48 protein-coding genes and 1 riboswitch (2 of these 49 cut by a window edge) are annotated in these 57,671 nt (G+C 65.6%); of the genes, 20 read left to right on the top strand and 28 right to left on the bottom strand.

Going from position 1 to position 57,671, the window contains the following annotated elements; all coding sequences use genetic code 11:
* Window positions 1–99, bottom strand: the beginning of a protein-coding gene (locus OSH10_RS09635) for an endonuclease domain-containing protein (protein ID WP_266331451.1). Its footprint begins 282 nt before the window's first position; the window shows 99 of its 381 coding nt (coding positions 1–99); the start codon lies at window positions 97–99; its stop codon lies off the left edge, out of view.
* 209 nt (window positions 100–308) lie between these two features.
* Between OSH10_RS09635 and OSH10_RS09640 the strand changes: the two genes are divergently transcribed.
* Window positions 309–1,115, top strand: coding sequence for a YbaY family lipoprotein (locus OSH10_RS09640; RefSeq protein ID WP_266331452.1), 807 nt, complete (start codon window positions 309–311; stop codon window positions 1,113–1,115).
* Window positions 1,116–1,136: 21 nt separating this feature from the next.
* Here the strand turns inward: OSH10_RS09640 and OSH10_RS09645 are convergent, their stop codons facing one another.
* From OSH10_RS09645 to OSH10_RS09655, 3 genes are all read right to left on the bottom strand, one after another.
* Entirely contained in the window at window positions 1,137–2,051 is a 915-nt protein-coding gene (locus OSH10_RS09645; protein ID WP_266331453.1) for a polyprenyl synthetase family protein, read from the bottom strand.
* Between the two features lie 140 nt (window positions 2,052–2,191).
* On the bottom strand, window positions 2,192–2,719 hold the full coding sequence (locus tag OSH10_RS09650; RefSeq protein ID WP_266331454.1) for a carboxymuconolactone decarboxylase family protein: 528 nt from the start codon (window positions 2,717–2,719) through the stop codon (window positions 2,192–2,194).
* Between the two features lie 124 nt (window positions 2,720–2,843).
* Window positions 2,844–3,395, bottom strand: a complete 552-nt coding sequence (locus OSH10_RS09655; RefSeq protein ID WP_266331455.1) for a peroxiredoxin — start codon at window positions 3,393–3,395, stop codon at window positions 2,844–2,846.
* 184 nt (window positions 3,396–3,579) lie between these two features.
* Here OSH10_RS09655 and OSH10_RS09660 point away from each other — a divergent pair, with 184 nt between their 5' ends.
* Together OSH10_RS09660 and mtgA are read left to right on the top strand one after the other, a co-directional pair.
* Window positions 3,580–4,512 carry a hydrogen peroxide-inducible genes activator gene (locus tag OSH10_RS09660; RefSeq protein ID WP_266331456.1) on the top strand — a complete coding sequence of 311 codons (933 nt, stop codon included), beginning with the start codon at window positions 3,580–3,582 and terminating at the stop codon, window positions 4,510–4,512.
* A complete protein-coding gene (gene mtgA / locus OSH10_RS09665; protein WP_266331457.1) occupies window positions 4,509–5,210 on the top strand; it encodes a monofunctional biosynthetic peptidoglycan transglycosylase in 702 nt (233 codons plus the stop codon). The genes OSH10_RS09660 and mtgA overlap by 4 nt, the downstream gene beginning before the upstream one ends.
* On the opposite strand, the gene hpxZ is transcribed toward mtgA, so the two are convergent.
* Window positions 5,207–5,602, bottom strand: a complete 396-nt coding sequence (gene hpxZ / locus OSH10_RS09670; RefSeq protein WP_266331458.1) for an oxalurate catabolism protein HpxZ — start codon at window positions 5,600–5,602, stop codon at window positions 5,207–5,209. The two genes, mtgA and hpxZ, sit on opposite strands and share 4 nt — an antisense overlap.
* Before the next feature lie 196 nt (window positions 5,603–5,798).
* On the opposite strand from hpxZ, the gene OSH10_RS09675 reads away from it, so the two are divergent.
* Window positions 5,799–6,977, top strand: coding sequence for a fumarylacetoacetate hydrolase family protein (locus tag OSH10_RS09675; protein WP_266331459.1), 1,179 nt, complete (start codon window positions 5,799–5,801; stop codon window positions 6,975–6,977).
* Between the two features lie 428 nt (window positions 6,978–7,405).
* On the opposite strand, the gene OSH10_RS09680 is transcribed toward OSH10_RS09675, so the two are convergent.
* Window positions 7,406–9,274, bottom strand: a complete 1,869-nt coding sequence (locus tag OSH10_RS09680) for an ABC transporter ATP-binding protein (protein ID WP_266331460.1) — start codon at window positions 9,272–9,274, stop codon at window positions 7,406–7,408.
* Window positions 9,275–9,564: 290 nt separating this feature from the next.
* Here OSH10_RS09680 and guaD point away from each other — a divergent pair, with 290 nt between their 5' ends.
* On the top strand, window positions 9,565–10,908 hold the full coding sequence (gene guaD, locus OSH10_RS09685) for a guanine deaminase (RefSeq protein ID WP_266331461.1): 1,344 nt from the start codon (window positions 9,565–9,567) through the stop codon (window positions 10,906–10,908).
* Window positions 10,909–11,048: 140 nt separating this feature from the next.
* On the opposite strand, the gene OSH10_RS09690 is transcribed toward guaD, so the two are convergent.
* The 5 genes from OSH10_RS09690 to OSH10_RS09710 form a co-directional block, all read right to left on the bottom strand.
* A complete protein-coding gene (locus tag OSH10_RS09690; RefSeq protein WP_266331462.1) occupies window positions 11,049–12,449 on the bottom strand; it encodes a glycoside hydrolase family 1 protein in 1,401 nt (466 codons plus the stop codon).
* Between the two features lie 94 nt (window positions 12,450–12,543).
* On the bottom strand, window positions 12,544–13,497 hold the full coding sequence (locus OSH10_RS09695; RefSeq protein WP_266331463.1) for an ABC transporter permease: 954 nt from the start codon (window positions 13,495–13,497) through the stop codon (window positions 12,544–12,546).
* 35 nt (window positions 13,498–13,532) lie between these two features.
* On the bottom strand, window positions 13,533–14,513 hold the full coding sequence (locus OSH10_RS09700) for an ABC transporter permease (RefSeq protein WP_266331464.1): 981 nt from the start codon (window positions 14,511–14,513) through the stop codon (window positions 13,533–13,535).
* A complete protein-coding gene (locus OSH10_RS09705; protein ID WP_266331465.1) occupies window positions 14,510–16,036 on the bottom strand; it encodes a sugar ABC transporter ATP-binding protein in 1,527 nt (508 codons plus the stop codon). Before OSH10_RS09705 ends, OSH10_RS09700 begins: the two co-directional genes overlap by 4 nt.
* A gap of 75 nt (window positions 16,037–16,111) precedes the next feature.
* Window positions 16,112–17,239 carry a sugar ABC transporter substrate-binding protein gene (locus OSH10_RS09710; RefSeq protein WP_266331466.1) on the bottom strand — a complete coding sequence of 376 codons (1,128 nt, stop codon included), beginning with the start codon at window positions 17,237–17,239 and terminating at the stop codon, window positions 16,112–16,114.
* A gap of 389 nt (window positions 17,240–17,628) precedes the next feature.
* Between OSH10_RS09710 and OSH10_RS09715 the strand changes: the two genes are divergently transcribed.
* On the top strand, window positions 17,629–18,579 hold the full coding sequence (locus OSH10_RS09715) for a ring-cleaving dioxygenase (RefSeq protein ID WP_266331467.1): 951 nt from the start codon (window positions 17,629–17,631) through the stop codon (window positions 18,577–18,579).
* 77 nt (window positions 18,580–18,656) lie between these two features.
* Window positions 18,657–19,328 (top strand): alpha/beta hydrolase, encoded by a 672-nt coding sequence (locus OSH10_RS09720; RefSeq protein ID WP_266331468.1) that lies wholly within the window; start codon window positions 18,657–18,659, stop codon window positions 19,326–19,328.
* Between the two features lie 158 nt (window positions 19,329–19,486).
* Here OSH10_RS09720 and OSH10_RS09725 read toward each other — a convergent pair whose 3' ends face one another.
* The 6 genes from OSH10_RS09725 to OSH10_RS09750 form a co-directional block, all read right to left on the bottom strand.
* Window positions 19,487–20,278: an SDR family oxidoreductase gene (locus tag OSH10_RS09725; protein ID WP_266331469.1), complete on the bottom strand. Its 792-nt coding sequence runs from the start codon at window positions 20,276–20,278 to the stop codon at window positions 19,487–19,489.
* Window positions 20,278–21,276: an ABC transporter permease gene (locus tag OSH10_RS09730; RefSeq protein WP_266331470.1), complete on the bottom strand. Its 999-nt coding sequence runs from the start codon at window positions 21,274–21,276 to the stop codon at window positions 20,278–20,280. Before OSH10_RS09730 ends, OSH10_RS09725 begins: the two co-directional genes overlap by 1 nt.
* Before the next feature lie 185 nt (window positions 21,277–21,461).
* On the bottom strand, window positions 21,462–22,508 hold the full coding sequence (locus tag OSH10_RS09735; protein ID WP_266331471.1) for a sugar ABC transporter substrate-binding protein: 1,047 nt from the start codon (window positions 22,506–22,508) through the stop codon (window positions 21,462–21,464).
* Between the two features lie 61 nt (window positions 22,509–22,569).
* Complete coding sequence (locus OSH10_RS09740) at window positions 22,570–23,373, bottom strand: ATP-binding cassette domain-containing protein (RefSeq protein WP_266331472.1); 804 nt, start codon at window positions 23,371–23,373, stop codon at window positions 22,570–22,572.
* Window positions 23,370–24,602 carry an ROK family transcriptional regulator gene (locus tag OSH10_RS09745; protein WP_266331778.1) on the bottom strand — a complete coding sequence of 411 codons (1,233 nt, stop codon included), beginning with the start codon at window positions 24,600–24,602 and terminating at the stop codon, window positions 23,370–23,372. Before OSH10_RS09745 ends, OSH10_RS09740 begins: the two co-directional genes overlap by 4 nt.
* Before the next feature lie 374 nt (window positions 24,603–24,976).
* Window positions 24,977–25,393 carry a DUF3830 family protein gene (locus OSH10_RS09750; RefSeq protein WP_266331473.1) on the bottom strand — a complete coding sequence of 139 codons (417 nt, stop codon included), beginning with the start codon at window positions 25,391–25,393 and terminating at the stop codon, window positions 24,977–24,979.
* A 157-nt stretch (window positions 25,394–25,550) separates the two neighbouring features.
* Here OSH10_RS09750 and OSH10_RS09755 point away from each other — a divergent pair, with 157 nt between their 5' ends.
* The 3 genes from OSH10_RS09755 to OSH10_RS09765 all read left to right on the top strand — a co-directional run bounded on the left by OSH10_RS09755 (window position 25,551) and on the right by OSH10_RS09765 (window position 28,460).
* A complete protein-coding gene (locus tag OSH10_RS09755) occupies window positions 25,551–26,024 on the top strand; it encodes a DUF992 domain-containing protein (RefSeq protein WP_266331474.1) in 474 nt (157 codons plus the stop codon).
* A gap of 157 nt (window positions 26,025–26,181) precedes the next feature.
* Window positions 26,182–27,666: a sensor domain-containing diguanylate cyclase gene (locus tag OSH10_RS09760; RefSeq protein ID WP_266331475.1), complete on the top strand. Its 1,485-nt coding sequence runs from the start codon at window positions 26,182–26,184 to the stop codon at window positions 27,664–27,666.
* Between the two features lie 167 nt (window positions 27,667–27,833).
* Complete coding sequence (locus OSH10_RS09765) at window positions 27,834–28,460, top strand: hypothetical protein (RefSeq protein WP_266331476.1); 627 nt, start codon at window positions 27,834–27,836, stop codon at window positions 28,458–28,460.
* A 65-nt stretch (window positions 28,461–28,525) separates the two neighbouring features.
* Here OSH10_RS09765 and OSH10_RS09770 read toward each other — a convergent pair whose 3' ends face one another.
* The 5 genes from OSH10_RS09770 to OSH10_RS09790 all read right to left on the bottom strand — a co-directional run bounded on the left by OSH10_RS09770 (window position 28,526) and on the right by OSH10_RS09790 (window position 34,023).
* Window positions 28,526–29,302, bottom strand: coding sequence for an SDR family oxidoreductase (locus OSH10_RS09770; protein ID WP_266331477.1), 777 nt, complete (start codon window positions 29,300–29,302; stop codon window positions 28,526–28,528).
* An 8-nt stretch (window positions 29,303–29,310) separates the two neighbouring features.
* The gene (locus tag OSH10_RS09775) at window positions 29,311–30,486 is read right to left on the bottom strand and encodes an enolase C-terminal domain-like protein (protein ID WP_266331478.1); all 1,176 of its coding nucleotides are present in this window, start codon (window positions 30,484–30,486) and stop codon (window positions 29,311–29,313) included.
* A 10-nt stretch (window positions 30,487–30,496) separates the two neighbouring features.
* On the bottom strand, window positions 30,497–31,447 hold the full coding sequence (araH, locus tag OSH10_RS09780) for an L-arabinose ABC transporter permease AraH (RefSeq protein ID WP_266331479.1): 951 nt from the start codon (window positions 31,445–31,447) through the stop codon (window positions 30,497–30,499).
* Complete coding sequence (araG, locus tag OSH10_RS09785) at window positions 31,447–32,967, bottom strand: L-arabinose ABC transporter ATP-binding protein AraG (protein WP_266331480.1); 1,521 nt, start codon at window positions 32,965–32,967, stop codon at window positions 31,447–31,449. The genes araH and araG overlap by 1 nt, the downstream gene beginning before the upstream one ends.
* Before the next feature lie 72 nt (window positions 32,968–33,039).
* Window positions 33,040–34,023 (bottom strand): arabinose ABC transporter substrate-binding protein, encoded by a 984-nt coding sequence (locus OSH10_RS09790; RefSeq protein WP_266331481.1) that lies wholly within the window; start codon window positions 34,021–34,023, stop codon window positions 33,040–33,042.
* A gap of 189 nt (window positions 34,024–34,212) precedes the next feature.
* On the opposite strand from OSH10_RS09790, the gene OSH10_RS09795 reads away from it, so the two are divergent.
* Complete coding sequence (locus tag OSH10_RS09795; RefSeq protein WP_266331482.1) at window positions 34,213–34,965, top strand: FadR/GntR family transcriptional regulator; 753 nt, start codon at window positions 34,213–34,215, stop codon at window positions 34,963–34,965.
* Between the two features lie 37 nt (window positions 34,966–35,002).
* Here OSH10_RS09795 and OSH10_RS09800 read toward each other — a convergent pair whose 3' ends face one another.
* A complete protein-coding gene (locus OSH10_RS09800; protein ID WP_266331483.1) occupies window positions 35,003–35,842 on the bottom strand; it encodes an SDR family oxidoreductase in 840 nt (279 codons plus the stop codon).
* A gap of 127 nt (window positions 35,843–35,969) precedes the next feature.
* Here OSH10_RS09800 and OSH10_RS09805 point away from each other — a divergent pair, with 127 nt between their 5' ends.
* On the top strand, window positions 35,970–36,356 hold the full coding sequence (locus OSH10_RS09805; RefSeq protein ID WP_266331484.1) for a winged helix-turn-helix transcriptional regulator: 387 nt from the start codon (window positions 35,970–35,972) through the stop codon (window positions 36,354–36,356).
* 90 nt (window positions 36,357–36,446) lie between these two features.
* On the opposite strand, the gene OSH10_RS09810 is transcribed toward OSH10_RS09805, so the two are convergent.
* From OSH10_RS09810 to OSH10_RS09820, 3 genes are all read right to left on the bottom strand, one after another.
* Window positions 36,447–37,580: a ribonucleotide-diphosphate reductase subunit beta gene (locus OSH10_RS09810; protein ID WP_266331485.1), complete on the bottom strand. Its 1,134-nt coding sequence runs from the start codon at window positions 37,578–37,580 to the stop codon at window positions 36,447–36,449.
* A gap of 270 nt (window positions 37,581–37,850) precedes the next feature.
* On the bottom strand, window positions 37,851–40,793 hold the full coding sequence (locus OSH10_RS09815; RefSeq protein WP_266331486.1) for a ribonucleoside-diphosphate reductase subunit alpha: 2,943 nt from the start codon (window positions 40,791–40,793) through the stop codon (window positions 37,851–37,853).
* 113 nt (window positions 40,794–40,906) lie between these two features.
* A riboswitch (cobalamin riboswitch) is annotated at window positions 40,907–41,119 on the bottom strand.
* Window positions 41,120–41,161: 42 nt separating this feature from the next.
* Window positions 41,162–42,061 (bottom strand): AraC family transcriptional regulator, encoded by a 900-nt coding sequence (locus OSH10_RS09820; protein ID WP_407660702.1) that lies wholly within the window; start codon window positions 42,059–42,061, stop codon window positions 41,162–41,164.
* A gap of 244 nt (window positions 42,062–42,305) precedes the next feature.
* On the opposite strand from OSH10_RS09820, the gene melA (OSH10_RS09825) reads away from it, so the two are divergent.
* The 6 genes from melA (OSH10_RS09825) (at window position 42,306) to melA (OSH10_RS09850) (ending at window position 51,374) form a co-directional block, all read left to right on the top strand.
* Complete coding sequence (gene melA, locus OSH10_RS09825) at window positions 42,306–43,781, top strand: alpha-glucosidase/alpha-galactosidase (protein WP_266331488.1); 1,476 nt, start codon at window positions 42,306–42,308, stop codon at window positions 43,779–43,781.
* A 163-nt stretch (window positions 43,782–43,944) separates the two neighbouring features.
* Complete coding sequence (locus tag OSH10_RS09830) at window positions 43,945–46,035, top strand: ABC transporter substrate-binding protein (RefSeq protein ID WP_266331490.1); 2,091 nt, start codon at window positions 43,945–43,947, stop codon at window positions 46,033–46,035.
* Between the two features lie 102 nt (window positions 46,036–46,137).
* Window positions 46,138–47,148: an ABC transporter permease gene (locus OSH10_RS09835; RefSeq protein ID WP_266331492.1), complete on the top strand. Its 1,011-nt coding sequence runs from the start codon at window positions 46,138–46,140 to the stop codon at window positions 47,146–47,148.
* A 20-nt stretch (window positions 47,149–47,168) separates the two neighbouring features.
* Window positions 47,169–48,293 carry an ABC transporter permease gene (locus OSH10_RS09840; RefSeq protein ID WP_266331780.1) on the top strand — a complete coding sequence of 375 codons (1,125 nt, stop codon included), beginning with the start codon at window positions 47,169–47,171 and terminating at the stop codon, window positions 48,291–48,293.
* A gap of 10 nt (window positions 48,294–48,303) precedes the next feature.
* On the top strand, window positions 48,304–49,974 hold the full coding sequence (locus tag OSH10_RS09845) for an ABC transporter ATP-binding protein (protein WP_266331493.1): 1,671 nt from the start codon (window positions 48,304–48,306) through the stop codon (window positions 49,972–49,974).
* A gap of 29 nt (window positions 49,975–50,003) precedes the next feature.
* The gene (melA, locus tag OSH10_RS09850; protein ID WP_266331494.1) at window positions 50,004–51,374 is read left to right on the top strand and encodes an alpha-glucosidase/alpha-galactosidase; all 1,371 of its coding nucleotides are present in this window, start codon (window positions 50,004–50,006) and stop codon (window positions 51,372–51,374) included.
* 408 nt (window positions 51,375–51,782) lie between these two features.
* On the opposite strand, the gene OSH10_RS09855 is transcribed toward melA (OSH10_RS09850), so the two are convergent.
* Entirely contained in the window at window positions 51,783–53,327 is a 1,545-nt protein-coding gene (locus tag OSH10_RS09855; protein WP_266331495.1) for a tryptophan halogenase family protein, read from the bottom strand.
* A gap of 245 nt (window positions 53,328–53,572) precedes the next feature.
* Window positions 53,573–55,249: a hypothetical protein gene (locus OSH10_RS09860; protein ID WP_266331496.1), complete on the bottom strand. Its 1,677-nt coding sequence runs from the start codon at window positions 55,247–55,249 to the stop codon at window positions 53,573–53,575.
* A 155-nt stretch (window positions 55,250–55,404) separates the two neighbouring features.
* On the opposite strand from OSH10_RS09860, the gene OSH10_RS09865 reads away from it, so the two are divergent.
* Together OSH10_RS09865 and OSH10_RS09870 are read left to right on the top strand one after the other, a co-directional pair.
* Window positions 55,405–56,475: a Gfo/Idh/MocA family protein gene (locus OSH10_RS09865; protein ID WP_266331497.1), complete on the top strand. Its 1,071-nt coding sequence runs from the start codon at window positions 55,405–55,407 to the stop codon at window positions 56,473–56,475.
* Window positions 56,476–57,128: 653 nt separating this feature from the next.
* Window positions 57,129–57,671, top strand: partial view of an ABC transporter substrate-binding protein gene (locus OSH10_RS09870; RefSeq protein WP_266331498.1) — the 5' end (the start) only. 771 nt of this gene lie beyond the right edge of the window; 543 of the gene's 1,314 nt are visible here — the first part of the coding sequence; the start codon lies at window positions 57,129–57,131; its stop codon lies off the right edge, out of view.

Below are 57,671 nucleotides of genomic sequence, written 5' to 3' on the forward strand. Positions count from 1 at the left end.
CCGCAATCGCAGCCAGAGCCGGAACTCCGCTTCCGTCATGTTCCGGCGCATGGTGCGGGCAAAGCCAAGTTGACGAGGATCTGCGATACGCCGGCTCATCTCCAGCCTCCCAAGATCTTCCGTCAGTCTTGCGGGATTCCACGGTTTCGGCAAGCTTCGCTGAACCCTCCCCTCGAGGGAGGGTCAAAACGGGCGGAGCCCGTTTTGGGGAGGGGGACTATCAGTAGCCACCCTCGATTGCCCCCGTTTACGGCGGCTTCCGTAGAGACTAGATCTGTTGCGTTCGCCCCCGTCATCGAGGATCGATCGTGATCAAGCTTCTGCCGATGCGCCTGTTATTTGTCCTCGCCATCCTGACCGCGCCGAGCCTGGCGCTCGCGCGGCCGCTCGATGGCTCCGTCACCTATCGCGAGCGCATCGCGCTGGACCCCAAGGCGGCCATCACCGTCACCCTGGTCGATGTCAGCCACGCCGACGCCCCGGCCAAGGTGATCGCCAAGCAGCGCATCCGGCCGCGCGGGCGCCAGGTGCCGATCGATTTCCGCCTGCATTACGCGCCGAACCGGATCAAGCCCGGCCACCGCTACCAGCTGCAGGCGCGGATCGATCGCGGCGACGATCTGCTGTTCATCAACAAGGAAGCCGTCCCGATCTCGCCGCTCGATACCAAGGGGCCGGTGACGATCCGGGTGCAACCGGTCGCGGATGGCGATGCGCCGGCCGGTGCGGGCAAGCCCACCCGGACCAAGGCCGCCGTCAATCCGGGGCCGTCAGCCCCGCTCCAGAGCACCGAATGGCTGGCCGAGGACATTGGCGGGCGCGGCGTGCTCGATATCGTGCAGTCGACGCTGACCATCGAGGGCGGCGGCAAGATCTCCGGCTCGGGCGGTTGCAACCGCTATTTCGGGACAGTTACGGTCGAGAGCGGCAAGATCAAGGTCGGGCCGCTCGGCGCGACACAGATGGCCTGCGTCCCGGCCCAGATGGACCAGGAACGGAAGTTCCTCGATGCGCTCTCCAGCACCCGCGGCTATCGCATCGAAGGGTCGAAGCTGACCCTGCTCGACGCGAACGGCAAGCCGCTGGCGCGGCTGGTCCGAAACACCAAGACCTAGAACCCCTCGCCTTTCCGAACCTCAAACCTCGCGGTTGGCGACGAAATGCGCGGCGGCGGCCAGCGTCTCGGCGCGGTTCCCGAGCGGCGCCAGCACGCCTTCCGCCTCGAGGACGAGATCGTCCAGCATGGCGCGCACCGGCGTGACACCATAGAGGCCGACCAGCGTACCCTTGCCGCGCGACGAATCCTTGCCGGTCGCCTTGCCCAGCGCCTCCGTCGTCGCCGTCTCGTCGAGGATGTCGTCGGCGAGCTGGAAGGCGAGGCCGATGATCTCGCCGAAACGGCGGATGCGCGCCCGGTCATCCGCCGATGCGCGACCGAGAAGGGCGCCGGCCTCGCAGGAAAAGCGGATCAGCGCGCCGGTCTTCATCGCCTGCAACCGGCGGATCGCCACCTCGTCGGGCGTCTCGGTCTCGGCCTGAAGGTCGAGCATCTGCCCGCCGGCCATGCCGCCGAGTCCAGACGCGCGAGCCAGCCCCAGCACCAGGTCGGCCCGGACAAGCGGATCCACATCGGTAGCGGGATCGGCCAGGATGTCGAAGGCCAGCGTCTGCAACGCATCGCCGGCCAGGATCGCGGTCGCCTCGTCGAAGGCGCGATGCACCGTCGGCCGGCCGCGCCTCAGGTCGTCGTCGTCCATGGCCGGAAGGTCATCATGCACCAGGCTGTAGGCGTGCAGGCATTCGAGCGCCGCGCCGACGCGCAGCGCGCCCTCGGTGTCGGCGTCGAACATCCTTGCCGTCTCGATGGCCAGGAAGGCGCGCAGCCGCTTTCCGCCGCCGAGCGTGGCATGGCGCATCGCCTCGACCAGCCGGACCGGCCGGGCGATCTCGCCCTCGCGCGGATTGGAGCCGAGCACGCGATCGAGCGCGCGCTCGACCGCCGTCGCCGCGCCGGAAAGGCGGGCTGCAAAATCATCGTCAAGCCGAACCAAGATTGCCTCATCGATACGCCGGGGTCCCGGAAGCCTTGCCGCGATCGGGAGGCCGGCGTCAAGCTTGGCGTTCAGCAGCGATCCGGGACGACGGGCCTGCCCACCATCGCAAGGGGCAGGCCGTCGGGAGTATCCCGCGATCAGGCGGCCTCGGCGGCTTCGAGCGAGACGGCGACCGACTGGATGATCGCGGCGAAGCGGACCGCGGCCTGGATGATGTCGGAGGGCACATTCGCCTTCTTCAGCACGGCCTCGTGGCTGTCCATGCACATGCCACAGCCATTGATCGCCGAGACGGCGAGCGACCAGAGCTCGAAATCGACCTTGTCGACGCCGGGATTGCCGATGACGTTCATGCGCAGCTTGGCCGGCATGGTGCGGTATTCGGGGTTCGAGACCAGATGGCTGAAGCGGTAATAGACGTTGTTCATCGCCATGATCGAGGCGGCCGACTTGGCTGCGGCGAGAACGGCGGGCGCCAGATGCGGCGTGGCTTCGGCCTCGAGCGCCGCCTTCACGACCGGGCTGCGGCTGGCAATGCCGCAGGCGACCATCAGGCCGTATTTCTGCTGCGGCGTGAGCGTCTCGTCGGAAGCGAGCGTCGACAGATTGAGGCGGACATCCTTGGCGAAGTCGGGGATGCGGGACTTCAGCTGATCGATCGACATGAAAAACCTTCAGGGAGAGAGCGCCTCGAAGGCCGGCGGCCGGCGAAGCGCCCTGGGAAACGGAACGAGGCCGGGCGCCCCGGGGTCCGCGCTAAGGCGAAGCCGGGGCGTCCGGAAACCAGGCTCAGGCTGCCAGCGTGGCGCCGCCGACGTCGCGGTTGCAGGCGCAGAGCTCGTCGGTCTGCAGCGCGTCGAGGACGCGCAGCGTGTCCTTCGGATTGCGGCCGACATTGAGGTTGGTCGCGTAGGAATGCTGGATCACGCCATCGGGATCGACGATGTAGGTGACGCGGTAGGCGACGCCGTCCGGCGAACGCACGCCGAGGCCGTCGACCAGCGAACCATTGGTGTCGGCGAAGTTCCAGATCGGCAGCTTGTCGAGATCCTTGTGATCGCGGCGCCAGGCGAGCTTCACGAACTCGTTGTCGGTGGATCCGCCGAGCACGACGGCGTCGCGATCCTCGAAATCACCCGACAGGCGGGCGAATTCGGCGATCTCGGTCGGGCAGACGAAGGTGAAGTCCTTCGGGTAGAAGAAGATCACCTTCCACTTGCCGGGGAAGCTTTTCTCGGTCAGCGTCTCGAAGGCGCTCTCGCCATTTTCTTCGTGGCTGTTGAAGCCGGGCTTCACGCCGGTCACGGAAAATTCGGGCAGCTTGTCGCCAATGCCGAGCATTTGTCTCTCCTGTCACGATGGGGATCGTGTTGTGAACTTCCGCAGTGCAGCTAACCCCGGAGAGTCGCTGCTGCATGTGCGAATGGATCTCACGCGGGAGCGGTTCGGTCAAATCGTAATAACCGGAGTTTGGCATCGGAAATCCCGATTGCCGCTGCCGCCATCGGCGGCTATAGCAGGCTCCATGCTGTTGCCGACGCTCCGCCAGATGCAGTATTTCGTCGCCCTCGCCGAAACCGGATCGTTCAGCCGGGCGGCGAACGTCTGCCATGTCACGCAATCCACGCTTTCCGACGCCGTCCGCCAGCTGGAGGAGACGGTCGGCGTGTCCCTGATCGACCGCTCCAACCGGACGATGGCGCTGACGGCGGCGGGCGAGGAGGCGGTGCGACGCATGAAGGCGCTGCTGGTCGACGCGCGCGAGATGGTCGATGCGGCGCGCGCGAGCCAGGCGCCGCTTTCCGGCCGCATCCGCCTGGGCGTCATCCCGTCGATCGCGCCCTATTTCCTGCCGCGCGCCCTCCCCGAGCTGCGCCGCGCCTATCCCGATCTGCGCCTCCATTTGCGCGAGGACCTGACGCGGACCCTGCTGGATGATTTGCGGGGCGGCCGGCTCGACATCTGTCTCATCGCCTTCCCGGTCCAGACCGAGGGGCTGGCGACGGAGATCATTGCCGAGGACAGCCTGCTGCTCGCCGTCGATGCCGGCCACCGGCTCGCCGGCCGCAAGACCGTGCAGCGCGAGGAGCTCGCGGAGGAGACGCTGCTGCTGCTGGAGGACGGCCATTGCCTGCGCGATCACATCCGCGCCGTGGCGCCCGGCCTCGCGGACCAGCAGAACGAGGAGATCCGGGCCTCCAGCCTGACCACCCTCGTCCATATGGTGGATAACCGGCTCGGCATCACCTTCCTGCCGCGGATTGCCGTCGAGGCGGGGATCCTGTCGGGAACCGACATCCAGCTTTCCGAACTCGACGGCAAGGCGGCGCGCCGCTCGCTCGGCCTCGTCTGGCGCAACGGATCAAGCCGCGAGGGCGATTTCCGGCTGCTCGCCGGCTTCCTGCGCCGGTTCGCCATCGAGCCCGTCCGCGATCGAGCCGCACTGGATTCCGCATGACCTTCCAACTGCCGGCCGCTCTCGCCCGACCGTTTGCAGGTCGCAAGCGCCTCGTCACAGGTGTCGCCAAAGTGTTTGCCCTCCTCGTTGCCCTGCCCCTGATCCTGACGCCGATCTATGCGGTCGTGCCGCCGGTCTCGACGCTGATGCTGTGGTCCGGCCTCACCGGCCAGGGCATGAAGCGCGACTGGGTGCCGCTCGACGAGATCTCGCCGAACCTCGTCAACTCGGTGATCATGTCCGAGGACGGCCAGTTCTGCTCGCATTGGGGCGTCGACTGGGGCGCGCTCAACGCGGTGCTCGACCGCGAGGGGGGGCCTTCGCGGGGCGCCAGCACGATCGCGATGCAGACGGTGAAGAACCTGTTCCTGTGGTCGTCGCGCTCCTACATCCGCAAGGGGCTGGAGATTCCGCTCGCCTATTACGCGGATTTCATCCTGTCGAAGCGGCGGGTGATGGAGATCTACCTGAACATCGCCGAATGGGGGCCGGGCCTGTTCGGCGCCGAGGCCGCATCGCAGTTCTATTTCAAGAAGCCCGCCGCCAAGCTGACGCCGCGCCAGGCGGCGCTGCTGACCGCGGCGCTGCCCAACCCGATCACCCGCAATCCGGCCAAGCCGACCCGCTATCTGAACAGCCGCGCCCGCAACATCGAGGCCCGCGCCCGCGCCGCCCGCGATTATGTCGGCTGTCTCTAGGACACCGCATCCGGATCGGCGATGACGCTGACATGGGCGGCGACCACGCGCCAGCCGGCCGGGGTTCGGATCCATGTCTGCATCTGGCGGCCGACCTTTCCGGGCGCATTGTCGCGCCGGAACAGCGTCGAGGCCGTGCCGAAATCGCGGCCATAGGTCGTCACCACCGTGCGCTCGAGGGCGCGGGCGAGACCCGCCGGCGAACGGCCGGCCCGATACGCCTGGATCTCGGCATAGCCGTACAGGTTCTCGCCGCCGCCATAGCGGATCGTCGTGGGCGCGGCGTGAAACAGCCCGTCCAGCGCCTCGACATCATTCGTCACCAGCGCCGTTTCATAGCGGGCGAAGGCGGCTTCCAGCTCGGCCTTCACCTCCGGGATGTCGATTTCCATGGCGAAAAGTCCTTCCAAAGCGGGGTCGGCCGGGAAAATTGCACAGAAGCCGAGCCTCCGCATGCGCAAATCCGGGGCAGCCAGCGCCCTAAAACCGACCAGCCATATGGTCTAAACCTCCTCGCGCGGTATAACGGTGGCCCGCTCTTTCATTCCTCAAGATCGGCTTCATCGCTGAACGTCCTGGAGATTGTCTATGCCGCTCGACACTGCTGCCCCCTTCGCGCTGCCCGAGGATGCGGAGGCCGCAACCCTGGTCGGCCGCGTCTTCCGCCCCGACGTCGACGGACCTTCGGTCGTGGCGCTGCGCGATGGCCAGTTGATTGACATTACCGCGTCGGTCGTCACCATGCGTGACCTTTGCGAAAATCAGGATCCGGCCCACGTCGCCGCGACCGCCGATGGCGAATTTGTCGGCAGCTTCGAGGAGATCCTCGCCAACACGCCGGTCGCCAATCGCGACCCGTCCAAGCCCTATCTGATCGCGCCAATCGACCTGCAGGCCGTCAAGGCCGCCGGCGTCACCTTCGTCGTCTCGATGCTCGAGCGCGTGATCGAGGAACAGGCCCGCGGCCTGCCCGAGCGCGCCACCGCGATCCGCTCCGAGATCCTCTCGACCATCGGCGACGACCTGGCGGCGCTGCGCCCCGGCTCCGAGCAGGCGGCAGCACTGAAGAAGCTGCTGATCGAGAAGGGCATGTGGTCGCAGTATCTCGAGGTCGGCATCGGTCCGGACGCGGAGATCTTCTCCAAGGCGCAGCCCATGTCGGCCGTCGGCCACCTGGCCGAGATCGGCATCCATCCGATTTCGACCTGGAACAATCCCGAGCCGGAAGTCGTTCTGGTCGTCTCCTCGACCGGCAAGATCGTCGGCGCGACGCTCGGCAACGACGTCAACCTGCGCGATGTCGAGGGCCGCTCGGCCCTGCTGCTGTCGAAGGCCAAGGACAACAACGCCAGCGCCTCGATCGGCCCGATGATCCGCCTGTTCGATGGCGGTTTCTCGCTCGACGACGTGCGGGCGACGGAAGTGCGCCTGACGGTGGACGGCGAGAGCGACGGCTTCCGCATGGATGGCGGCAGCGCCATGTCGAAGATCAGCCGCGACCCGGAAGACCTGGTCAAGCAGACCATCGGCCGGAACCACCAGTATCCGGATGGCTTCGTGCTCTATCTCGGCACGATGTTCGCACCGGTGCAGGACCGCGACGGCCCCGGCCAGGGCTTCACGCACAAGGTCGGCGACATCGTTACGATCAGCGCGCCGAAGCTCGGCAGCCTGTCGAACCGCGTCGTCCTCTGCCCCGATGCCGAGCCCTGGACCTTCGGCACGGCGGCGCTGATGCGCAACCTTGCCGGCCGCGGCCTGCTCTGAGGCATGAATAACCGGCCCTCCCGTCGGGGAGGGTCGGATTCGTCTGGAGCGGGCTGTCTCGCGGACCAGAGCTTTGCCGCTCCCTGAGCTCCGCACCGCCGCGAACCCGTGTCTTGCCCCTCTCGATGACAACATCCTGAAAGAGGCTTGCGGAGCAAGCCGTCTCGAAGGACGTACGGTCCGAGGGGCAAGCCTTTACGCCACAGTCGCTCAGCGTGCTTCGAGTCGGCCCTCAGGGCCTCCTCAGCCTGTCGAGGATCGTGCCGGATGAGATCGTCGCGCTGAACAAGAGCCTGCCCCGGACCAGATCCGAGGCCCAGGCCACAAGGCCTCCGGTCGAGTGTCTATGACCTGACCGGATTGTTCCCTGGACCCTCACCCAGAACTTCGCTCTGACCTCTCCGTCAGGAGAGGAGAAGGCAGCCCGATCAGGCGGTCGCCAACTCGGCCTTGCCCTCGTCGAACTGGTAGCGATACAGCTTCTCGTAGACGCCGCCCATGCGGACGAGTTCCGGATGGGTGCCCACTTCCACGACGCGGCCGCGCTCGATCACGGCGATCTTGTCCGCGCTCAGGATCGTCGCCAGACGGTGCGCGATGACAATCGTCGTGCGACCTTCGACGAGCTTGTCCAGGGCGATCTGGATCATGCGCTCGGATTCGGAATCCAGCGCCGAGGTCGCCTCGTCCAGCAGCAGGATCGGCGCGTTCTTCAGGATGGCACGGGCAATCGCCAGACGCTGGCGCTGACCACCCGAAAGCTGCACGCCGTTCTCGCCGACATGGCTGTCATAGCCATTCGGCAGGTTGCGGATGAAGCCATCGGCAAACGCGTCCACAGCAGCGGCCTCGACCTCTTCGTCGGTCGCATCGAGGCGGCCGATGCGGATATTGTCGCGCACCGTGCCCGAGAACAGGAACACGTCCTGGCTGACGAAGGCGATGTTGTGCCGGAGCGAACCGACCGAGACGGTGCGGATATCCTGGTCGTCGATCCGGACGGAGCCTTCCTGCACGTCATAGAAGCGCTGGACCAACGAGAGAATCGTCGACTTGCCGCCGCCGGACGGGCCGACCAGCGCCAGGCGCTGGCCGTGATCGACCGAAAGATTGATGCCAGACAGTACCCTATCGACCGGCCGGTAGCCGAAGGCGACATCGATCAACTCGATCTTGCCGCGCGTGAGCCGGAGCGGCGGATGATCGTCGGTCTCCGTGGCGCTCGGCGGATGATCGAGGATGTTGAAGAGCGCACGAACCGGCGCCAGGCTCTCCGCGATGCTGACATTCAGGCGAGCCAGGCGCTTGGCCGGCTCATAGGCGAGCAGCAGCGCCGTGATGAACGACATGAACTCGCCGGGCGTCTTGCCGGCCGAGATCGTCGCCCAGCCCGAATACAGGATCACGAGACCGATCGAGATGCCGCCCAGCGATTCCATCAGCGGGCTGGTGCGCGCCTGCAGCTGCGACACCTTGTTGGCGCGTTGCTCGACGGAGGAAACCGCCGTCACCATGCGCTCGCGCATGTGTTCGCTCAGGCCGAATGCCTTGACGATCTTGGCGCCCTGGACGGTTTCCTGGATGATCGAAATGATCTGCGTGCTCGAGGCGAATTCCTGCTTGGCGATGGCGCGGATGCGCTTGACGAGCTTGGACACGCTGATGATCGCGATCGGCGCCACCACCAGCGCGATCATCGACATCAGCGGAGCCTGGTAGACCATCACCGTGATGAGGCCGATCAGCGTCACCAGATCGCGGCCGAGGCTGAGCACGATGGTATCGAGGATCGAGCGGATGGCGTTCGAACCGCCCGAAATCGACATGATCAGTTCGCTGGAAGCGCGATCATTGTAGAAATCGAGGCCGAAACGCAGGCAGCGATCGTAGAAGCGCTTCTGGTTCTCGGCGACGATGCGATTGCCGATCCGGCTCTGCACCACCACCTGGCCATAGGTCGCGAAGCCCTTGACGATGAAGATCGCCATGACCCCGAACGACAGCACCCACAGCATCTCGATGCTCTGCGCGACGAAGATCTGGTTGACGACGTCACGCATGATCCAGGCGGAGAGCGAGGTCATGGCCGCGACGATGAAGAGGAACAGGAAGGAGATCATGTACCCCTTCCGATGATCGCGGAAGTTGGCGCGCAGAATGCGCACGACCACGCCGACCGTTCCCTCATCATTGTTGATGATCGCGCGGTAGAAATCGCCCCAACGCCGCAAATTCAGCTTTCCGTCGTCGGAAGGCAGCGGGGATTTGGGAAGCACTTTCGCTTCGGGCTGGGTCATGTGCACGCGATCCGGCGCCAGATGGGCGCGCGCGGATCTCTGCTCCGTCCTGTTGTTGACAGCGCCTTTTATCGGCTGCGCGGACCTCTGTCCACAAAGGGGCCTGCGGCGGATGCGAACGGCCGCGTCCCGAAACCCGCTCCAGCAGGAATGTCTTCATCATGCCCGAGGCTCGCCGCTCGATGCCTCTGGCATTTCCAGCCCGGTTGTCGGATCGTGAGCCTCTGCTCCGGAGCGCCTCCAGGGCCGCGCCAAAGCTGTTCGATCGATCGTCCCGAAAGGATCTCACCATGACGCTGCGGGCAATCCGCGCCCCCGCCATGACGTTTCGCGGCGACCCCTTCCGCCTCGATTCGGGCGAAGCGCTGCATTATTGGCCCGATGCGCTGATCGTCATCGAGGATGGCAGGTTCGTTCGCATCGACGATGCCGCAGCGGGGCTTGCCGCCCTCGCCCCGGATATCGCCATCACCCATTACCCCGACTCGCTGATCTGCCCCGGCTTCATCGACGCGCATGTGCACTACCCGCAGATGCAGATGATCGGCGCCTTCGGGGCCGGGCTGCTCGAATGGCTCGACAAATATACCTTCGTCGCCGAGCAGGACTTCGCCGATCCGGACCACGCCCGCGACGTGGCGAAACGCTTCCTGCGCGAGCTGCTGCGGGCCGGCACGACGACGGCTTCGGTCTATTGCACCGTCCACCCGCAATCCGTCGATGCGCTGTTCGAGGAATCGGTGCGATTCAACACGCGCATGATCGCCGGCAAGGTGATGATGGACCGCAATGCGCCGGAAGCCCTGCTCGATACGGCCGAGAGCGGCTACGCGCAGTCAAAGGCGCTGATCGAGAAATGGCATGGGCGCGGCCGCCAGCTCTATTGCATCACGCCGCGCTTCGCGCCGTCTTCGACCGAAGCGCAGTTGGAGGCCGCCGGCCGCCTCTGGCGCGAGCATCCCGGCACCTATGTCCAGACGCATCTGTGCGAAAACCAGGGCGAGATCGAATGGGTCCGCGACCTGTTCCCCGAGCGCTCCAGCTATCTCGACGTCTATGACCATGCGGGCCTGACCGGCCCGCGCGCCATCTTCGGCCACGCCGTGCACATGGAGGAGGAAGACTTCGCCTGCTGCCACCGCACCGGCTCGGCGCTGGCGCACTGCCCGACCTCCAACCTCTTCCTCGGCAGCGGGCTGTTCCGGATGGTCGACGCCAAGCACGTCGAGCGCCCGGTCCGGGTCGGCCTCGGCACGGATATCGGCGCCGGCACCAGCTTCTCGCAGCTTCAGACGCTGGGCGAGGCCTACAAGGTGGCGAAGCTCGGCGGCCAGGCGCTGACGGCCGAGCAGGGCTTCTATCTCGCGACGCGCGGCGGCGCCGAGGCGCTGCGGCTGGACGACCGGATCGGGTCGCTCGCGCCGGGCTACGAGGCGGATTTCGTCGTGCTCGACCTCAAGGCGACGCCGCTGCTCGAATTCCGCCTGTCGCATGCCCGCGACCTCGCCGAGACGCTGTTCGTGCTGATGACGCTGGGCGACGACCGCGCCATCCGCGCCACCTACATCGCCGGCGAGCCGGTCTATGAGCGCGACCGGGCGGAGAGCTTTGTCTATCCGGAGCCGACGCCTTAGTTCAAGGAACGCCCCTCACCCTGCCCTCTCCCGCGCGCGGGAGAGGGTTTCGGCCTGCATTCGTATCGATACGGGACTTCAACGAGCACCGATGGGCTCCCTCGCCGCCAGCGGGAGAGGGTCGGGGAGAGGGTCTTCGCTTATCCCGTCGCCGTCACGCCGCCATTCGCGACGATGTCGCGATAGGTGTCAAAACTGCGTTTCGGGGTCCGCTTCTGGGTGTCGAAATCGACATGCACGAGGCCGAACCGGCGGCCATAGCCGTGCAGCCACTCGAAATTGTCGAACAGGCTCCAGACCATGTAGCCGCGCAGGTCGACGCCGTTTTCCTTCGCCTTCAGCGCGGCCTCGATGTGGCGGCGGATATAATTGGCGCGGCGCGGGTCGTGCACCGTGTCGCCGTCCAATACCTCGTCGGTCGGGCCGAAGCCGGCGCCGTTCTCGGTGATGTAGATCGCCGGATTGTCGTATTCGTCGCGGATGCGCTCGAGCAGCCGGCGCAGGTAGTCCGGCCGCACCGGTCCGTTGAAGGCGGCAGGCTCCGGGTCCGGATTGGTGTTCATCCAGTCATAGCCGAGCGGCGCCGAATCCTCCTGGCGGACGAAGGCGGGCGCATAGAAATTGACGCCGAGGAAATCCGGCTTGTTGGCGGCAAGGATGGCGAAATCCGCCTCGAACGGCGCAAAGTCGGGGTTGAGCTGGCGGAACAGCGTCATCACCTCGATCGGGTAGCGGCCCTTGAACAGCGCATCCAGGCACCAGCGATTGATGACGGCGTCGGCCAGCGCCGCGGCCCTGATATCCTCGGACTTGCCGGGATTCTCCGGGATGGTCGGCATCAGCGGCAGCGCCATGCCAATCTCGCCGCGATAGCCGGCGGCACGGAAATCGCCGATCGTCTCGGCGCTGGCGACCAGCCAGTGATGCAGCGCCATTGCCTGGTGGCCATATTGCGCATCGGTGATCGCGAAGGGGCTGCCGACCCCGGACTTGATGTTCTCGATCATCGGCTCGATCAGGAAGAGATCGATGAACGGCTCGTTGAAGGTGATGAACTTCGACACCTTGGCGCCGAGCGCCTCGCGGACCACGCTGGCATAATTGCGGAACCAGCCGACCGATTCCCGATTGAGCCATCCGCCGCGATCGTCCAGCGCCCGCGGCAGGTCCCAGTGATAGAGGGTGACGATCGGCTCGATGCCGGCTTCCAGCAGGTCGACGACGAATTGCTGGTAATGCGCGATGCCCGCCTCGTTGATCCGCCCGACGCCATCGGGAAGGATCCGCGCCCAGGAGAGCGAGAAGCGGTAGCCATTGATGCCGAGCTCGCGCATCAGCGCGATATCCTGGAGATATTGCGCCCGGTCATAGGCGTTGATCGCGACGTTGCCCGTCTCGTGCTTGCCGGTCACAGTCTCGGTCGCGCGGTAGACGTTGGTATAGAGATCCCAGTTCGACAGGCCCTTGCCGTCGGCCTGCCATGCGCCTTCAACCTGATAGGCAGCGCTGGCCGCGCCCCAGAGGAACTTCGTCGAAACCATCAAGGCGCTCCTTTTCATGCCGCCTCACGGGCGGCATTTCGGATTCGACGCCCGGAACGCGGCTTCTTTCGGGCAGCGCCACCTCACCGGCGGTTCAGCTCCGGGCCTTGGCACCTCGTCCGTAGATCAGCAGCATCGCGATGATGACGCAACCATAGATCACCTGCCGCCCGGCCTCGGGCATCTGCATCACCGACAGGATCGATTGCAGCAGGGTGATCAGGATGACGCCGGCGATGGTGCCGAGATAATTGCCCTTGCCGCCGAGGATGTTGGTGCCGCCCAGCACCACCGCGGCGATCGCCGGCAGTAGGTAGGCGTCGCCCATGTTCTGGTAGGCCTTGTTGGAATAGCCGGCGAGCAGCACGCCGGCGAAGGCCGCCATCGCGCCGGAGAAGGCGAAGCAGCCGATCAGCACGCGGTTGGTGTTGACGCCGGAGAGATAGGCGGCGGATTCGCGGTTGCCCACGGCGTAGACGGCGCGGCCAAAGGCGGTACGCTTCAGCAGATAGATGACGAAGGCGCCGACCAGCGCCCAGACGAACAGCGCATTCGGAATGCCGAACAGGCTGCGCTGCACGGCGATGAAATGCATCGCCTCCGTCGCCTGGTCGAGCGGTGCAAAGCCGCCCGTATGCAGCACCATCAGGCCCTGCACCACGGCGTTCATGCCGAGCGTGAAAATCATCGACGGCAGGCGCAGATAGGCGACGCCGAGGCCGTTCAGCACGCCGACGACGGCGCCGCAGAACACGCCGAACGGGATGCAGAGCCAGACGCCGGCCGGGCCGCCCCAGCCGACCATGGCGGTCGCCATCATCGCACCCAGCGTCACCACCCAGGGAATCGACAGGTCGATATGGCCGAGCAGGATAACCATCATCGCGCCGGAGGCGACGATGCCCAGGAAGGCGCCGACCTGCAATTGCTGCAGCAGATACTCCGGCGACAGGAATTCGCGCGAATAGAGCGCGCCGCCGCACAGGATCAGCAGGATGCAGCCAAAGGCGATCGTCACCGAACGATCGATGCCAAGCCGCGCAGCCAAGGTCGGACCTCTCACGGCCCCGGTGTCGACGCCGGTCACGAGAACAGCTCCAGTCGGTTGCGGACGCGCAGGATGCGGAAGGCGCCGAGGCTGACGGCGAGGAGCAGCACGACGCCCTGGAACAGCGGCTGCCAGAGCGGCGGCAGGTCGAAGACGAACAGAAGATCCTCGATCGTGCGCAGAACGAAGGCGCCGAAAATCGAGCCGATGGCCGAGCCCCAGCCGCCGAACAGCGAGGTTCCGCCGATGACGACGGCGGCGATGGAGTTCAGCGTATAGGTGCCGGCGATCGGCGCAGAGGCTTCGCCCGAATAGGTGTTGAAGGTCAGCATCAGCCCGGCGATCGACGCCAAAACCCCGGCGAGCGTATAGGCCAGCAGTTTCGCCTTCTGCACCGGTACGCCCGACATGTAGGCGGCCTGCTCGTTCGAGCCGACGGCATAGGCAGCGCGGCCGAGCACGGAGCGGCGATAGGGGATCCAGACCACCAGCACGACGACGAAAAGCACGACGAGGGCTGCCGGAACCACGCCGAAGACCTGGCCGGTCAGGAGATCCGCGATATCGGATTGCACATCGCCGCCAGGCCCCGGGCGGACGAACAGCGAGATGCCGTAATAGACGGCGCCGGTGGCGAGCGTGGTGATGATCGGCTGCAGCCGGCCCCAGACGACGATGGCGCCGTTGATGAAGCCGGCCAGCGCGCCGATCAGCAGCACCGCGACGATGCCGAGCAGACCCTCGCCGACCGTGCCGACGACGATGACGGAGGCGATGCAGTTCGCCATCACGAACACCATGCCGACCGAAAGATCGAGGCCGCGCGTCAGCACCGGCAGCGTCTGCGCCATGGCGACCAGCGCCAGCAGCACCGCCTTGTTGGCCGCCGTGGTGGCGACGGCGGGCGTCAGGCCGGCGCTGTGGTTGGAGATGTAGAGCGTGAACATCGCCGCGAACAGGACGACGGCCGTCAGCACGCCGGCATTGTGGGCGAACCAGTAGCGCCAGTTGCTCATGCTGCCTGCTCCGACGCGTCGATGTTGAGGGCGCTCTGCAGCAGGTTGCGCTCGGTCAGCGTCTCGCCGGCCAGTTCGCGCCGGATGCGGCCGTCATAGACGACGAGCACGCGGTCGCAGCAGCCGATCAGTTCGGCATAATCGGTCGAATAGAACAGGATCGCTGCCCCCTGGTTCGCAAGCTCCCGCATCAGGCGGTAGATTTCCTGCTTTGTGCCGACGTCGATGCCGCGCGTGGGATCGTTGAGCAGGATGATGCCTGGCGCCGTCATCAGCCACTTCGCCAGGACGACCTTCTGCTGGTTGCCGCCGGAAAGCGCCGAGACGGGCGCCTCGAGATCCGGCGTCTTCACCCGCAGCCGGTCGACCATCACCTGGACGGCGGCGTTCTCCTTGTCGGCATCGATGCCGAAACGGCCGAGCAGCTGCGGCAGGGCGGCGAGGGTCATGTTGTCCCGCACGCTCATCGGCAGCATCAGGCCTTCGGTCTTGCGATCCTCGGGGATCAGCGCCATCGGCAGCGGCGCATGCATCGCCTGGCGCGGACCATCGAGCGAGATCGGCTTGCCGTCGACGGCGACCGTGCCCGAGACGCCCTTCAGCACGCCGAAGAGAGCGAGCAGCAATTCGCGCTGGCCCTGGCCGTCGAGACCGCCCAGGCCGACGATCTCGCCCTTGCGGAGGTTGAACGTGACATCCTGGATCTCGCGACCCCAGGCGAGGTTGGCGGCGGCCAGCGCCACCGGCCTGTCGGTCGAGGGTTCCGGCTTCGGCGGATATTGGTGCGTCACCTCGCGGCCGATCATCATCTCGATGATGGCGTCGACGGAGCGCGCGCCCTTGGTGAAGGTCTCGATCTTGCGGCCATTGCGGAAGACGGTCGCCGTATCGGCCAGCGCCTCGATCTCGCGCATGCGGTGCGACACGTAGAGAATGCCGACGCCGGACTTCTTCAGCTCGCGAATGATGCCATAGACGCGCTCGACATCGTCGGCGGTGAGCGCCGAGGTGGCCTCGTCGAGGATCAGGATGCGCGGATCGCGGCCGAGCGCCTTGGCGATCTCCACCATCTGGCGGCGCGACAGCGGCAGGTCGCGCACGAGTTCGAGCGGATGCACATCCTCGCAGCCGACGCGCTTCAAGAGCGCCCTGGCGCGCTCGCGCTGGCCCTTGGCGTCGATCAGGCCGAGCCATTTCGGCGGATCGACGATGGAAAGGTTGTCGGCGACCGTCATTTCCGGCAGCAGCGACAATTCCTGGAACACGCAGACCACGCCGGCACGCATCGCCTCGGTCGGCGATTTGAACCGGACCGGCCGTCCCTCGATGAAGACCTCGCCCTCGGTCGGGTCGGTGACGCCGGAGGCGATCTTGATCAGCGTCGACTTGCCAGCGCCGTTCTCGCCCAGCACGGCCTGGATCTCGCCGGGATAGACGGAAAAATCGACATCGGTCAGCGCGGCGACGCCGCCATAGCGCTTCGAGATCCGCTTGAGCTCGAGATAGGGCTTCCGGTCGGACAAGGATGAACCCGCAGAACTGGAGGACAAAAGAGCCGGCGGGCCATGACAGCCCGCCGGTCGATCTCGGATAGGATCTTACTTGTTCTCTTGGGTCTGACCCATGATTTCCTGGGCGGTGAAGTTGATGCCGCAATCCGGGAAAGCGTTGCCGACGAAGAAGTTGTCGGATTCCTTCGAGTAGAAGTTCACGCCGTCCTTGAAGTCGGGATCATGGTCGATGGCGAGCGGCAGCGCGATCGACTGCGGCACGACATCGCCTTCGAGCGCGGCGATGGCGGTCTTGATGGCGACGGCGACCTGCGCCGGGCCGCTGCCGGCCGAGGTGCACTTCAGGCCATCGGCCGAATGCTCGGCGCAGAGCTTGCGGAAGCCGTTCTCCGTCTCGCCGCCGACCGGCACGAAGGCATGGCCGGCGTCCATGAGGGCACGAACCGTACCGGTCGAGCCACCCTGGACGGTGACGCCATCGAACTTCTTGTGCACGGCGACGGCGTCGGCGGTCACCTTCTGCGCGGTGCCGTCGTCCCAGCGGCCGATGACTTCGACCGTCTCGAACTTCTTGCCCGACTTGCCGAGCACTTCCTGCACGCCTTCATGGCGGTCACGGTCGACCGAGGTGCCGGTCACGCCGCGTACTTCGAGCACCTTGCCGCCATTCGGCAGGTGATCGACCAGCCACTGGCCCCAGAGTTCACCGAGGCCCTTCTGGTTGACGTTGACGTTGATGGCCTCGTCGGTGTCGAGCGTGTTGTCGAAGGCCACGAGCACGACGCCGGCCGCCTTGGCGCGCTTGATCACCGGCTTGAAGGAAGTCGGGTTCTGCGCGTTGACGACGATCGCGTCATAGCCGGAATTGATGAAGTTATCGACGGCGGCGATCTGCGCGGCGACGTCGTCACCGGTCGAGACGACCTTGAATTCCTTGAGCTTGGCCTTGATGTCCGGCTGCTCGGCATAGGCCTTGGCGGTCTGGATCATCTGGATGCGCCAGGTATTGCCGATGAAGCCGTTGGCGAGCGCGATGCGGTACGGGCCTTCCTTCTTCGGGAATTTGAAGAACTTCGTCTCGGGCGTCCAAGGCTTGAAGCACTTGGCGTCGGCGCTCGGTCCCGCGACGATCTCGGGGCCGGCCGCATGCGCGGCCGTTGCCAGGGCACCCACGGCGATCGTTGTCGCCAGAAGCTGCCGGATGAGCTTCATCATGTCGTATCCTCCCAATTGTATTTTCTATATTCCGGCTGACGACGGTCGCGCCGATGGCGCGCTTCTCCCCGTCCTTCATCCGTCTCGACTGGTCTGCCTCCGGTCGAAGCCCGCGCGCTCCCATCTCAAATGGGATGCCCTCTTTACCGAGCCGCGATGCTCCTTGCACGCAAAATGCGTCCTTGCGGCAGCGCCGTCCAGAACTTCTTTGTGGCGGCCTTCGCGACTGCGCATCTCTTTGCGTCAAGCGCCCTGTTACGTTTCGTCAACACCGGATCCGCAGTTTGCGATTGTCCATTCTCCGGAGACAACCTTATTCTGAGTGGCCGGTTGAGTTTCGAGCCAGAAAGGCCATTTTCCTGCCAACGAACTCTTTGGGAGACCTGATCATGGACCTGAAGCTCAACGGCTTCCATCATCTCACCGCGATTACAGCAGACGCGCCGGGCAATCTTGCCTTTTACACGAAGGTGCTCGGCCTGCGCCTGGTCAAGAAGACTGTCAACCAGGACGATACCAGCGCCTACCACCTCTTCTATGGTGACGGCGCCGCGACGCCCGGTTCCGACATCACCTTCTTCGACTGGCCGGTCGGCCCGGCACGCCGTGGCACGCATTCGATCGTCCGCACCGGCTTCCGCGTCGATGGCGACAGCCTCGGCTGGTGGCGCGATCATCTGCGCGCGCAGGGCGTCAAGGCCGGCGACGTCACCGATCTCGGCGGTCGCCAGGGCCTGATCTTCGAGGATCCGGAAGGGCAACGCCTGTCGCTGGTCGACAATGGCGTCAAGACGCAGGGACATCTGTGGGAACGCAGCCCGGTTCCGGCCGAGCACCAGATCCTCGGCCTCGGCCCGATCTCGATCAGCGTGCGGGATCTCGCCCCGACCGAGCAGGTGCTGACCCGCGTCATGCACATGAAGAAGGTGCGCGACTATCCGCAGAGCGCCGTCTCGACCAACCAGGTGCATGTGTACCAGATGGCCGAAGGCGGACCGGAGACCGAGCTGCACGTTCTGGTCGAGCCCGATGCGCCGACGGCGCGCGAAGGCGCGGGCGGCGTCCACCATGTCGCCTTCCGCACGCCGGACAATGACAGCCTCAGGCTCTGGGCCGAGCGGGTGCGCGATTTCCGCATCGGCTCCAGCGGCGAGGTCGAGCGCTACTATTTCCGCTCGCTCTATTTCCGCGAGCCGAACGGCATCCTGTTCGAGATCGCCACCGACGTTCCGGGCTTCACCGCCGACGAACCGATGGAGACGCTGGGCGAGCATCTGTCGCTGCCGCCCTTCCTGGAAGGACGCCGCCAGTCGATCGAGGACAATCTGAAGCCGCTCTAGCCGCTTCGGAGCCAAAGGAAGGCCGGATCGCGGGCAGACCGGCGATCCGGTCCAACGGGAAAGGGGACGGGACGACCATGACCATCGACAGGACCAGGGGCTCCGGCCCGCATTCGGGCCAGCGCATCCTGACGGCCGGCGCGCCGATCGAGGCCGCGCGCGGCGCGGTCATCACCATCCATGGCAGGGGCGCCAGCGCCGACGACATCATCGGACTTTCCGGGCATCTCGGCCAGGACGACATCGCCTACTTTGCACCGCAGGCGGCCGGGTCGGTCTGGTATCCACAACGCTTCATCGAGCCCAAGGCCCTCAACCAGCCCTGGCTCGATTCGGCGCTCGGCGTCGTGCATGCCCTGGTCGACGACATCGCGGCCGCGGGCATCGCCCGCGAGCGGATCGTGTTGCTCGGCTTCTCGCAGGGTGCCTGCCTGGCGCTCGAGGCGGTGGCGCGCAAGCCCGGCCGCTATGGCGGCGCCGTGGGGCTGAGCGGCGGCCTGATCGGCACGTCGCGAGAGCTCTGGGACGGCGCCGATGATCTGGCCGGGACGCCGGTGCTGCTCGGCTGCGCCGAACTCGACGGCCACATCCCGCTGTCGCGGGTGCAGGAGACGGCGGATCGATTCGAACAGGCCGGCGCCAGCGTGACCACCCGCATCTATCGCGGCTCCGCGCATGGCGTGAATGCCGACGAGATCGAACTGACGACGGCGCTGCTCTCCGCCCTGGGCAGCCCGGCGACGGCCTGATCCGTCCAGGTGAGAGACTCACCCCAACCCTCTCCCGCGCGCGGGAGAGGGGGACCGTCTGCGCCAAGGACGGGCATCGCTCCACGTCGATGATGGTCGCCGTAGAAAGCCCTCGCCCGCTTGCGCGTGAGGGTTGGGCGGGGGCTCCTCTTGCTTCCTCAGCTCGGCGTGAGGCGAAAATCCTTGCTCTCCGGCAGGGTCTGGCCGCCATCGACGACGATGGTGGTGCCGGTGATGTAGGACGACTCATCGGAAGCCAGGAACAGCGCCGCATTGGCGATGTCGTCCGGCGTGCCAAGACGGCCGAGCGGGATCGAATCCTCCATCCCCTTGATGAAGGCGGCGCTGCGGCCGGCCTTCATGCCCTCGGTCAGGATGTTGCCGGGCTCGATGCCGTTGACGGTGATGCCGTAGCCGGCGAACTCCAGCGCTGCCGCCTTGATGAAGCCGTTGATGCCGGCCTTCGAGGCCGAGTAGTGGCCATGGCCCGGGCTGGTGACGCGCGGGCCGGTGATCGACGAGGTGAAGATCATCCGGCCGTAGCCTTTGGCCTTCATCGCCGGCAGGGCGGCGCGGGCGACCAGATAGGTGCCGCGCAGGTTGACGCCCATGACGGCGTCCCATTCGTCCGGCTCGATGTTCTCGATCAGCGTCCAGGGATAGATGCCGGCATTCTGCACGACGATGTCGATGCCGCCGAAATGCGTGACGGCCTCGGCGACCGCCCGCTCGGCATCGGCCTTCTGCGAGATGTCGGTCTCGACGAAGCGCGCCCTGTCCGGTCCGCCAAGCGAAGCAGCGAAGGCGGTGCCGGCCTCGACTTCGGTATCCGCGACCACGACGCGCGCGCCCTCGGTGGCAAGGCGCCTCGCAATGGCGCCGCCAATGCCGCGCGCACCGCCGACGACCAGCGCGGAGCGGCCCATGAGCCGTTGGGGGGAATTGCTCATCAGGCGAGCCTCTTTCGGATGTTGAGCTTGAAGGTATCGAGAAGGACCGCCACCAGGACCATGCCGCCCTGGATCAGCTGCGTGAAATGCGCCGGCATGCCCATCAGGTTGATCGCCGTCTGGATCGAGGCAAGCAGCAGCACGCCGGCATAGACGCCCGGCAGGCTGCCGACGCCGCCCTTGAGGCTGACGCCGCCGATGACGACCGCCGCGAAGGTCTGGAACAGCATGCCGACGCCGAGATTGGCGGTCGCACCCGAGGTGCGGATGGCGAGCAGCCAGCCGGCGAGGCCTGCGATCGAGCCGGCGAGCACGAAGGTGATCGCGGTCAGCTTGTCGACCTTGATGCCGGCGCGATAGGCCGCGGTGGGGTTGCCGCCGATCATCAGCAGGTGACGGCCGAACGGCGTGCGGTTCAGGATGAAGGCGAAGACGAGCGTCGCGAGGATCGCGACCCAGCCCATCAGCGGGATCTGCAGGAAGCGCTCGATCGCCAGGAAACGCAGTTCGGCCGGCAGTTCCTGCGCCGAGCGACCACCCGAAAGCGCCACGACCAGGCCGCGGCCCCAGATGAAGGCGGCGAGCGTGACGATGAAGGAGTTCATCTTCAGCCGGACGACGAAGAAGGCGTTGCTGGCGCCGACCAGCGCCCCAACGCCCAGCGCGATCACCAGCGAGATCGGCACTACCAGCCAGGCGGGCGTGAAGCTGAAACCGAAGCCGACGCCGGACTTGGCGAACAGGATGCCCACAACCATCGCGGCCAGCGCCATGACGGATTCGATGGAAAGGTCCATGTAGCCGGCGATGATCAGCAGCGACAGACCGATCGCCAGCGTGCCGACGAAGGTCGACTGCTCGACGATGTTGGCGAAGATGCCGATCTGGAAATAGTTCGGGATGGCCAGCGAGAACAGCGCCAGCACGGCGATGAGGATGAACCAGACGAGATGATCGAGGACGAACTCGATCACAGCCCTGCGGTTGGACGAGAGCATGGAGCGGCTCCGGGTGTTGCGCGATAGCGGGATCAGGGCGCACGGTCGGCGGCATCCGGGGAGGCGGATGGCGCGGGACCGGCAGGGGCAGCCTCAGCTGGCCATTCGCGGACATGCCGGAATGGACGCGGCGGCGGCTGTCGTCCCGGCCCCTGGCCGGGACGACGTCTCTACGCCTGGGGCGCCTACTCGACCGACCTGATCGGCGCTTCCGGGGTCTTCATGTTGCCCCAGAACTTCGGATCGTCGACATTGGCCTTGGTGATGGCGGCACCCGGGATCTTGATGTTCGGGCCCCAGCTTTCCTCGGTCACGACACCTTCCAGGCCGAGCACGTCATAGGTGCCGGGCTTGATCGGCTGCTTGTTGACGACCTTGTCCGCGAACATGGCGAGCGCCGCGGCCTGGGCGAACAGCGGCTGCTCGACCTCAACCTGCTGCCAGCCCTTGCGGATTAGGTCGAGACCGACCGGCGCGCCGTTCGACGAGATCAGAAGCACGTCGCCGGGCTTCTTGCCGGCGGCTTCGAGCGACGCGACGGCGGCGACCGAGAGATGCGCGGCATGGACGAAGATCAGGTCGATGTCGGGATTGGCCAGAAGCTGGTCCGACACGATCGAACCGGCGGCCGAAGCTTCCCACTGCATGGCCGGCTTCGAAATGATGGTGACGTCCGGAAACGCCTTCATCTTCTCTTCGAAGCCCTTCTGGATATCGAGCGTGTAGGGATCGCCGGGGTCGCCAAGAACCTGCAGGATCTTGCCCTTCACCGCGCCGTTCTTTTCCTTGAGCAGGCGCTCGGCCTCGCCGGCCGCGACATGGCCGATCTCGACCGTGCCGGCAACCGAGGTCAGGTCGCTCTTCGTCGACGTGATCTGGCGATCGAACTCCATCACCGGAATGCCGGCCGCGCGCGCGGCCTCGATCTGCGGCTTCAACGCGTTGAAGTCGACGGCGGCGAGCACGATCGCCGACGGCTTGAGCGCGATGACGTCGTTCATCTGGCCCTGCTGCACGTCGGTCTTGTTGTCGGCGTTGAGCGCGACGGTCTCGTATCCGACGTCCTTCATGAACTTGGTGATCGCCGTCACCGAGCCGGTCTGGAATTCGTCCAGCAGGGTCGGCACGAGATAATAGATCTTGCCCTTGTCAGCCGCCCAGGCGGCCGGGGTCAGGAAGGTCGCGGCGCCGAGCACGACGGCTCCCGCCAGAACACCCATCAATCGCTTCATATTGCTGTTCCCTTCGCTCTTGTCGTTCAGTCTGGAAGTCCGGATGAGCTGTTAGCCAGCCCTATCCCGCGTGCTGGGCTTGACCGTTGGTGTGGTCGGCAGTCCGCGCGCGGCCGCCCAATGCCTCGCCGGTAATGAGGTGAACAATCTGATCCGGCGAGGTTTCGCTCGTGCGGACGTCGCCTGCGACCATGCCCTGGCGGATGACGACCATGCGATCGGCGACCTGGAAGGCCTGGCTCATGATGTGCGTGATGAAGACGACGCCGATGCCCTGGTCGGCGATGCGGCGGATCAGATCGAGGCCGCGGCGCGTCTGCTCGACGCCGAGCGCTGCGAACGGCTCGTCGAGCAGCACCAGCTTGCCGCCCCAATGGACGAAGCGGTTCAATTCTATCGCCTGGCGCTGGCCGCCGGAGAGGTGCTCGACATTGGTGCGCAGCGACGGGATCTTGGTGCCGGCCGAGGCCATCGCCTGGGCGACGACGTCCTCCATCGCCTTCTCCTGCAGCACCGGAATGCCGAAATACTTCTTCACGATCTCGCGGCCCATGAAGAAATTGGCCACGACGTCGACATTGGTGCAAAGCGAAAGGTCCTGATAGACCGTCTCGATGCCGGCCGCCTTGCCGTCGGCGGGCGACGTGAAGTGGCGCTCGGCGCCGTCATAGATCACCTTGCCGGAGCTTGGCTCCAGTCCGCCGGAAATGATCTTCACCAGCGTCGACTTGCCGGCGCCATTGTCACCGAGCAGGGCAACGACCTCGCCGCGACCGATTTCGAAGCTGATGTCGCGCAGCGCCTGGATGGCGCCGAAGCTCTTGGAGATGTTCTCGAGCCGCAGGAGCGGCGCCTCGGTTGTCATGCAGCTACCTCTTTCTTTGCCGGGCCGGTCATGATCGGATCGCGCTCGGTGCGCTCCTCTTCGCCGGCGAAGAGGAGACCAAATCGAGGGGACAGCGCCCCAGAGATCGCCAGTGCCGCCGCGCCGCGCAGCACGGCGTCCTGGCCATCACGGGACAGCATCAGACGCGGCGTCGTGCGACCGCTGCGCGCGGCGACCGAGGGCGTCAGCGGCTCCATCGCCACCAGCAGACGCTGCAACAGCGCCTCCGACGCAAGGCCGCCGATGACGATCGTCTCGGGATCGAACAGGTTTTCGATCATGGCGATGGCTAGGCGCAGCACCGGAGCCGCCTCCGCGATCCAGGCATCGACGACATCCGGATGGTCGTCCATGGCGGTTTCGACGGTGGCGGTCGGATCCACCGCCTTGAGGCGGCGATCGAGCGCATCGCGCGACACATAACGCTCCAGGCAGCCGCGATTGCCGCACGGGCACGGGTCGCCACCCGGCACAAGCGGCAGATGGCCGATCTCGCCGGCATTGCCATAGACGCCGCGCAAGACGGCGCCGTCCTGTACCGCCGCGCCGCCGAGGCCGACGCCGAAATAGACATAGTAGAAGCCCTTGAAGTCGCGCCCGATGCCGTAGAGGCGCTCGCCCAGCGCGACCGCGCCCAGTTCGGCACCGGCAAAGACCGGCAGGGCATTGGCTTCGGCCAGACGGTCACGCACCGGAATGCCCTTCCATCCCTCCAGGGTCGTCGGGCCGACGAAGCTCATGGAATCGACATCGCTCGGACCCGGCATGGCGACCCCGATGCCCAGCATGCGGCCTTCGGGACGCAGGGCGCGCATCTCGGCGATCAGCGCCTCGAAGAACGGAAACGTCGCCTCCGGCGATACCCGGGACATCGGATGGTGGCGGGTGCCGACGATCTTGCCGGCGAGATTGACCAGCGCGGCCGAAACACCGATCGGCGTCACATGCAGGCCGATGGCAAAGCCACCTTCCGGATTGAGCGTCAGATTGGTGCGCGGCAGTCCCCTGCCCTTCGGCGCTTCGCGCGAGCCCATGACGAAGCCCTGCAACTCCAGCTCGCGAATGATGGTGGACACGGTCTGGACGGTCAGCCCGACCTTGCTCGCAATCTCCCCCCGAGCGATCGGCGCCTCCAGCCGGATCGTTTCGAGCACGATCCGCCGGTTATAGGGTCGCCCAAACTCCTGGTTTGTCCCGCGCAGCGCCATCGTCGCTCCCATCCTTATGCCTCTACGTTAGGCGAGCCATTTATTAAGTCAAATGGATTTACAGATTAGGTCAAAACGGTCCGGGAACAGCGGCCAGGCCCGTGCACAAGCGGTGCGCAAACCGTGCAAAACCCTGTTTGCAAGCTGTGCAAAGCTGGTGCACGGAGCGGGGAAAAGCCTGTGCAGGAGGCAGGGAAAAAGTCTGGAAAAGTCTGTGGAGACCTTGTGGAAAGGCCCTGCTCAAGGCTGGGGATAGCCGCGGCAAAGCCTGTGCATGACCTGTGGATGCGAGGCCGGCAGCGCACAAAAAAGCCCCGGCGCGCAGGCACCGGGGCGGATATTCCGTCGTTTGAAGAAGACGGCGCGCGGCCGGTTTAGTCGGCCAGTTCGAACACGATGTCCTGCGCGCCCTTCCAGAGCGTCAGCTTGCCGAGCGCGACCAGGTTCTCGCGGCCTTCCGTGATCGTCAGGAAGTGGTTGCCCGAGAGCTGGCCGACCTTGGAGGAGAAGTCGACGCCGCCATAGGCGAGCAGGATTTCCGTCTCGCTGATGCCGCCGGGATAGAGGATGAACTCGCCCGGTGCCGGATGGCTGGTGTTGTTCTCGAAGCCGAGGCCGAGATCAAGATCGCCCAGCGGGATCCAGCAACCCTCGCCGCTCCAGCGAACATGGATGATCTTCTCGCGATAGGGCAGCAGCGTCTTGAAGACCGCGCAGGTCTTCGGCGCCAGTTCTTCCTCGAGCTTGCCGTAGAAGGTGAACGGGCCTGCGGTGATTTTCAGCTTGGTCATTCGATCTCGTCTTTCTCGCTACGCTCGATGCAATCTTGGCGGTCGCCGCGCCCTCACCCTGACGTGATGGGCTGCGACCCGCAACCGGTTCGAGAGACGGGAACAATCATTCCGGCCGCTCGTTTTCCGTGACCTGTCACCTAGCACGAGGTTCGACATGTCCGCTTCCCTCAAGTTTGTCATGGCAGCTTCAACGCTGATCGCCCTATCCGCCGCCATGCCGGGTGCTGCTTCCGCCGCGACCCGGACCGGCACGCTGGTGTGCAAGGTGGCGCCGGGCATGGGATTCATCGTCGGATCGAGCAAGAAGCTCGATTGCACCTTCAACTCCCGGCAGGGCGCCGAGCGCTATATCGGCAAGATCAACAAGCTTGGCCTCGATGTGGGGATGACGACCGGCGGCCAGATCGTCTGGGCGGTGATGGAGCCGTCCAGGCGGCATGGCGACCTGACCGGGACCTATGCCGGCGCCACCGCCGAGGCAACCGCAGGGGTCGGTCTCGGCGCCAATGTGCTGGTCGGCGGCGGCAACAACTCCGTCTCGCTGCAGCCGCTCTCCATCTCGGGACAGAAGGGTCTCAATCTCGCTGCGGGAATCGGATCGGTGACCTTGTCGCGAGCCGGACGTTAGCCGGGCGGCGGGCGACACCGGGTCGCACGGCGCTCGGAAGAAACATTTAGGCTATAGCAACCAAATATGCCGTACGGTGACCCTGCTTGCTACTCTGGGCCGGGTCAACCAGAGGGTTGCGTTGGATTGACCCGTCATAACGAACCGGGTTGATCTAATGCAGTGTGAGCCGAGCACGGACGGCAAGATGTTCGATATCGCGCCGGTTTCGCTGTGGGAAGAAGACTACAGTCGACTCAAGGCCCTGTTCGTCGAGTGGCGGGAAGCGGGTGTAACCGATCTCGGCGCCTATCTGCGCGCCGACCTTTCCCGCGTGAACACCTGCTCGAGCCGCCTGCAGGTGCTCCGGGTCAACCGGAAGACGCTGTCGCTGTTTGAAGCCGACAACCTCGCCCACCTCGTCGACAATCTCGACCGGGTGTTTCGCGACGACATGCTGCATGCCCATATCGAAGAACTCGTGCAGCTGTGGAATGGCCAGACCGAATTCACCAGCCACACGGTCAATTACACACTGGGTGGGAGGCGCCTGGATATCCAGCTGAAGGGCACCATCGTGCCCGGCTACGAGACAGGCTGGGAGCGCGTGCTGGTCGCGATCGAGGATGTCACCGAGCGCGAGACGGCGCGCCGCAGCCTCGCCCTGAGCGAGGAATATGCCCGTGGCCTGTTCCACCATTCGCCGGTCTCGCTCTGGGTCGAGGATTTTTCCAGCGTCAAGCGGCTGATCGACGAGATCCGGCTGAAGGGCATCATCGATTTCCGCGTCTTCACCGACGTGCATCCGGAATTCGTCACGCGCTGCATGAGCGAGATCCGCGTCATCGACGTCAATCGCCATACGCTGGAACTCTTCGGCGCGACCGACCTTCCGACGCTTCTGCTGGGGCTCGGAGACATCTTCCGCGACGGCATGAACCGACCGTTCCGGGAACAACTGATCGACCTGTGGGACGGCAAGCTGTTCCAGCAGCGCGAGGTGGTGAATTATGCACTCGACGGCAAGGAACTGCATCTCCTCATGCAATTCTCCGTCCTGCCTGGCCATGAACACGACTGGTCGCTGGTTCAGGTCGCGCTCACCGACATCACCGCCCGAAAGGCGGCCGAGGCCTATCTGGAATTCCTCGGCAAGCACGATGTCCTGACCAAGCTCTACAACCGTTCCTTCTTCGTCGATGAACTGAACCGGCTGCGCCGCAACGGTCCCACGCCGATCTCGATCATCGTCGCCGACCTGAACGGGTTGAAGGCGGCCAATGACCAGTGGGGCCACGCGGCGGGCGACGAATTGCTGCGCCGGGCCGGGGAAGTTCTGGGCAAGCTGGTGACGACGCCGGCCCACTCGGCCCGCATTGGCGGCGACGAGTTCGCCATTCTGCTGCCGGGCACGGACGAGGCGGGGGCGGAGAAGACGATCTACGACATCCGCCGCCTCGTCGACCTCAACAACCAGTATTATTCCGGCAGCACGCTGAGCCTTTCGCTCGGCGCGGCGACCAGCACGGCCGGAGAAGCGCTCGAAGACGTGGTCAAGCGGGCCGACGCGCGCATGTACGAGGAGAAGCACCAGTATTACGGCCTGACGCCGCTGGAGAGCCGCCGCGAAGCGGCGCTCGCCGAGGCCGGGCAGCAATCCTGAGACGCGGCGAGTTCGCGGCGTCCACAGTCCACTGTGGACAGACCGTCGCGCCCCGGCTTCTGCTGCAGCGCCGCGACGCTCGGTGCCTATAAGATGCCGGTGTAGGATGCGGCAATGCAACCGGCTGATGGCGTCACGGAACGCCGGCGCGAATGGAGGAAAGCAAGATGACCCAGCCTGGCAACGATACCACCGACGGCGAAATCGGCTACCAGGAGCGTGAGGCCGTCGCTGTCTTCGACAGCGAGAAGGCCCTGAACGCAGCCGTCGATGCCTTGATGCAATATGGCCTCCGCCAGAAGGACCTCAGCGTCCTCGCGCCGTCCGAGAAGCTCTCCGCGTCCAATCCCACCACCGCGCTCGAAGACAAGGACGACGCCGCCCGCGCGGCCTACGTGACCCCGGATTCGCGCGTCGAGGGCCTGGCGGCCCTGACCGGCGGCCCGGCCCTCGTCACCGGCCTCGGCGCGGCGCTCGTCGCCGGCACGGTCGGCCTGGCACTGATCCCGACACTGGCGGTCACGATCGGCGGCGCCGCCGCGACCGGATCGGTCGGCTTCATGCTGTCGCGCATCTTCGGCCGCAAACATGCCGACGCCATTCAGCAGCAGCTCGCCAATGGCGGCATGCTGCTCTGGGTCCATGCCCCGGACACCAAGGACGACGCGAAGATCCTCGAGATCCTGAACCAGAATGGCGGCCGCGACGCCCATATCCACGTCGTGCATCGCAACTGGGGCGTTGACGAGGTGCCGTTCAAGGACGCGAACCCGGACCCGCTGCTGAAGCTGTAACGGCCGATCCTGCCCTTACATTCGACCCACGGCCGGCCATGCAGCGCATCGCCGGCCGTTTTGTTTCAGTCGTGATAGACGACCGACCGACCGCCATCCATCGTCAGCACCGAGCCGGTGCTGAACGCGGATTCGTCGCTGGCCAGATAGACGGCAGCGAACGCCACCTGCTGCGGCGTGCCGATGCGGCGGACCGGGATCTGCCCCTCGATCCGGCTGCGGGCCGCGGCCGGATCGGGAAATTCGGCCAGCCAGTCCCTGACCTTGTCCGTCTCGATATAGCCCGGCGCGATCGCGTTGATGCGGATGCCCTTCGGCGCATAGTCCACGGCGAGAGAACGGGTCAGGCCGAGCAGACCATGCTTCGCCACCGGATAGGGGAAGGTGCCGGGGATGATGGCGAAGGCATGGGTCGAGGCGATGTTGACGATCGAACCCTGCCCCGCCTTCAGCATGCCGGGCAGCACGGCGCGGATCATGTGCCAGGCGCCTTCGAGATTGACCGCCATGCAGCGCTGCCACGCTTCGTCGGTCAGTTCCATCGGATCGGCGAAGACATTGATGCCGGCATTGTTGACCAGCACGTCGACCCGGCCATAGCGCGTCAGCACGGCCTCGACGGCGGCCTCGACCGAGGCACGCACGCCGATATTCGCCTCCGCCGTCACGACGGTGGCGCCCGCTTCCGCCATCTCGGCCGCGAAGGCGGCGAGCGCCGGACCATCGATGTCAACCAGCCCCAGCGAGGCCCCCTCGGCGGCGAACTGGCGGGCGATGGCGGCGCCGATGCCGCGCGCCGCCCCAGTGACGATGGCGATCTTGTTTTCCAGGCGAGCGGTCATTTTGGATCCTACCAGTCGACGATGGTGCCGTCGGGCAGCACGGCTTCGCGAGTCGGGAACGGCTCCTGCTTCCAGGGATGCTTCGCGGCAACCGCCAGATCGACCTCGACGCCGAGGCCCGGCGCCTGCGGGATCTGCCACGCGCCGTCGACGCGCTCGATCGGTCCCTGCACCACCTCGAAATACCACGGCACCGCGCCGGTCATCTCCTCCTGGATGATGAAATTCGGCGTGGCGATATCGAAATGCAGCGCCGCGACGCCGGCGATCGGCCCGAGCGGATTGTGCGGGGCAAGGCCGATGCCCGCCACTTCGGCCAGCGCCGCGATCCGTCGCGCCTCGCTGAAGCCGCCGCAATGGCAGAGGTCCGGCTGCGCCACGGTCATGGTCCGCGCCTCGATATAGGGCGCGAATTCGGCTGCGCTGGTCAGGCGCTCGCCATGCGCGATCGGCACCGGCGAGGCATCGGCGATCACCTTCATCGAGGCGACGTCGCCGGGCGGAATCGGCTCCTCGGCGAACATGACGCCGAACGGCTCCAGCGCGCGCAGATAGGAAAGCGCCGCGCCGGCCGAGGCGCAGCGGCCGTGGAAATCGACCATCAGTTCGATCTCCGGCCCGACCGCCTCGCGCAGCGCGCCCATGCTTTTCACGAAATCATCGATCGCCGAAGGGGTCGCCGTGTAGTGGGTGTAGGGTACGTTGACGACCTTCATCGCCTTGTAGCCCTGCTCCTTCACCGCGAGACCACGCTCGACCAGCGAGGAGGCGTCCATCGAATGATAGACGGCATCCATCTGGCCGAGGCCGAGATGGGTGTAGATCGGCACGCGGTCGCGCACCCTGCCGCCGAACAGGCGCCAGACCGGCACGCCGAGCGACTTGCCGAGAATGTCCCAAAGGGCCATCTCGATGCCGGACAGCGCGGTCATGCCGATGACGCCCAGCGGCTGCCAGAAGCCGTGCTTCTTCATCGCGCGCACGGCGTGCTCGATGTCGCGCGGGTCGAGGCCGAGCAGGATCGGCTCGAGGTCGGCGATGGCGCCGACGATCGCGCGCGCCTTCCATTCCAGCGTCGCCTCACCCCAGCCATAGAGGCCCGGCTGGTCGGTCAGGACGCGGACGAACACCCAGTTCCGCATCTCCGCATTGACGACATGCGTCTCAATCCTAGTGATCTTCATGGATGAGGTCCTAGCGCCGGCCGAGCGAACGGGAGCGCAGATTGTCGAGAAGAACCGCGAGCAACAGGATCAGGCCGCGCACGACATACTGGTAGAAGGCCTGGATGTTGAGCAGGTTCATGACGTTCTCGGCAATGCCCAGGATGAGCACGCCGACGATGACGCCGGTGATCGCCGCGCGGCCGCCGGCGAGCGACACGCCGCCGAGCACGCAGGCCGAGATGACCGAGAGCTCCAGCCCGGTCGCCGCATTGGGCTGGCCCGAGGTGATACGCGAGGCGAGCAGGATGCCGGCGATGGCGCAGACCAGTCCCTGCAGCGTGAAGATCCAGATCCGCATCCAGTCGACATTGACGCCGGCCAGCCGCGAAGCCTCGGGATTGCCGCCGATCGCCAGCGTGTTGCGGCCGAAGACGGTGCGGTTCAGCACGAAGCCGAAGATGACGAACAGCGCGACCATCACCCAGATGGGCGTCGGCACGCCCAGGAACTTCGACAAGGCGAGCTGGTAGAACGACGCGTCCTTGATGCCGACGGCGCGGCCATCCGACGAGATCAGCGCCAGGCCGCGCACGATCTGCATGGTGGCGAGCGTCGTGATCAGCGCGTTGATCTTCAGCTTGGCGATGACGACGCCGTTGACGAAGCCGACAAAGGTGCCGAAACCGACGGCGATCAGCAGGCCGAGCGGGATCGAGCCGGTGGCGTTCGAGGCCATCACGGCGACCATGCCGGAAAAGGCAACGATCGAGCCGACCGAAAGGTCGAAGTCGCGCGAGGCCAGGCAGAACATCATCGTGCAGGCGACGATGCCGATGGTGACGACCGACTGCAGCAGGCCGAGCATGTTGCGTTCGGTCAGGAAGTTCGGGACCGTCAGCGACACCACCGCGAAGGCGATGGCGAAGATCACGACGAGGCCCTGCTCGCCGAGCAGGATGCGTTTCAGGGAACCGGTCATCAGGAAACCTTCTGGATGGGTTCGGCGGCAGAGCGGTCCGGCAGCGCGGCCGCGAGAATGGCGCGTTCGTTGAATTCGGGACGATCGAAGGTGGCGGCGATGCCGCCGCCGCACATGACGGCGACGCGATCGGAAATGCCCATCACCTCCGGCAGCTCGCTCGACACGACGACGATGGCGAGGCCCTTTTCGGCCAGCGAATAGAGCAGGTCGTAGATCTCCGCCTTGGCGCCGACGTCGATGCCGCGCGTCGGCTCGTCGACGATCAGCACCTTGACGTTCTCCTCCGCCAGCCAGCGGGCAAGGATCACCTTCTGCTGGTTGCCGCCGGACAGGTTGACGATGTCCTGCTTGCGCGACGGGGTGCGGATGCGCAGGCTCTGGATGAAGCCATCCGCCAGCGCCGCTTCCTTGCCGAGATTGAGGATGCCGAAGGGCGAGAAATGCCGCCGCGCCGAAATCGAGATGTTGTCGGAAACCGAGCGGCCCTGCACGATGCCGTCGAACTTGCGGTCCTCCGGGCAGAGCACGAGCCCGGCGCGGATCGACTGCCGCGGATCGCTGGCTGCGACCGGCCTGCCGTCGATCGAGACGCTGCCGGCGGCGCGGGAATCGGCGCCATAGACCAGGCGCATCAACTCGCTGCGGCCGGCGCCGACCAGGCCAAAGAAGCCGAGGATTTCCCCGGAGCGCGCCTCGAAGCTGACCGGCTTCGGCAGGCGGGTGCCGGAGAGCCCGGCGACCTTGAGGCGGACCTCGCCGATGGCGCGACCGCGCCAGCCCCAGATGTCGCTGATCTCACGGCCGACCATCTCGGACACGATCTGGTCGCGCGTCACGCCTTCCATCGTCGCGTGATGAGCGGCAAGCCGGCCGTCGCGCAGCACGGTGCAGCCATCGCAGAGGCGGAAGATCTCGTCGAGGCGGTGCGAGATGTAGAGGATCACCTTGCCCTGCCCGCGCAGGCGGTCGATCAGCCTGAACAGGATCTCGCTCTCGCGCGAGGAGAGCGACGAGGTCGGCTCGTCCAGCGCGATGACGCGGGCATCCTGCATCACCGCCTTGGCGATCTCGATCATCTGCCGCTCGCCGATCGACAAAGCCGCGACCTTGGTGCGCGGATCGACGTCGATGCCGATGTCCCGGAGCTTGCTGCCGACATCCTCGACCAGTTCGCGGAAGCTGATGACGCCGGCCTTGGCCGGGAAATGGCCGAGCCGCAGGTTCTCGGCGACCGTCAGGCCGGGCACGAGCTGCAATTCCTGGTGCACGACGGTCACGCGGGCAGCGAAGGCGTCGCGGGTCGAATGAAAGTTCTGGGCGGCGCCCTCGATCCGGATTTCGCCCGTATCGGCGCGCGTATCGCCAGAAAGGATCTTGATCAGGGTCGACTTGCCGGCGCCGTTCTCGCCCATCAGGCCGTGAACCCGGCCCTTGCCGATGCCGAAGGAGATATCCGACAGCGCCTGAACGCCGGGGTATCCCTTGGAGATATTGGAGAATTCTAGAAAGTGCGTCATGTCCCGACCCTCCCCGCAAACGAGAACCGGCGGCGGAACGGATCCGCCGCCGGAATATCCGAGGCCGCGTGACTATTCGATGCCGAGATCCTTGCGGACGGCTTCGTAATTGTCGCGAAGGGCGAGCTGGCCGGCGGTGAGCGTCAGCGCCGGGGGCGCCTTGTCGTTGGCGATCCAGTCATACATGTTCACCGCCGTCTCGTAGCCGTGGCGCTTTGGCGAGATGATGACGGTGCCGACGAAGCCGGTGGCATCGGCCTTCTTGAACTCGTTGATCGCCGATTCGGCGCCACCGATGCCGACGCCGATGACGTTGGCGGCCGGGATGCCGACGCTTTCGGTCGCGCGGACGGCGCCGAGCACGGCTTCGTCGTTGAGGCCGAAGGCGACCCAGTTCTTGATGTCGGCATGCTTGTTGAGCACGACGGTGGCGGCGTTCAGAGCCGCTTCCGTGTCGGTCTTGGCCTGCGGCGCATCGAAGATGTTCTCGGCCGGGAAGCCGGCGGCCTTCAGCGCCGCGATGGCGCCATCGACGCGGTCGACGGCGGTCGGCAGCTGGTCATAGGAGACGCGGATCGCGCCCACCGTCTTCGGGTCCCAGCCGCGCTTCTGGATCTCGGCCGCGATCGCCTCGCCAACGGCCTCGCCGATCTTGGTGGCCGAGATGCCCATATGCGGCACGGCTTCGAGCGGCTTGCCATCGGCATCGACCAGGCGGTCGTCGACGGTCATGACCTTCAGGCCATTGGCCTCGGCCTTGGCGACGATGCCCGGGCCGAGCTTGACGTCCGGGGTGCAGACGATGAAGCCCTGCGCGCCCTGGGCGCCCAGATTGTCGATCGCCGACTGCAGCTTCTCGCCGTCCTCGGCGCCGATCTTGACGAGGGTGAAGCCCTTCTCCTTGGCCGCGACCTCGGCGAACTTCCACTCGTCCTGGAACCAGGGCTCTTCCGGCTGCTTGACGATGAAGCCGATCTTGACGTCGGCGGCATAGGCCGACGACAGGGCGATCATCACGGCTGCACCAGCCATGATGGCACTCTTCCAAAGGCGCATTGTTCTCTCTCCCACGAGAATTCGTTCCACCGCCTCCGAGCGGGGGTGAGAATCCATATTTCGAATCATCATACCCGTCAACTTTTGTTGTATGATTATATAAGCGCAGGTTCCGCCCTTGATCCCGTGGCAGCCGCATGGGATTGGCAGGGAGCCGATCCCAGAATGACGACACCCGAACCGAGTCCGATGACGAGCCCAGCCGATACCACCGCCGAGACGGGTGCCGACACGCTTGTCCGCCGCGCCAAGCCGCGCGTACAGAAGGAGATCATCGCGACGCTGGCGCGCGCCATCGCCTCCGGCCGCTTTCCGCCCCACAGCAATCTGCCGCGCGAAAACGACCTCTGCGCCGAATTCGGCGTCAGCCGGACGGTGATTCGCGAGGCCTTGAAGGTGCTGGAGTCAAAGGGGCTGGTGCGCGGTCGTCCGCGCGTCGGCACCACGGTGCGCGACAAGGAGGACTGGAACCTCCTCGATCCCGACATCGTCGACTGGATGGGGACGGGATTTCTGGATCCGGCGCTGCTGATGTCGATCCTGGAGGCGCGGCGCGCCATCGAGCCGGCGGCCGCGGCCCTGGCCGCGACCCGCGCCACCACCCAGGAGATCGCCGATCTCGACCACGCCTGGCAGCGCATGGCCGGCGCCGTCGACGACGAGGCCTTCACGGAAGCGGATGTGGCGTTCCACACCGTGCTCCTGAAGGCGAGCCACAACCGCGTCTTCGCGCAGTTCTCGGGCCTGATCCACGCCGCGATGCAGCGCGCGCTCGGCGCGTCCAATCGCTCGGTCGCCAACCACGAGGAAGCGCTTCGCGTACATCACTGGCTGGTCGAGGCGCTGCGCCTTCGCGACGAGCCGGGAGCCCGCCAGGCCGTCAACGCCATCCTCGACCTTGCCGAACGCGATCTCCGCGCCGCCGCCGCGGCGGAGAGCTGATGGCCGGCAGCCAGGCTGCCGGCCCGTTTTCAATCGGTCAGGCCGTCAGGGCAGCGGCGTTGTCAGCCGCGTAGGTCGCGACCGAACGCGGCGCCTGGCCGGTGAGGGTCTCGACATCCTTCGTCACCACGGCCGTCCAGCCCTGGCGCACCGGATAGAAGATCGAAGTCAGCAGGCCGGCATAATCGGCCGACACGCCGGCGCCGGTCAGCAAGGCGATGAAGGCGTCATCCTCGACCGGCTTGTAGACGACCGGCTTGCCGACCACGCCCGACAGGATTTCTGCCGCGTCGGCATAACCCAGCGCCTCGGGGCCGGTCAGGTTGAAGGCGCGGCCGTCGAAGCGATCCGTGGTCAGCGCCGCAGCGGCACTCTCGGCGATGTCGCGCACATCGATGAAGCTCGACTTGCCATCCGCCGCCGGTACGGCGATCACGCCATGGTCGAGCCCGGCCTTCCAGTAGGTGTGGAAATTGTCGGCGAACCAGTTCGGCCGCAGAATCACATAGGGCACGCCGGATTTTTCGATGGCGATCTCGACCTGGCGATAGGGAATGGAATCGTCGGCCTCGACGCCGAAGACGCTCTGGAACACGATCTTGACGTGGCGCGCGGCCGCCGCCTCGACCACCGGCAACAGCATCTCCTTCACCGCGACATAGCCGGCGGGCAGCATCAGATAGAGACGGTCGACGCCCTCGAAGGCCGCCGCCACGCTCGCCGGATCGGCGTAGTCGAAGGCGACGCCCTCGGCGCCCTCGACCGGCTTGCCGGAACGCGACGCGGCCTTGACCGCCTCGCCCTTCGCCAGCAGCGCCTTGACCAGCGGACGGCCGACATTGCCGGTGGCGCCGAGCACGAGGATCTTGTTCGTCATCTCTTCCATCCTAGTTTCATTTGGAAACCTTGTTTCTATTTGCTACATACCGCCGATCGAGACGAGGCAAAAGAGAGCACTTTTGGCTCACATGGTTTCCTCCGGGATACCGGGGCGGGAGAACGCGATGGAAACGACGACGCTGCAGCGCGCCTATGACGTCTATGAGGATCGCTGCCCCACCCGGCTGGTGCTGGACCGGATCGCCGACAAATGGGCGCTCTTGATCCTCGACCGGCTGCAGGGCGAGCCGGTGCGCTTCAACCACATCCGGCGCGACATCAAGGGCATCTCGCAGAAGGTGCTGTCGCAGACGCTGAAGAAGCTGGAGCGCGACGGGCTGGTCTCGCGCACCGTCTTCGCCACCGTGCCGGTGACGGTCGAATATGCGCTGACGCCGCTTGGCCAGACGCTGACCGAAACGGTGGCGACGCTGGCCCACTGGGCCGAGCGCAACATGGACGCCGTACTGACGGCACAGCGCACCTATGACGCGGCGGCGGAGCTGCGCTGAGGCTGCTCCTTCTTGAACCTCCCCCTCAAGGGGAGGGTTCAAGCATCCCGTCCTTCTGAAAGGAAGGGCACGCGACTTCGTCGCGAATCCTCAATCCCAGGCGAGCGCGCCGCCGTTCTGGTATTCGATGACGCGGGTCTCGAAGAAGTTCTTCTCCTTCTTGAGATCCATCGCCTCCGACATCCAGGGGAACGGGTTTTCCGTCTCCGGGAACACCGGCGCGAGGCCGAGCTGGGCGCAGCGGCGGTTGGCGATGAAGTGCATGTAGCTCTCGCAGAGCGCCGCATTCAGGCCGAGGAAGCCGCGCGGCATGGTATCGCGGCCATAGGACGCCTCGAGCTCCGCCGCCTCGCGGATCATCGAACGCAGCTCGTCCTGGAACGTAGCCGTCCAGAGATGCGGGTTTTCCGCCTTGATCTGGTTGATGACATCGATGCCGAAGTTCAGGTGGATGCTCTCGTCGCGCAGGATGTACTGGTACTGCTCGGCGATGCCGACCATCTTGTTGCGTCGGCCGAGCGACAGGATCTGCGCGAAGCCGGTGTAGAACCACATGCCCTCGAAGATGACGTAGAAGGCGACGAGGTCGCGCAGGAACGCCTGGTCGGTCTCCGGCGTGCCGGTCTTGAAGTCGGGATCGTCGAGATGCTGGGTGTGCTTCAGCGCCCAGGCGGCCTTGTCGGTGATCGACGGCACTTCCCGGTACATGTTGAACAGCTCGCCCTCGTCGAGGCCGAGGCTTTCGACGATGTACTGGAAGGTATGCGTGTGCACCGCCTCTTCAAAGGCCTGGCGCAGCAAGTACTGCCGGCATTCCGGATTGGTCAGGTGGCGGTAGATCGCCAGCACGATGTTGTTGGCAACGAGGGATTCCGAGGCAGCGAAGAAGCCGAGATTGCGCTTAATGGCGCGACGCTCGTCCTCGGTCAGCCCGTCCTTCGACTTCCAGAGCGCGATGTCGGCCTGCATCGAGACCTCGGTCGGCATCCAGTGATTGTTGCAGCCGGCGAGGTACTTTTCCCAGGCCCAGCGATATTTGAGCGGCAGCAACTGGTTCACGTCGGCGCGGCAATTGATCATCGCCTTGTCGTCGACGGAGACCCGGCCGCCAGCGCGGTCGATGGCGCCGAGGCCGGTGGCGTCAGCAGCCGGTTCACCCTGCCCGGCCGCCGCGAAAGGCGCGCCCGGGGCGGGAGCGGATTTGGGTTCGGACCAATCGAGCATGGTCAACTCCTTGGAATTCTGATGGCGCAGCCTTGGAAAGGCGCAGCAAGACAAGTCTTCACCCCTCCCATGGGGAGAGGTCGAAAGCACTAGCGAAAAGCCCCTCACCCCAGCCCTCTCCCGCAAGCGGGAGAGGGGGAAAGCGAGACGCAGCCTCCTCATCGGCACCGGCTGAAAGCCCTCTCCAGCTTTCGAGAGAGGGTTGGGTGAGGGTCTTGCTTGCGTACCGATTCCTGAAGCTCGGCATCACAAGTGCAAGACCCCTCCCGCCTACTGGCAGGCTTCGCAGTCGGGGTCGTCGATGGAGCACGCCTGGCCCCAGGCCTCGCCGATCGGGACGGCGATCGGTGCCGGCGCCAGCTTCGCGGCCGGCATGACGATCGGCGCGGCAGCGACCGGGGCGGTGGCGAGCACGGCCGAGACCGCGTTGAGCTTGCCGTCCGTGCCCTTCAGCGTCGACTTCTCGACATGCGTCGCGGAGCGCGAGCGCAGGTAATAGGTCGTCTTCAGCCCGCGCTGCCAGGCCAGGCGATAGAGCGCGTCGAGCTTCTTGCCCGAGGGATTGGCGATGTAGAGGTTGAGCGACTGCGCCTGGTCGATCCACTTCTGCCGCCGCGCCGCCGCCTCGATCAGCCATGCCGAGTCGATCTCGAAGGCGGTCGCGTAGAGCGCCTTCAGATCGTCCGGGATGCGGTCGATCGGGCCGATGCTGCCGTCGAAATATTTGAGATCCGACACCATCACCTCGTCCCAGAGGCCGCGCGCCTTGAGATCATGCACCAGCGCCGCGTTCACCACGGTGAAGTCGCCCGACATGTTCGATTTGACGAACAGGTTCTGGTAGGCCGGCTCGATCGACTGGGCGACGCCGCAGATGTTGGAGATCGTCGCCGTCGGCGCGATCGCCATGGTGTTGGAATTGCGCATGCCGACCGTCTTGACCCGCTCGCGCAGGCCTTCCCAGTCGAGCACGGTCGAACGGTCGAGCTCCAGCCCGCCGCGCGCTTCGGCCAGCAGTTCGACGGAATCGATCGGCAGGATGCCCTGCGACCAGAGCGAGCCGTCGAAGCTCGGATAGCGGCCGCGCTCGGCGGCGAGATCGGTCGAAGCCGAGATGGCGTGGAAGGAGATCGCCTCCATGCTCTCGTCGGCGAAGCGGACGGCGGCTTCCGAGGCATAGGGAATGCGCAGCGCCTGCAGCGCGTCCTGGAAGCCCATCAGGCCGAGGCCGACCGGACGGTGACGCAGGTTGGAACGGCGCGCCTCGGGAATGGTGTAGAAATTGATGTCGATGACATTGTCGAGCATCCGCATCGCCGTCTGGACGGTGCGCGCCAGCCGGTCGAGATCGAGGCCGTCGCCAACGATGTGATGGGCGAGGTTGATCGAACCGAGATTGCAGACCGCGACCTCGTCATTCGACGTGTTGAGCGTGATCTCGGTGCAGAGATTGGACGAATGCACGACGCCGGCATGGCGCTGCGGCGAGCGGATGTTGCAGGGATCCTTGAAGGTGATCCAGGGATGCCCGGTCTCGAACAGCATGGTCAGCATGCGGCGCCAGAGGTCGGTCGCCCTGACCTCCTTATGGACGCGCATCTCGCCGCGCTTCGCCTTCGCCTCATAGCCCTCATAGGCGCGCTGGAAGGCGGGGCCGTAGAGATCGTGCAGGTCCGGCGTCTCGTCGGGCGAGAACAGGGTCCAAGGCCCCTCCTCGGCGACGCGCTGCATGAACAGGTCCGGCACCCAGTTGGCGGTGTTCATGTCGTGGGTGCGGCGGCGGTCGTCGCCGGTGTTCTTGCGGAGATCGAGGAATTCCTCGATGTCGACGTGCCACGTCTCGAGATAGGCGCAGACGGCGCCCTTGCGCTTGCCGCCCTGGTTGACGGCGATGGCCGTGTCGTTCGCGACCTTCAGGAACGGCACCACGCCCTGGCTCTCGCCATTCGTGCCCTTGATGTGGGCGCCGAGGCCGCGCACGCGCGACCAGTCATTGCCGAGCCCGCCGGAATACTTTGCCAGCAGCGCATTGTCCTTCACCGACTTGAAGATGCCTTCGAGATCGTCCGGCACCGTCGTCAGGAAGCAGGACGAAAGCTGCGGCCGCAGCGTGCCCGAATTGAACAGGGTCGGCGTCGAGGCCATGAAGTCGAAGGACGACAGCAGATTGTAGAACTCGATCGCCCGCGCCTCGCGATCGATCTCGCGGATCGCCAGGCCCATGGCGACACGCATGAAAAAGGCTTGCGGCAGCTCGATGCGGGTCCCGCCTGTCTGCAGGAAATAGCGGTCATACAGCGTCTGCAGGCCGAGGAACTGGAAGTTCAGGTCGCGCTCGGGTTTTAGCGCAGCGGCGAGGCGGACCAGATCGTAGCGGCCGAGTTCGCCATCGACCAGCTCATGCTCGATGCCAACCCGGATGAAGGCCGGGAAATAATCGGCATAGCGGCCGGCCATCTCGCTCTGCGTCGGCTGGACCGGAAGGCCCTGCACGAACGAGACCGCCTCGGCGCGCAGCATGTCGAGCAGCAGGCGGGCGCTGACAAAGGCGTAGTTGGGCTCGCTCTCGACCAGCGTGCGCGCCGCCATGACGGGCGCCAGCGCCAGTTCGGCCAGCGAGATGCCGTCATACAGATTGCGGCGGGTTTCGGAGAGGATCGCGGCCGCATCAACATCGGCGAGGCCGGCGCAGGCCTCGTCGACGACGAGCCGCAGCCGGCGCTCGTCGAGCGGACGGAGCACGCCATCGGCGCCGCGCACCTTGAGCAGCGGCGCGCCGGCCGGCGCGACCGCCTCGGCGGTGCGTCGGGCGCGGGCACGCTCCTCGCGATACAGAACATAGGCGCGGGCGACCTTGTGGTGCTCGCCGCGCATCAGCGCCAGCTCGACCTGGTCCTGCACGTCCTCGATGTGGAGCGCGCGATCGGAGCCGACGCGGCGCGTCAGCGCGCTGACGATCTGGCCGGTCAGGTCCTCGACGATCTCATGCACACGGCGCGAGGCGGCGGCGCTGTTTCCCTCGACGGCGAGAAACGCCTTGGTCAGCGCGACGGCGATCTTGGACGCGTCGAAATCCGACAGCGAACCGTTGCGGCGGATGACGTGGAACACCGGCGTGGCGACGGCGGACGGCCTGGACGGCGCATTCGCAGGCGCCAGCGACGCATGGGGGGCGACCGGCATGCTGCGGTCCAGATCAATCGTTTCAGACATCGGCTTCAGCCCGGATGTTGGGAGCAAAGGCCGAGCGGAAGCGAACAGGACCAACGGCCCCCAGAAACGGGCCGCACGAATCCAGCGCTCCACCGGGACACCCCGCCCGAGGACGTTTTCATTCTGTCGAGGCAGGTCTCCTGGCTCACGGGTCGTCGTTCTGCCCACCTTCCCGGGACCTCGCGGCCCCAGTGGTCTCTCCGGGCAGATACTCGCCGTTCACAGTTGCGGGGGCAGCTCCGGCTTCGCCCTTCCCAGGACGTCCCGGCATTCCCTCAAACTTCCGAATCTTGCGACTCGAAAGAGCCTCGACACGCAGATCTAGTGCGCCGCCTCGCTCTATTCGTCAACATGTAGTTATTCTTGACTCACAGCGAATCAGGCGGGCGTCCGCCGGAGCCGGCGCTCGCATACATGCCGGTGGTGCGGAATTCGGTCGGGCTGGTGCCGAAGAAGCGCCGGAACACCTTGGCGAAATAGTTCGAATCGTCGAAGCCAGAGAGCACCGCCACCTCCTTGACCGAAAGCACCTGCTGCCCGGCCAGCAGCCGGGCGGCGCGGCGCATCCGCTCCTGCAGCACGAACTCGGCCGGCGGCATGCCCTCGCTCGCCGCGAACATGCGCGAGAAATGCGCCCGGCTGAAGCCCGAGAATTCGGCCAGTTCCGGCACGGAGAGCGGCTGGTCGAGATTGGCGAGGATGTGCTCGACCACGCGCTGGATGACGCCATTATCGGCCAGCAACGCGCCGTGCGAGCCGAACACGTCGTCATAGAGCGCGGTCGCCGCTTCATAGGCGACGGCCGAGGCGGCGCCCGGCGTCTCGCCGCCACCATCGATGAGCCGCAGGCTGCAGTCGGCGAGATGGTCGATCGTGTCGGGCCGCAGCCGCAGGACCGGTCCCGTCGCCTCCAGGATCTGCCGGTGGATGCGCAGCGCCTCCTGCCCGTTCATCGAGATCCAGAAGAATTCCCAGGGGGTTCCGGGCTCGACCGAATAGCAGTGATTGTGCGGCACGACGACCAGCATCGTCTCGCCCGGCCCGATCCGGTAGTGGCGCCGGTCGTAGCGCAGGCTGCCGGAGCCGGCGACGGTATGCTGGAGCACGGTGAACGGCGTCTGGCCCCGCTTGCGGCCGTCCCAGCTATAGCTCGAATCGGTCCGGATCTCGTAGCCCGTGCTGGTGGGCATGGTGTGCAGGCGGTGGCGGCCGCGGGGCAGGGATACGGTCTTCATGACCGGAGCGCGCTGGGCCAGTTTTCCGAGCATAAAATCACCCACGAAAGCACAAATTCTCTCTGGTTCACGCATGAACCTTGCGCATACTAGCCTTGAGCCAAGCGGTCGGGCGATAAAAAAGAGAGCAGCGGCATGAGCCAATACCACCCAAGGCTGCCAGAACCCCGCCATATTCGAGGCAATTCCGTAGCTTTCGCGAACGCCCGACCAAGCCCCTTTGCCAGGAAACGCGCCATGGGCGCGACGGCCGCCTCCGAGGCCCCCCAGAAACGCCATGTCTAGTTTCAAGATCGCCATCATCGGCGCCGGCAGCGTCGGCTTCACCAAGAAGCTGGTCTCCGACATCCTCTGCGTGCCGGAACTGCGCGAGGTGGAATTCGCGCTGACCGACATCAGCGAGCCCAATCTGACCATGGTCCGGCAGATCCTCGACCGCATGGTCGCGGAGAACAAGCTGCCGACGAAGATCACGGCGACGACCAACCGGCGCGAGGCGCTGACCGGGGCGCGCTACGTCATCAGCTGCGTGCGCGTCGGCGGGCTCGAGGCCTATGCCGACGACATCCGCATTCCTCTCAAATACGGCGTCGACCAGTGCGTCGGCGACACGATCTGCGCCGGCGGCATCCTGTACGGCCAGCGCAACATCCCGGTCATTCTCGACTTCTGCAAGGATATCCGCGAGGTCGCCGAGCCCGGTGCGCGCTTCCTGAACTATGCCAACCCGATGGCGATGAACACCTGGGCGGCGATCGAATATGGCGGCGTCGACACGATCGGGCTTTGCCACGGCGTGCAGCATGGCGGCGAGCAGATCGCCGAAGTGCTCGGCGCGACCGACGAGAGCGAGCTCGAATTCATCTGCTCGGGCATCAACCACCAGACCTGGTATGTCGACATCCGCTTCCGCGGCCGCAAGATCGGCAAGGACGAGCTGGTCACCGCCTTCGAGGCGCATCCGGTCTTCTCGCAGCAGGAAAAGGTCCGCATCGACGTCCTGAAGCGCTTCGGCTTCTATTCGACCGAAAGCAACGGCCATCTGTCGGAATACCTGCCCTGGTATCGCAAGCGGCCGGACGAGATCCATCGCTGGATCGACATGTCGAACTGGATCCATGGCGAGACCGGCGGCTATCTCCGCCACTCGACCGAGACCCGCAACTGGTTCGAGACCGACTTCCCGAAATTCCTGGAGGACGCCGGCAAGCCGCTCGACCCGAAAAAGCGCTCGAACGAGCATGCCAGCCACATCCTGGAGGCGCTGGAGACCGGGCGCGTCTATCGCGGCCATTTCAACGTCAAGAACCGCGGCATCATCACCAACCTGCCCGAGGATGCGATCATCGAATCGACGGGCTTCGTCGACCGCTTCGGCCTCAACATGACGGCCGGCATCAAGCTGCCGGAAGCCTGCGCCGCCACCTGCCTGTCCTCGATCAACGTCCAGCGCATGGCCGTGCATGCCGCCGTCACCGGCGATGTCGAGCTCTTGAAGCTCGCCGTGCTGCATGATCCGCTGGTCGGCGCGATCTGCTCGCCGGACGAGGTCTGGCAGATGGTCGACGAGATGCTGGTCGCCCAGGCGCGCTGGCTGCCGCAATACGCCCATGCCATCGACGACGCCAAGTCGCGCCTCGCCAACAAGACCGTCGCCACCCGCGACTGGCAGGGCGCGGCGCGGCGCGAGATCCGGGGCATCGAGACCGTCCGCGCCGAGCGGGCCAAGGAGAAGGCCGAGGCGGCGGAGTAGCCGCCGGGCCGACATCTGGATCCGGCGCGACGGGAGGAGCCATCGCGCCGGATCGGCATCCCATGCCGCGCCCTTGGGACGGCGTTGCGCGGGAGGTCGCCATGGAAGGCAGAAGAAACGGGTGCCAGTGCGTCGCGCGGGTGCCGTTCAAAGGGGAGGAACTATGAACAGATACGCATTGGCTCTTGGTGGAGCCGGCCTGCTTCTGGGCGTTTCGGTCCTGGCCGCGCAGGCCCAGGTGAAGCCGCCGATCACGCCGCCCGATCCGCCGAAATTCGACGCCCAGGGCAAGATCGACTATGTCGGCGCGGCCGACATCCTCGAATTCAAGGCACTGCCCGACTATCACGAGCCCGACTGGGTCACGAAGAACTTCGTCTCGACCGGAAAGCTGCCCGCCGTCAAGGACCGCCTCCCCAAGGAGCCGATGGTCTACAAGACCGGCAACATGGTCGACGGCCTCGGCGTCTATGGCGACACGATGCGCCACGTCATCGGCGGCCGCCCGGAAGGCTGGAACTATGTCGGCGGCCAGTCGCAGGGCTGGGGCGGCATCGATATCGGTCTTTCCGAATGCCTGACCCGCTCGGGTCCGCTGTTCCAGATCAAGGCGGATGAGCTGCAGCCGCTGCCCAACCTCGCCAAGAGCTGGGAATGGTCGGAGGACGGCCACACCCTGACCATGCATCTCATCGAAGGCGCGAAGTGGTCGGATGGCCAGCCGTTCACCACGGCCGACGCGATGTTCTACTGGGACGACAACGTCAACGACCCGAACGTGACGCCGCTGAACGGCGCCGCGCCCGGCTCGTTCGGCGAAGGCACCACGCTGAAGGCCGATGGCGACTACACGCTGATCTGGACCTTCAAGGAAGCTTTCCCGAAGCAGTATCTCTACCAGATGGCCTATGGCACCTTCTGCCCCGGCCCGGCGCATATCCTGAAGCCGCAGCATCCGAAATACTCGAAGAACACCTACGAGCAGTACAAGAACGCCTTCCCGCCGGAATACATGAACATTCCGGTGATGGGTGCGTGGGCGCCGGTCGAGTATCGCCCCGACGACATCGTCGTCATGCGGCGCAACCCCTATTACTGGAAGGTCGACGAGGCGGGCAACCAGCTGCCCTACCTGAACGAGCTGCACTACAAGCTCTCGACCTGGGCCGATCGCGACGTCCAGGCCGTGGCCGGATCGGGCGATTTCGCCAATCTCGAGCAGCCGGAAAGCTTCGTCGAGGCGCTGAAGCGCTCGGCGAGCGCCGACGCGCCGGCCCGCCTGGAATTCGGTCCGCGCATCATCGGCTATTCGCTCTATCCGAACCTCTCGGCCAATGGCTGGGGCGAGCCGGACGAGCGCGCCCAGGCCGTGCGCGAACTGAACCGCAACGAGCATTTCCGCAAGGCGATCACCTCGGCGGTCGACCGCAAGCGCCTCGGCGAGTCGCTGGTCAAGGGTCCGTTCACGACCATCTATCCCGGCGGCATCTATTCCGGCACGACCTATTACGACAAGGATTCGACCGCCTACTATCCCTTCGATCTCGAAGGCGCCAAGGCTGAACTGGCGCTGGCCGGCCTGAAGGACACCGATGGCGACGGCATCGTCAACTTCCCGGCCGGAACGGCGGGCGGCAAGAACGTTGAGGTCACCCTCCTCGTCAATGCCGACTACCAGACCGACAAAAGCCTCGCCGACGGCGTGGTGGCGATGATGGAGCCGCTCGGCATCCGCGTCCTGCTCAACCAGGTCGAGGGCAAGCAGCGCGACGCGCTGCAGCAGGGCGGCCAGTTCGACTGGATGATCTTCCGCAACCAGGAAGACCTCACCTCGGTCGTGCAGAAGACCGTCAACCTCGCCCCTGTCGGCCCGAAGACCAGCTGGTTCCACCGTGCCGGCAAGGATGGCCAACTCGACCTGCTGCCCTTCGAACAGCAGATCGTCGATGTCGTGAACAAGTTCATCACGACCCCGGACGCGGCCGAGAAGAAGGAACTGATGAAGCAGTTCCAGAAGCTCTACACCGACAATGTCTATGGCATCGGCCTGACCCAGTATCCGGGTGCGCTGATCATCAACAAGCGCTTCGCCAACATCCCGAAGGGCGTCCCGATCAACCTGTTCAACTGGGCCGAGGACAGCATCATCCGCGAGCGCGTGTTCGTGCCTGCCGACAAGCAGGGCAAGTACGAACTGTTCCCGGAAACGCTGCCCGGCGCGCCCGGCGACAAGGGCGGACCGGCCAAAGGCTGACCGGTAGCGGGCTAAGCCCGCGCCGATCCATCGATCCGGACAAGGGAGCGGGCTGCCGCCCCCTTGTCCCCCTTTAGCCCAGAACAGGGAGCTGTTGCCCCGATGTTGCGCTTCCTGACCATGCGGATTCTCTCGGCGATCCCGGTGCTGTTCGTTCTCAGCGTCGTGACCTTCGCCATCATCCAGGCGCCGCCCGGCGACTATGGGGATTTCATCCGCGCCCAGTTGATGAACCAGGGCGGCGCCTCCGCCGTCGTCGCCGAGGCGCAGGCCGAGGCCTATCGCCAGGCGCATGGCCTCAACGATCCCGTCGTCCTCCAGTATTTCAAATGGCTCTGGGGGATCCTCACCCGCTTCGATTTCGGCGACAGCTTCTTCTACAACAAGCCCGTCTCGACGGTCGTGGCCGAACGGCTGCCGCGCACCCTGCTGCTGGCGCTGACCTGCCACATCCTGGCGTCGATCATCGGCATCACCTTCGGCATCGTCGCCGCGACCCGCCAGTATAGCTGGATCGACTCGGTGCTCTCCTTCGTGTCGTTCCTCGGCATGACCGTGCCGCGCTTCCTGATCGCGATCATCATCGTCTACCTGCTCGCCTTCAAACTGAACGTGCAGGAGATCGGCAGCTTCTTCTCGCCGCAATATGGCGGCGCGCCCTGGTCCTGGGCCAAGTTCGTCGACCTGGTGAAGCATGTCTGGCCGGTTGTCGCGATCGCGACCTTCGGCGGCCTCGCCTACAACATGCGGGTCATGCGCGGCAATCTGCTCGACACGCTCAACGCCCAGTATGTCGAGACGGCGCGCGCGAAAGGCCTGCCGGAATCGCAGGTGATCCTGCGCCATGCCGTACCCAACGCGCTGCACCCGCTCGTCATGTATCAGGGCGTCGTGCTGCCCTACATGCTGACCGGCGAGATCGAGGTGGCGATCGTGTTCTCGCTCGCCACCGTCGGCCCGGCCATCGTCAGCTCGATGGCGGTCGGCGACGTCTATGTCACCGCCACCTTCATGCTGGTTCTGGCGACAACCCTGATCATCGGCAACATCATCGCCGACATGCTGCTGGCGCTGCTCGATCCGCGCGTCCGGTTGGGCGGAGGCAATTCATGACCGATACCACCGAGACTACCATGACCGTGCCGCCCGCCGCCTCGCCCGCCGTGCCGAGCACCCGCTTCGCGCATGGCAATGAGGGCTATTTCGCCCTGGTCTGGCGCCGCTTCCGCCGCTCCGTCATGGGCATGATCGGCCTGGTGATGGTCGTCGGCCTGCTGCTGATGGCGCTGTTCGCGGATTTCGTCGCCCCCGTCGATCCGCGCGCCAACGGCATCGGCTTCGCGCCGCCCGATCACATCAGCTTCTTCAAGCCGGACGGCTCGTTCAGCCTCATCCCTCGCATCTATCCGATCGTCGAGACGGACGAGCTCGATCCGGTGACGTTCCAGCCGATGAACGGGCCGGACCTCGAAAACCCGCATGTGCTCAGCTTCTTCGTGCGCGGCTTCGACTACAAAATCCTGTGGCTGATCCCTTCCAACATCCATCTGTTCGGCTCGCGCGACGGGGCGCCGATCCACCTGCTCGGCACCGACAAGTTCGGCCGCGACATCCTCTCCCGAGGGATCGTTGGATCCCGGATCTCGCTCACCATCGCGCTGATCGTCGTATTCATCACGACCACGGTCGGCACCACGATCGGCATCACCTCGGGCTATCTGGGTGGGCGGATCGACGCCTGGGTGCAGCGCTTCGTCGAGCTGGTGCTGGCCTTCCCGCAACTGCCGCTCTACCTGGCGCTGACCTCGCTGATCCCGATCACCGCGCCTTCCAACGTCTTCATCGCCTTCGTCATCGGCGTGATGGCGGCGCTCGGCTGGGCGCAGCTGTCGCGAGAAGTGCGCGGCAAGACGCTTGCGCTGGCCCGCATCGAATATGTCCGCGCGGCCATGGCGATCGGCGCTGGCGACGGGCGGATCATCTTCCGCCACATCCTGCCCAACGTCATGAGCCACGTCATCGTCGGCGTGACGCTGGCGATCCCGACCATCGTGCTGCTGGAATCCTTCCTGGGCTTCCTCGGCTTCGCCGTGAAGCCGCCGCTGATCTCCTGGGGCCTGATGCTGCAGGATACCGGCGCCTTCTCGGTGATCGGCTCCTATCCGTGGATCCTCTCCCCCGTCGTCTTCGTGCTGATCACCGTCTTCGCGTTCAACGCGCTGGGCGATGGTCTGCGCGACGCGATCGACCCCTACTAGGCGGAGCCTCATGGCCTTGACCCCCAACGAATTCGCCCCGGCCGAACGCTACGACCTGAACGCGCATGGCCGCGAGCTGATCCTCGATGCCCGCAACGTCGCCGTCACCTTCAAGGTCGAAGGCGGCTCGGTCGAGGCGGTGCGCGACGTGTCGTTCCAGTTGCACAAGGGCGAGACGATCGCCATCGTCGGCGAATCCGGTTCCGGCAAATCGGTGACGGCGCGCACCATCATGGGGCTGCTGTCGAAGCGGGCCACCGTCGCCAAGGAGGCGCGCATCGAGTTCGAGGGCAAGAACGTGCTGGCCTTCAACCCGGTCGCCAAGCGCAAGCTGCGCGGCAACCGCTTCGCGATGATCTTCCAGGAGCCGATGAGCTCGCTGAACCCGGTCTACACCATCGGCCAGCAGATCGCCGAAGTGCTGCACATCCACAACCGCAAGATGACCCGCGCCGAGGCGACGGCCCGGGTGCTCGAACTCTTGAGGGAAGTGCAAATCCCCGACCCGGAAGCGCGCATCAAACAATATCCGCATCAGCTTTCCGGCGGCCAGCGCCAGCGCGTAATGATCGCAATGGCGCTCGCCAACCGGCCCGACATCCTGATCGCCGACGAGCCGACCACCGCCCTCGACGTCACCGTGCAGGCGCAGATCCTCAACCTGATCCGCGAACTGCAGAAGCGCTACGGCATGGCGGTGATCCTGATCACGCACGACCTGACGATCGTCCGGCAGTTCTCCGACTATGTCTATGTGATGCAGCATGGCGAGGTGAAGGAGCACAACGTCACCGAGACGCTGTTCCAGAGCCCGCGCCATGCCTATACGCGCCACCTGCTCGCCTCCGAGCCGAAGGGCGCCGCCAACCCGCTGCCCGAGAACACGCCGGTGATCCTGGAGGGCCGCAATGTGCGCGTCGCCTACACTTTGAAGCGAGGCGGCCTGTTCAAGCCGGACTTCTTCCAGCTGCTCGCCTGCGACAATCTCAGCCTCCAATTGCGACGCCACGAAACCCTTGGCATCGTTGGCGAATCGGGTTCAGGCAAGACGACGTTCGGCCAGGCGCTGATCCGGCTGATCCAGCATTCGACGGGCGAGATCGTCTTCGACGGCGAGCCCATCCACGACAAGGACCGCAAGGCGATGCGGCCGCTGCGCTCGCGCATGCAGATCGTCTTCCAGGACCCGTTCTCGTCGCTCAACCCGCGTATGTCGATCGGCCAGATCATCGAGGAAGGGCTTGTAGTCAACAACATCGGATCGAGCCGCCAGGACCGGCTCGACCGCGTGCGCCAGGCGCTGCGCGATTCCGGCATGCCGGACACCATCCTGTCGCGCTTTCCGCACGAGTTCTCCGGCGGCCAGCGACAGCGCATCGCCATTGCCCGCGCCATCGCGCTGGAGCCCGAATTCATCCTGCTCGACGAGCCGACCTCGGCGCTCGACCTGTCCGTGCAGGCGCAGATCATCGATCTCCTGCGCAAGCTGCAGGACGAGCGCGGCCTCTCCTACCTGTTCATCTCGCATGATCTGAAGGTCGTGCGCGCGCTCTGCCACCGCGTCATCGTCATGCAGCACGGCAAGATCGTCGAACAGGGTCCGGTCAGCGAGGTGCTGACCCGTCCGCAAAGCGAATACACCGCCCGCCTCGTCCGCGCCGCGTTCGAAATAGCCGCCTAACTATTCTGCCTACCCCGGAGCTTCTCCCCATGACTGCCAATCCCAGGATCACCTTCATCGGCGCCGGCTCGACCGTGTTCATGAAGAACATCGTCGGCGACGTGCTTCAGCGCCCGGCGCTGTCGGGCGCCACCATCGCGCTGATGGACATCAACCCGCAGCGCCTCGAAGAGAGCGCCGTCGTCGTCCGCAAGATCGCCTCGACGCTCGACGCGAAAGCCAGGGTCGAGACCTATACCGACCAGAAGAAGGCGCTCCAGGGCGCCGATTTCGTCGTCGTCGCCTTCCAGATCGGCGGCTACGATCCCTGCACGATCACCGATTTCGACGTGCCGAAGCGCTACGGCCTGCGCCAGACCATTGCCGACACGCTGGGCGTCGGCGGCATCATGCGCGGTCTGCGGACCGTGCCGCATCTCTGGAAGATCTGCGAGGACATGCTCGCCATCTGCCCGAACGCCATCCTGCTGCAATACGTCAACCCGATGGCGATCAACACCTGGGCGATCACGGCCAAATACCCGGCCATCAAACAGGTCGGGCTCTGCCACTCGGTGCAGGGCACAGCGATGGAACTGGCGCATGACCTCGACATTCCCTACGAGGAAATCCGCTACCGCGCCGCCGGCATCAACCACATGGCGTTCTATCTGAAGTTCGAGCATCGCCAGGCCGACGGCTCCTATCGCGATCTCTACCCGGACCTCGTCCGCGGCTACCGCGAAGGCCGTGCGCCGAAGCCCGGCTGGAATCCGCGCTGCCCCAACAAGGTGCGCTACGAGATGCTGACCCGCCTCGGCTATTTCGTCACCGAAAGCTCCGAGCACTTCGCCGAATACACGCCCTATTTCATCAAGGAAGGCCGCGAGGACCTGATCGAGACGTTCGGCATTCCGCTGGACGAATACCCCAAGCGCTGCATCGAGCAGATCGCCCGCTGGAAGAGCCAGGCCGAGGAATACCGCACGGCCGACCGTATCGAGGTGTCGCAGAGCAAGGAATACGCTTCCGAGATCATCAACTCGGTCTGGACCGGCGAACCTTCCGTCATCTACGGCAATGTCCGCAACAATGGCTGCATCACCTCGCTGCCGGCCGATTGCGCGGCGGAAGTGCCCTGCCTGGTCGACGCCTCGGGTATCCAGCCGACCTATATCGGCGAACTGCCGCCGCAGCTGACCGCGCTGATGCGCACCAACATCAACGTGCAGGAACTGACGGTGAAGGCGCTGCTCACCGAGAACCGCGAGCACATCTACCACGCCGCGATGATGGACCCGCACACCGCCGCCGAGCTGGATCTCGACCAGATCTGGCATCTCGTCGACGACCTGCTGGCCGCCCATGGCGAATGGCTGCCGGAATGGGCCCGCGGCGAAGCCAAGCAGCGGGTGGCGTGAAGGCGCAGCCTTGCTTATCGGCTCCAGGAGCCGGGCGAGGGTTTAGGAAACGATCGGGTGAGACCTTAAATCCTCACCCGCCAAACGTCCGCACAACCCAGGAAGGACATTCGGCAGCTCTCCGACCCCAACATCCTGAGGTGCTTCGCGCAGCGAAGCCTCGAAGGACGCACCGCCCGAGGGCAGATCTTGGTAGCGGAGCCGCTCGGCGTGCTTCGAGACGGCCCTCTGGGCCTCCTCAGCATGTTGAGGAGGGGGGCACGCGAATTTCTCCTCAGCGAGAGGGGAAGAATGGGGCTCAGTCAGAAAAGTCAGAGCGTGGCGTAGCCTGCCCCTCCCCCGGCATGCGACGCGCAGGGGCCCCGGCGTTTCTCCGCCGGGGCCTTTTCGTTTCAGGCGAACCTGGGCTCAGCGGCCAAGTTGGTTCACATGCTCGAGAAATTCGGCATGGCCGAGCGCTTTTGAGGCCGCCTGCCGGTATTCCTTCACCAGGCTGTCCACGGTCTGGCGGGCGAAGGCGCGCAGGGCCGGCGATTTGGCCATCTCGGCCCGCGCCAGGGCCGGGTCGAGCAGGCCAAGCCCGTCGAGCACGGGATAATGCAGCTGCGTCTCGACATGCGGCAGGCCGTCGAGAAAATCGCCGAAATGCTCGCGCCGGGGCATTTCCCGCTTCCAGTGCGCCAGTCGCTCCTTCGTCTCCGGATGCAGCCGCTCCGCCTTCACATTGCGCCAGAAGGGCGTGTCGTCGCGCTCGGTGACGTAATGGGTGTTGACGAAGATGCGGAAGTCGTCGACCTGCCGGCCGACCCGGCGGTTGTAGTCGGCACGGTCAGCCGCGGTCATCGCCTCCGGACGCTTCATGTAGCGCTGGGTGAACAGCATCATCTGCACGATGGTGCCGTGGATCGAGGTCGATTCCAGCGGTTCCAGGAAGCTCGACGACAGGCCGACGGCGAGGCAGTTGCCGATCCAGGCATTCTCCAGCCGGCCGATCTCGAAGCGGATGTCGTCGCGCACCTCGATCTCGCGGCCGAGCGTCGCCTCGACCTCGCGCTTCGCCTCTTCCGGCGTCTTGAATTCGTCGGAATAGACATAGCCGCAGCCATAGCGACCCTGGGTCGGGATCTGCCAGATCCAGCCGGCTTCCTGCGCCCAGGCATGGGTATAGTTGTTGATCTCCTCGCCGGGCTGGATGTCGAGCCAGAACGGCAGCGCCCGGTTTACCGGCAGTTCCTTCTGGTAGGAGATCCAGGGCGCGTTCAGCTCCCTGCCGATCAGCCGCTTGCGGAAGCCGCTGGCGTCGATGAAGAAATCGCCGGCCAGGCGCTCGCCCGTATCGAGCTGAAGCGCCGTGATGTCGCCGCTCTCCCCGTCGCGCTCGACACCCTCGATCACCGCGTCGACGATGGCGACGCCGCGGGACTTCGATTTCAGGAATTTTCCCACCCGCGCCTGGTCGAAATGGAAGGCGTGGTGGAACGGCCCGAGCGCCACCAGCGAACCGTCCGCCTTCCTGGCATAGGGCGCCTTCTTCTGCTCCAGCAGCGGCCCGAACAGGTGCATGTCCTGCACCTTGCGGCCGGCGGCGACGCAATAGACGTTGAGATAGTCGGAAGGCGCGCCCGGCGGCGCGGCGATGACCTGATGCGGGTCGTCGATCGGGCCGTAATAGGTGAAGCCCTTGCGGCGCCAGTCGGTGTGGCGGATGCCAAGCTTGAAGGTGGCGCCGGTCTCGCGGAAGAACTCGAATTCGTCGATGCCTAAATGCTGGAACAGCACGCGCATCGCCGCCGTGCTGCCCTCGCCGACGCCGACCGTCGGGATCTTCGAGGATTCAACCACAGAGACGCGTATATCGAGCTTCTGGCGGCGGGCGCTGTCCTCGATGATGAAGGCGGTCAGCCAGCCGGCGGTGCCGCCGCCGACGATGACGAAATGTGCTGGTTCCGCCAAGCGGACGTCCTCCCCGGTTTAGGCGAAAGATCGTCGCGATCTCCGCCCTTTTTTACCAGTCTAGGACGCCGGCTTTCCCACCCTCCAGAGCGATTTTGGCTTATGATGGGTAATCCTGTGCTCGGCCGCGAACCAGGATACGCCTGCATTGAAAATGAGCGCGATCCTTCACCTCTCCCTGAGGGAGAGGTGAGAAGTCGGAGCTCGGCCGGGCGCGAAGGCCGGCCGAGCGACGTTTCCGACCGCTACCGCCCCATGAAGACGCGGCGGGCGATCTGGTCTTCGAGGCTCAGCCAGCGGCGCGAGACCTCGTCGTCACTGTGGCGCGACGCCTCGCGGGCCTCGCCCTTCAGAGCCTTCAGCCGCTCGACCGGCAGCTCGATATGGGCGTCGAGTTCCTCGGCCACCGCAACGAAGCGCTCGGCCGCCGCCACGCCGCCCAGAAGCGGCGCCGCGTCCTCGGCGATGAAGCGCTCCCAGCTCAGCGTCGGCTCGTAGCCGAAGCGGGCAAAGGCGAGATAGGAGAGCTCGACGGTCGCGTGATAGGGCGACGGCTCGCCCCAGACGGTCAGGCCCTCCATGCCGACATCGGCGCAGAACTTGTTCATGTCGGCGAAGGTGCGGCCGTTGAAGGCATAGCGCTCGGTGCGGCGATCGCCGTTCCACTGGCAGGCAAACTGGCAGCGCAGCACGTTCGGCTGCGTCGGCAGCTTCTCGACATCGGCCCGCGTAAGTTCCTTCTGCAACCGGCCCCAGAAGGTGCGGTTGGTGGTGTGCTGGTAGATCGCACCCTTCGGCATGCTGCGCTGCGCGTCATGCGCGACGGGATCGAACAGATTGTCCCATTGCAGCTCGCTGTAGATCCAGGCGTCCGGCTTCTTCGCCTTTGCCGCGCGGTAGAGGCGCGGGAAATTCTCCGCCATGTCGGTATGCGACCAAGAATCGCCATGGTCGTCGACGCGGCGGGCGGCCTCGGCCTCGTTGTTGCGGCGGGCGACGCACCGCGCGCAGCCGCAGACGCCATAGTCGCCGCTCTCGATGTTGACCCCCCCGATCTCGAAGGTGTCGGCGAGCCAGGATACCGCCTCCTCCATCCAGTCCATCGTCTCCGGCGCGCTCGGGCAGGCGCTCATGGTGTAGTCGGAGCGCGGGAAATTGAGCGGGAAGTCGAGGTCCGCGATCTGGAAGCCGACGCCCTTTTCCATCGTCGCGGCATGCTGCGGATTCTTCTTCAGCCAGGTCGCGAGGTTGTAGGGGTGGTCGCCCTCCCAATACACGCCGCCATAGGAGCCGATGGCGATGCCCGGCACGATGCGCACGCCGCGCTCGGTGGCATAGCGGCAGAGCTCCTTCGCCGCTTCGATGCCGCCATGCGAATTGCGCAGGAAGCCGTAGATCACGACCGAGGGAATGCGATTGCGGCTCGCGAAATCGACCAGCCTGGTGTAGTCGCCGAGGAAGCCGGCAGGCGGCTTGCCATAGGGGTTGAAAACGCCGATTTCCTGGTGGCCGACCTGCGACAATTCCCAGTTGGTCGAATGGTCCCAGGTCCAGAAGGTGCGATAGGCAAGGCCCGGCGCGACGCGACGCTCGCCGGTCGGCACCTGCACCGCGCCACCCTCGATCTTGGCGCGAGAAATCAGCTCTTCCGCGCCATAGATGACGCCGGAGAAGGGGCCGCCGGCGATGGTGATCTCGGCATTCGAGCCGTCCTTCGGCCGCACGGTGAGCGTGAAGGCGCCCTCGGCCAGCGACCGGTCCTCGACCAGGCGGATGACCGGCAAGCTGGAGGATGCCGCGGCGGCGGGCACGAATTCGAGCATCGGAAACGCCGCGCGGAGCCGCCGTGCCGCATGCACGTGCCGTTCGCCACCCTCCAGCCCGACCTGTCCCGCGATCCGAACCTCACCCGTACCGACCATCCTGTCATCCTCCTCTGGACTGCCGCGCGGCCACTGCCCGCGTTGTTGACAGGATTGCCCATCTCCTATCAAATATCAACGTCGACTATCGTCAGTGATACAAATAGACAGTTTCAGGCTGCCGGATCCGCTCTGGCGGCGCTTCGGAGGGTGGCATGACGGCTGGCTTGAATCTCGAACAGACCTGGCCGATGCCGAGCCGGCCGCGGCCGATCACCCTGATCGGCGCCGGCGACATTGTCAGCAGCGCCCACATGCCCGCCTATCGCAAGATCGGCCTGCCCGTCGCCGGCATCTTCGATCTCGATTCGGCCAAGGCGCGCGCGGTCGCGGACCAGTTCGACATCCCCGTCGTCTATGAAAGCATGGCGGCGGCGATCGCCGCGCGCAGCGAGGACACGGTGTTCGACCTCGCTTTGCCGCCGGTGGCGATCCTCGGCGCCGTCGAGCAACTGCCGGTCGGCAGCGTCGCACTGATCCAGAAGCCGCTCGGCGCCAATCTCGCCGCGGCGCGGCAGATCCTCTCCGCCATCGACGCGCGAAAAATCACCGCCGCCACGAATTTCCAGCTCCGCTACACGCCTTCCATGCTGGCGATCCGCGACGCGGTCCGGCGCGGCCTGCTCGGCGACATCGTCGAGCTGGAAGTCCGGCTCGCCGTCTACATGCCGTGGGAGATGTGGTCCTTCATCCCGCATCTCGACGCCGTCGAGATCCCGCTGCATTCGATCCACTATCTCGACTGGATCCGCTCGATCCTCGGCGAGCCCGACAGCGTCTATGCCAAGGCGGTACCGCATCCGCGCTATCCCGACCTCAAGGATGCGCGTTCCAGCATCATCCTCGATTATGGCCCGAAGGCGCGCTGCTGCCTGTCGCTCAATCACACCTATAATTACGGCCCCAAGCACATTGACGCGACCATCCGCGTCGAGGGCACCAGGGGCTGCGCCCATCTCGATCTCGGCTATCTGCACGATTATCTGAAGCCGGTGCCGGAGAAGCTCGAAGTGATCGTCGAGGGCGGCGAGTGGACGACGATTCCGCTGGTCGGCGAGCGCGTGCCGGATGCGTTCGGCGCGGTGATGTCGAACCTGCAGCGCTTCGCCGCCGGCGAGGACAGCGTGCTCGACACCGACGTGCACGATTCGATCCGCACCATGGCCCTGGTCGACGCCTGCCTCGCCTCCAGCCGCCTCGGCGGCATCGTTCCGCAGACGGTGTAGGGGACGACTGCCGCTCGATTGCCGGCGTCCATCCTTCGAAGAACTCGACCATCATCCTGAGGTGCCCGGCAAAGCCAGGCCTCGAAGGAGGGTCCAGGGGACGCTTCGATCGTCGGCCTCCGATTTCGTTGGCAGGCCGGATTGCCCGCTGGAGCCTCCTTCGAGGCTTCGCTGACGCGAAGCGCCTCAGGATGAGGACGGAGCGGGCTGATCCGCAAGGAGGTCAGCAGCTGCGCTTCTCTTCTCTCCCGGCGAGAGGCGGTCCCACCATCGGATATTTATCAATCTTTTAAATCACTTGCTCCGCCGCGCTTGCGCGGCGGGCTGCTTTCGGCTGCCCCTCGCCCCACCCGATCGACAACGCGCTTTCTTATAAGAAATTACTATTTCAATAGAAAAACCGCTGTGCTAGCGTTGCCGCATGGCCGCGCAAAATCCCGCTTCAAGGGAGGCGGCCATGGCGGGGTGACAGGGATGCTGACCGCTTCAATCGCGCCTTCTTTCGACTGCCTCGCGCAAGCGATGGCGGCGCGGGAAGCGTACCGCTCGGCGACCCGAAGGAAGACCAGACCCAGGCGGCGGATTGCTCTCCGCCGGGTCCGGTCCGGATTCCAGAACAGCAGCGCGACCAAACCTGACGGAAGGGACACACCATGACATCGACCTCTCTCGCGGCCGGAGGGCGCCGCCGATCGGCCCGCGCCATGCTCGCCGGCCTCGCCTTCGCCTCGCTGACGGCCTTGGCAGGCCCGGCGGCGCTGGCTGCCGACACCACGACGATCCGCGTCCTGAACTGGGAGCCGGGCGGCGCGGATTATTGGAAGGCGCTGGTCGCCGAATTCGAGAAGCAGAACCCGGATATCAAGGTCGAGCTCGAGACGGTGCCGTTCGACCGCTATCCGGAAGTCCAGGGCCCCTACATCACGACCAAGAGCGGCCCGGACGTGATGGAGAACAATGCCGGCCTCGAGCTGTTCGACCGCCGCCGCGCCTATGCCGAGCTGCCGCCGGAAGTGCTGGAAGCCGGCAAGGACCTGATCACCTATAGCGGCGGCTGCCTGAACTTCGACACGACGAAAGCCTGCTATGGCCTGCCCTTCGGCTACCAGGGCAACGTCATGTACTACAACAAGAAGGTGCTCGCCGAAGCCGGACTCGATCCGGCCAACCCGCCCAAGACCTGGGACGAGATGGGG

It is taken from the genome of Kaistia defluvii, assembly GCF_026343955.1.
Classification (GTDB): Bacteria; Pseudomonadota; Alphaproteobacteria; order Rhizobiales; family Kaistiaceae; genus Kaistia; species Kaistia defluvii.

Coding starts and splice junctions, on each gene's coding strand:
- OSH10_RS09650 (WP_266331454.1), bottom strand. CDS start 2,719: ATGTCGATCGATCAGCTGAAGTCCCGCATCCCCGACTTCGCCAAGGAT.
- OSH10_RS09655 (WP_266331455.1), bottom strand. CDS start 3,395: ATGCTCGGCATTGGCGACAAGCTGCCCGAATTTTCCGTGACCGGCGTG.
- OSH10_RS09660 (WP_266331456.1), top strand. CDS start 3,580: ATGCTGTTGCCGACGCTCCGCCAGATGCAGTATTTCGTCGCCCTCGCC.
- mtgA (WP_266331457.1), top strand. CDS start 4,509: ATGACCTTCCAACTGCCGGCCGCTCTCGCCCGACCGTTTGCAGGTCGC.
- hpxZ (WP_266331458.1), bottom strand. CDS start 5,602: ATGGAAATCGACATCCCGGAGGTGAAGGCCGAGCTGGAAGCCGCCTTC.
- OSH10_RS09675 (WP_266331459.1), top strand. CDS start 5,799: ATGCCGCTCGACACTGCTGCCCCCTTCGCGCTGCCCGAGGATGCGGAG.
- OSH10_RS09680 (WP_266331460.1), bottom strand. CDS start 9,274: ATGACCCAGCCCGAAGCGAAAGTGCTTCCCAAATCCCCGCTGCCTTCC.
- guaD (WP_266331461.1), top strand. CDS start 9,565: ATGACGCTGCGGGCAATCCGCGCCCCCGCCATGACGTTTCGCGGCGAC.
- OSH10_RS09690 (WP_266331462.1), bottom strand. CDS start 12,449: ATGGTTTCGACGAAGTTCCTCTGGGGCGCGGCCAGCGCTGCCTATCAG.
- OSH10_RS09700 (WP_266331464.1), bottom strand. CDS start 14,513: ATGAGCAACTGGCGCTACTGGTTCGCCCACAATGCCGGCGTGCTGACG.
- OSH10_RS09710 (WP_266331466.1), bottom strand. CDS start 17,239: ATGATGAAGCTCATCCGGCAGCTTCTGGCGACAACGATCGCCGTGGGT.
- OSH10_RS09715 (WP_266331467.1), top strand. CDS start 17,629: ATGGACCTGAAGCTCAACGGCTTCCATCATCTCACCGCGATTACAGCA.
- OSH10_RS09720 (WP_266331468.1), top strand. CDS start 18,657: ATGACCATCGACAGGACCAGGGGCTCCGGCCCGCATTCGGGCCAGCGC.
- OSH10_RS09725 (WP_266331469.1), bottom strand. CDS start 20,278: ATGAGCAATTCCCCCCAACGGCTCATGGGCCGCTCCGCGCTGGTCGTC.
- OSH10_RS09730 (WP_266331470.1), bottom strand. CDS start 21,276: ATGCTCTCGTCCAACCGCAGGGCTGTGATCGAGTTCGTCCTCGATCAT.
- OSH10_RS09735 (WP_266331471.1), bottom strand. CDS start 22,508: ATGAAGCGATTGATGGGTGTTCTGGCGGGAGCCGTCGTGCTCGGCGCC.
- OSH10_RS09740 (WP_266331472.1), bottom strand. CDS start 23,373: ATGACAACCGAGGCGCCGCTCCTGCGGCTCGAGAACATCTCCAAGAGC.
- OSH10_RS09745 (WP_266331778.1), bottom strand. CDS start 24,602: ATGGCGCTGCGCGGGACAAACCAGGAGTTTGGGCGACCCTATAACCGG.
- OSH10_RS09750 (WP_266331473.1), bottom strand. CDS start 25,393: ATGACCAAGCTGAAAATCACCGCAGGCCCGTTCACCTTCTACGGCAAG.
- OSH10_RS09755 (WP_266331474.1), top strand. CDS start 25,551: ATGTCCGCTTCCCTCAAGTTTGTCATGGCAGCTTCAACGCTGATCGCC.
- OSH10_RS09760 (WP_266331475.1), top strand. CDS start 26,182: ATGCAGTGTGAGCCGAGCACGGACGGCAAGATGTTCGATATCGCGCCG.
- OSH10_RS09765 (WP_266331476.1), top strand. CDS start 27,834: ATGACCCAGCCTGGCAACGATACCACCGACGGCGAAATCGGCTACCAG.
- OSH10_RS09770 (WP_266331477.1), bottom strand. CDS start 29,302: ATGACCGCTCGCCTGGAAAACAAGATCGCCATCGTCACTGGGGCGGCG.
- OSH10_RS09775 (WP_266331478.1), bottom strand. CDS start 30,486: ATGAAGATCACTAGGATTGAGACGCATGTCGTCAATGCGGAGATGCGG.
- araH (WP_266331479.1), bottom strand. CDS start 31,447: ATGACCGGTTCCCTGAAACGCATCCTGCTCGGCGAGCAGGGCCTCGTC.
- araG (WP_266331480.1), bottom strand. CDS start 32,967: ATGACGCACTTTCTAGAATTCTCCAATATCTCCAAGGGATACCCCGGC.
- OSH10_RS09790 (WP_266331481.1), bottom strand. CDS start 34,023: ATGCGCCTTTGGAAGAGTGCCATCATGGCTGGTGCAGCCGTGATGATC.
- OSH10_RS09795 (WP_266331482.1), top strand. CDS start 34,213: ATGACGAGCCCAGCCGATACCACCGCCGAGACGGGTGCCGACACGCTT.
- OSH10_RS09800 (WP_266331483.1), bottom strand. CDS start 35,842: ATGACGAACAAGATCCTCGTGCTCGGCGCCACCGGCAATGTCGGCCGT.
- OSH10_RS09805 (WP_266331484.1), top strand. CDS start 35,970: ATGGAAACGACGACGCTGCAGCGCGCCTATGACGTCTATGAGGATCGC.
- OSH10_RS09810 (WP_266331485.1), bottom strand. CDS start 37,580: ATGCTCGATTGGTCCGAACCCAAATCCGCTCCCGCCCCGGGCGCGCCT.
- OSH10_RS09815 (WP_266331486.1), bottom strand. CDS start 40,793: ATGTCTGAAACGATTGATCTGGACCGCAGCATGCCGGTCGCCCCCCAT.
- OSH10_RS09820 (WP_407660702.1), bottom strand. CDS start 42,061: ATGCTCGGAAAACTGGCCCAGCGCGCTCCGGTCATGAAGACCGTATCC.
- melA (WP_266331488.1), top strand. CDS start 42,306: ATGTCTAGTTTCAAGATCGCCATCATCGGCGCCGGCAGCGTCGGCTTC.
- OSH10_RS09830 (WP_266331490.1), top strand. CDS start 43,945: ATGAACAGATACGCATTGGCTCTTGGTGGAGCCGGCCTGCTTCTGGGC.
- OSH10_RS09835 (WP_266331492.1), top strand. CDS start 46,138: ATGTTGCGCTTCCTGACCATGCGGATTCTCTCGGCGATCCCGGTGCTG.
- OSH10_RS09840 (WP_266331780.1), top strand. CDS start 47,169: ATGACCGTGCCGCCCGCCGCCTCGCCCGCCGTGCCGAGCACCCGCTTC.
- OSH10_RS09845 (WP_266331493.1), top strand. CDS start 48,304: ATGGCCTTGACCCCCAACGAATTCGCCCCGGCCGAACGCTACGACCTG.
- melA (WP_266331494.1), top strand. CDS start 50,004: ATGACTGCCAATCCCAGGATCACCTTCATCGGCGCCGGCTCGACCGTG.
- OSH10_RS09860 (WP_266331496.1), bottom strand. CDS start 55,249: ATGGTCGGTACGGGTGAGGTTCGGATCGCGGGACAGGTCGGGCTGGAG.
- OSH10_RS09865 (WP_266331497.1), top strand. CDS start 55,405: ATGACGGCTGGCTTGAATCTCGAACAGACCTGGCCGATGCCGAGCCGG.